The organism is Flavobacterium sp. (assembly GCF_046293665.1).
Classification (GTDB): Bacteria; Bacteroidota; Bacteroidia; order Flavobacteriales; family Flavobacteriaceae; genus Flavobacterium.
Genome location: NZ_JBKBOL010000004.1, coordinates 56,635 through 114,305, shown reverse-complemented (window position 1 = coordinate 114,305; position 57,671 = coordinate 56,635). Strand labels below are relative to the sequence as shown.

General features: G+C 35.9%; 45 protein-coding genes (1 of these 45 running past the window's edge). 15 read left to right on the top strand and 30 right to left on the bottom strand.

The window, feature by feature from the left end:
* Positions 1-4,395, top strand: the 3' portion of a protein-coding gene (locus ACK4R1_RS08185; protein WP_409685664.1) for a translocation/assembly module TamB domain-containing protein. 654 nt of this gene lie to the left of the window's left edge; 4,395 of the gene's 5,049 nt are visible here — the last part of the coding sequence; the start codon falls outside the window, past its left edge; the stop codon is at positions 4,393-4,395.
* A gap of 10 nt (positions 4,396-4,405) precedes the next feature.
* Positions 4,406-6,715: a BamA/TamA family outer membrane protein gene (locus ACK4R1_RS08180; RefSeq protein WP_409685661.1), complete on the top strand. Its 2,310-nt coding sequence runs from the start codon at positions 4,406-4,408 to the stop codon at positions 6,713-6,715.
* Here the strand turns inward: ACK4R1_RS08180 and ACK4R1_RS08175 are convergent.
* Positions 6,692-7,189 (bottom strand): DNA-deoxyinosine glycosylase, encoded by a 498-nt coding sequence (locus tag ACK4R1_RS08175; protein ID WP_409685659.1) that lies wholly within the window; start codon positions 7,187-7,189, stop codon positions 6,692-6,694. The genes ACK4R1_RS08180 and ACK4R1_RS08175 overlap by 24 nt on opposite strands.
* Position 7,190: 1 nt before the next feature.
* Positions 7,191-7,946, bottom strand: coding sequence for a S1/P1 nuclease (locus ACK4R1_RS08170; protein ID WP_409685656.1), 756 nt, complete (start codon positions 7,944-7,946; stop codon positions 7,191-7,193).
* Positions 7,947-8,151: 205 nt separating this feature from the next.
* On the opposite strand from ACK4R1_RS08170, the gene ACK4R1_RS08165 reads away from it, so the two are divergent.
* Positions 8,152-9,252, top strand: a complete 1,101-nt coding sequence (locus ACK4R1_RS08165) for an AI-2E family transporter (protein WP_409685653.1) — start codon at positions 8,152-8,154, stop codon at positions 9,250-9,252.
* A 133-nt stretch (positions 9,253-9,385) separates the two neighbouring features.
* Here ACK4R1_RS08165 and ACK4R1_RS08160 read toward each other — a convergent pair whose 3' ends face one another.
* The 4 genes from ACK4R1_RS08160 to ACK4R1_RS08145 form a co-directional block, all read right to left on the bottom strand.
* Positions 9,386-10,246, bottom strand: a complete 861-nt coding sequence (locus ACK4R1_RS08160) for a GNAT family N-acetyltransferase (protein WP_409685650.1) — start codon at positions 10,244-10,246, stop codon at positions 9,386-9,388.
* A 69-nt stretch (positions 10,247-10,315) separates the two neighbouring features.
* Positions 10,316-10,768: a DUF6265 family protein gene (locus ACK4R1_RS08155; protein ID WP_409685648.1), complete on the bottom strand. Its 453-nt coding sequence runs from the start codon at positions 10,766-10,768 to the stop codon at positions 10,316-10,318.
* A gap of 71 nt (positions 10,769-10,839) precedes the next feature.
* Positions 10,840-11,655 carry a DUF6597 domain-containing transcriptional factor gene (locus tag ACK4R1_RS08150; RefSeq protein ID WP_409685645.1) on the bottom strand — a complete coding sequence of 272 codons (816 nt, stop codon included), beginning with the start codon at positions 11,653-11,655 and terminating at the stop codon, positions 10,840-10,842.
* 142 nt (positions 11,656-11,797) lie between these two features.
* Positions 11,798-12,865: a branched-chain amino acid aminotransferase gene (locus tag ACK4R1_RS08145; protein ID WP_409685643.1), complete on the bottom strand. Its 1,068-nt coding sequence runs from the start codon at positions 12,863-12,865 to the stop codon at positions 11,798-11,800.
* 279 nt (positions 12,866-13,144) lie between these two features.
* On the opposite strand from ACK4R1_RS08145, the gene ACK4R1_RS08140 reads away from it, so the two are divergent.
* From ACK4R1_RS08140 to ACK4R1_RS08120, 5 genes are all read left to right on the top strand, one after another.
* Positions 13,145-13,651, top strand: a complete 507-nt coding sequence (locus tag ACK4R1_RS08140) for a DUF4920 domain-containing protein (RefSeq protein WP_409685642.1) — start codon at positions 13,145-13,147, stop codon at positions 13,649-13,651.
* A gap of 6 nt (positions 13,652-13,657) precedes the next feature.
* Positions 13,658-14,116, top strand: coding sequence for a hypothetical protein (locus ACK4R1_RS08135; protein ID WP_409685639.1), 459 nt, complete (start codon positions 13,658-13,660; stop codon positions 14,114-14,116).
* A 2-nt stretch (positions 14,117-14,118) separates the two neighbouring features.
* A complete protein-coding gene (gene mnmD, locus ACK4R1_RS08130) occupies positions 14,119-14,793 on the top strand; it encodes a tRNA (5-methylaminomethyl-2-thiouridine)(34)-methyltransferase MnmD (RefSeq protein ID WP_409685637.1) in 675 nt (224 codons plus the stop codon).
* A 120-nt stretch (positions 14,794-14,913) separates the two neighbouring features.
* Positions 14,914-15,108, top strand: coding sequence for a hypothetical protein (locus tag ACK4R1_RS08125; protein WP_409685635.1), 195 nt, complete (start codon positions 14,914-14,916; stop codon positions 15,106-15,108).
* A gap of 212 nt (positions 15,109-15,320) precedes the next feature.
* Complete coding sequence (locus ACK4R1_RS08120) at positions 15,321-15,515, top strand: hypothetical protein (protein WP_409685633.1); 195 nt, start codon at positions 15,321-15,323, stop codon at positions 15,513-15,515.
* A 34-nt stretch (positions 15,516-15,549) separates the two neighbouring features.
* Here ACK4R1_RS08120 and ACK4R1_RS08115 read toward each other — a convergent pair whose 3' ends face one another.
* A complete protein-coding gene (locus tag ACK4R1_RS08115) occupies positions 15,550-16,491 on the bottom strand; it encodes a LysR substrate-binding domain-containing protein (protein WP_409685631.1) in 942 nt (313 codons plus the stop codon).
* 147 nt (positions 16,492-16,638) lie between these two features.
* On the opposite strand from ACK4R1_RS08115, the gene ACK4R1_RS08110 reads away from it, so the two are divergent.
* From ACK4R1_RS08110 to can, 4 genes are all read left to right on the top strand, one after another.
* Positions 16,639-16,923, top strand: a complete 285-nt coding sequence (locus ACK4R1_RS08110) for a hypothetical protein (protein WP_409685628.1) — start codon at positions 16,639-16,641, stop codon at positions 16,921-16,923.
* 58 nt (positions 16,924-16,981) lie between these two features.
* Complete coding sequence (locus ACK4R1_RS08105) at positions 16,982-18,613, top strand: SulP family inorganic anion transporter (protein ID WP_409685626.1); 1,632 nt, start codon at positions 16,982-16,984, stop codon at positions 18,611-18,613.
* 16 nt (positions 18,614-18,629) lie between these two features.
* On the top strand, positions 18,630-19,313 hold the full coding sequence (locus ACK4R1_RS08100; protein ID WP_409685623.1) for a carbonic anhydrase family protein: 684 nt from the start codon (positions 18,630-18,632) through the stop codon (positions 19,311-19,313).
* 73 nt (positions 19,314-19,386) lie between these two features.
* Complete coding sequence (gene can / locus ACK4R1_RS08095) at positions 19,387-20,028, top strand: carbonate dehydratase (RefSeq protein WP_409685620.1); 642 nt, start codon at positions 19,387-19,389, stop codon at positions 20,026-20,028.
* A 57-nt stretch (positions 20,029-20,085) separates the two neighbouring features.
* Here can and ACK4R1_RS08090 read toward each other — a convergent pair whose 3' ends face one another.
* The 11 genes from ACK4R1_RS08090 to ACK4R1_RS08040 form a co-directional block, all read right to left on the bottom strand.
* On the bottom strand, positions 20,086-21,282 hold the full coding sequence (locus ACK4R1_RS08090; RefSeq protein WP_409685618.1) for an LETM1-related biofilm-associated protein: 1,197 nt from the start codon (positions 21,280-21,282) through the stop codon (positions 20,086-20,088).
* 71 nt (positions 21,283-21,353) lie between these two features.
* Positions 21,354-21,929, bottom strand: coding sequence for a YdeI/OmpD-associated family protein (locus ACK4R1_RS08085; RefSeq protein ID WP_409685615.1), 576 nt, complete (start codon positions 21,927-21,929; stop codon positions 21,354-21,356).
* A gap of 6 nt (positions 21,930-21,935) precedes the next feature.
* Positions 21,936-22,463, bottom strand: coding sequence for a superoxide dismutase family protein (locus tag ACK4R1_RS08080; protein ID WP_409685612.1), 528 nt, complete (start codon positions 22,461-22,463; stop codon positions 21,936-21,938).
* A gap of 71 nt (positions 22,464-22,534) precedes the next feature.
* Positions 22,535-23,059 (bottom strand): hypothetical protein, encoded by a 525-nt coding sequence (locus ACK4R1_RS08075; RefSeq protein ID WP_409685609.1) that lies wholly within the window; start codon positions 23,057-23,059, stop codon positions 22,535-22,537.
* A gap of 122 nt (positions 23,060-23,181) precedes the next feature.
* Positions 23,182-23,580: a response regulator gene (locus ACK4R1_RS08070; protein WP_409685606.1), complete on the bottom strand. Its 399-nt coding sequence runs from the start codon at positions 23,578-23,580 to the stop codon at positions 23,182-23,184.
* A complete protein-coding gene (locus ACK4R1_RS08065) occupies positions 23,577-25,082 on the bottom strand; it encodes a PAS domain-containing sensor histidine kinase (RefSeq protein WP_409685604.1) in 1,506 nt (501 codons plus the stop codon). The genes ACK4R1_RS08070 and ACK4R1_RS08065 overlap by 4 nt, the downstream gene beginning before the upstream one ends.
* 360 nt (positions 25,083-25,442) lie before the next feature.
* Positions 25,443-25,838 (bottom strand): two-component system response regulator, encoded by a 396-nt coding sequence (locus tag ACK4R1_RS08060; RefSeq protein WP_409685601.1) that lies wholly within the window; start codon positions 25,836-25,838, stop codon positions 25,443-25,445.
* Positions 25,835-28,411 carry a PAS domain S-box protein gene (locus ACK4R1_RS08055; RefSeq protein ID WP_409685598.1) on the bottom strand — a complete coding sequence of 859 codons (2,577 nt, stop codon included), beginning with the start codon at positions 28,409-28,411 and terminating at the stop codon, positions 25,835-25,837. The genes ACK4R1_RS08060 and ACK4R1_RS08055 overlap by 4 nt, the downstream gene beginning before the upstream one ends.
* Positions 28,412-28,598: 187 nt before the next feature.
* The gene (locus ACK4R1_RS08050; RefSeq protein WP_409685595.1) at positions 28,599-29,969 is read right to left on the bottom strand and encodes an SLC13 family permease; all 1,371 of its coding nucleotides are present in this window, start codon (positions 29,967-29,969) and stop codon (positions 28,599-28,601) included.
* 121 nt (positions 29,970-30,090) lie between these two features.
* Positions 30,091-31,755, bottom strand: coding sequence for a T9SS type A sorting domain-containing protein (locus ACK4R1_RS08045; RefSeq protein ID WP_409685592.1), 1,665 nt, complete (start codon positions 31,753-31,755; stop codon positions 30,091-30,093).
* Between the two features lie 289 nt (positions 31,756-32,044).
* A complete protein-coding gene (locus ACK4R1_RS08040) occupies positions 32,045-33,643 on the bottom strand; it encodes an ice-binding family protein (protein WP_409685589.1) in 1,599 nt (532 codons plus the stop codon).
* A 458-nt stretch (positions 33,644-34,101) separates the two neighbouring features.
* Here ACK4R1_RS08040 and ACK4R1_RS08035 point away from each other — a divergent pair, with 458 nt between their 5' ends.
* The 3 genes from ACK4R1_RS08035 (at position 34,102) to ACK4R1_RS08025 (ending at position 38,411) form a co-directional block, all read left to right on the top strand.
* Positions 34,102-34,344: a hypothetical protein gene (locus ACK4R1_RS08035; protein ID WP_409685586.1), complete on the top strand. Its 243-nt coding sequence runs from the start codon at positions 34,102-34,104 to the stop codon at positions 34,342-34,344.
* 215 nt (positions 34,345-34,559) lie between these two features.
* Positions 34,560-38,129 carry a T9SS type A sorting domain-containing protein gene (locus ACK4R1_RS08030; RefSeq protein ID WP_409685584.1) on the top strand — a complete coding sequence of 1,190 codons (3,570 nt, stop codon included), beginning with the start codon at positions 34,560-34,562 and terminating at the stop codon, positions 38,127-38,129.
* Positions 38,130-38,246: 117 nt separating this feature from the next.
* The gene (locus ACK4R1_RS08025; RefSeq protein ID WP_409685581.1) at positions 38,247-38,411 is read left to right on the top strand and encodes a hypothetical protein; all 165 of its coding nucleotides are present in this window, start codon (positions 38,247-38,249) and stop codon (positions 38,409-38,411) included.
* Between the two features lie 442 nt (positions 38,412-38,853).
* On the opposite strand, the gene ACK4R1_RS08020 is transcribed toward ACK4R1_RS08025, so the two are convergent.
* From ACK4R1_RS08020 to ACK4R1_RS07965, 12 genes are all read right to left on the bottom strand, one after another.
* Positions 38,854-39,306 (bottom strand): hypothetical protein, encoded by a 453-nt coding sequence (locus ACK4R1_RS08020; protein WP_409685578.1) that lies wholly within the window; start codon positions 39,304-39,306, stop codon positions 38,854-38,856.
* Positions 39,303-39,644, bottom strand: a complete 342-nt coding sequence (locus ACK4R1_RS08015) for a hypothetical protein (protein ID WP_409685575.1) — start codon at positions 39,642-39,644, stop codon at positions 39,303-39,305. Before ACK4R1_RS08015 ends, ACK4R1_RS08020 begins: the two co-directional genes overlap by 4 nt.
* Positions 39,645-40,066: 422 nt before the next feature.
* On the bottom strand, positions 40,067-40,804 hold the full coding sequence (locus ACK4R1_RS08010; protein ID WP_409685574.1) for an NERD domain-containing protein: 738 nt from the start codon (positions 40,802-40,804) through the stop codon (positions 40,067-40,069).
* 31 nt (positions 40,805-40,835) lie between these two features.
* Positions 40,836-43,334, bottom strand: coding sequence for a UvrD-helicase domain-containing protein (locus ACK4R1_RS08005; protein ID WP_409685571.1), 2,499 nt, complete (start codon positions 43,332-43,334; stop codon positions 40,836-40,838).
* Positions 43,335-43,354: 20 nt separating this feature from the next.
* Positions 43,355-44,203: a radical SAM protein gene (locus ACK4R1_RS08000; protein ID WP_409685568.1), complete on the bottom strand. Its 849-nt coding sequence runs from the start codon at positions 44,201-44,203 to the stop codon at positions 43,355-43,357.
* A gap of 1 nt (position 44,204) precedes the next feature.
* Positions 44,205-45,086, bottom strand: coding sequence for a hypothetical protein (locus ACK4R1_RS07995; protein WP_409685565.1), 882 nt, complete (start codon positions 45,084-45,086; stop codon positions 44,205-44,207).
* Between the two features lie 20 nt (positions 45,087-45,106).
* Positions 45,107-45,835 (bottom strand): abortive infection system antitoxin AbiGi family protein, encoded by a 729-nt coding sequence (locus ACK4R1_RS07990; protein ID WP_409685562.1) that lies wholly within the window; start codon positions 45,833-45,835, stop codon positions 45,107-45,109.
* A gap of 2 nt (positions 45,836-45,837) precedes the next feature.
* On the bottom strand, positions 45,838-48,405 hold the full coding sequence (locus ACK4R1_RS07985; RefSeq protein WP_409685559.1) for a site-specific DNA-methyltransferase: 2,568 nt from the start codon (positions 48,403-48,405) through the stop codon (positions 45,838-45,840).
* Positions 48,402-51,941 carry an AAA family ATPase gene (locus ACK4R1_RS07980; protein WP_409685556.1) on the bottom strand — a complete coding sequence of 1,180 codons (3,540 nt, stop codon included), beginning with the start codon at positions 51,939-51,941 and terminating at the stop codon, positions 48,402-48,404. The genes ACK4R1_RS07985 and ACK4R1_RS07980 overlap by 4 nt, the downstream gene beginning before the upstream one ends.
* A 1-nt stretch (position 51,942) precedes the next feature.
* Positions 51,943-55,038, bottom strand: coding sequence for a BPTD_3080 family restriction endonuclease (locus ACK4R1_RS07975; protein WP_409685553.1), 3,096 nt, complete (start codon positions 55,036-55,038; stop codon positions 51,943-51,945).
* Positions 55,039-55,055: 17 nt separating this feature from the next.
* A complete protein-coding gene (locus tag ACK4R1_RS07970) occupies positions 55,056-57,254 on the bottom strand; it encodes a DNA/RNA helicase domain-containing protein (protein WP_409685551.1) in 2,199 nt (732 codons plus the stop codon).
* Positions 57,251-57,589: a nucleotide pyrophosphohydrolase gene (locus ACK4R1_RS07965; RefSeq protein WP_409685548.1), complete on the bottom strand. Its 339-nt coding sequence runs from the start codon at positions 57,587-57,589 to the stop codon at positions 57,251-57,253. The genes ACK4R1_RS07970 and ACK4R1_RS07965 overlap by 4 nt, the downstream gene beginning before the upstream one ends.
* Between the last annotated feature and the right edge of the window lie 82 nt (positions 57,590-57,671).

Genomic DNA, 57,671 nt, shown 5'->3' with positions numbered 1-57,671 from the left:
ACTATCGTAAAAGCAGATTCTTTAATAAAGAAAAGACCCGATTTAAAAATCAAACTAAGTGAAATCGCTTTGACCAAAATAAAAGTCAGTTACGACAGTGAAGGCACACATTTAAATAGTGGTATTTCACTGGAAAAACTCTTTGTTTCTTTTGCCGAAACCAATTTGCCCAGACAGCGAATTGCTATCAATAAGTTTCAATTAGAAGGCGTAAAAGGCGGATTGACTTTTGGTAAATATGATCGAAAACTCGACATCAATACACTTCCGGCACAAGGTATTCCCAATTGGAATGTTACACTTGCCAATGTTAATATCAAACAGGTGGATTTCCGTTTTGATGATGAAAATGCTTTGCGTGCCACACGAGGCATCGATTACAAACATTTGGATATAAAACAACTGCAACTAGAAGCGAATACTCTAAAATTAAATACCACAACCTTTTCCGGAAATATCAAATCCTTTGCCGTAAAAGAGCAAAGCGGAGTTGACATAAAAGCACTCAGTACAGATTTCACTTATAGCGCAAAAGGTGTGCAGCTCAAAAAACTGTATTTAGAAACTCCAAAAACGTTGATTCGTAACGAAGTTGGTATCAATTATCCATCGTTGCAAACCTTAAAAGACAATCCGGGATTACTGGGATTGCATGCTAATCTACTGCAAAGTCGCATTGCCTTTGAAGACATCTTAATCTTTGCTCCGGAATTGAACGAAGTCGATTTCTTTAAAAACAATCCAAATGCCATAGCCCAAATCAACGGTCAAATCTCCGGTCAATTACAAGACCTTACTTTTCCTAAAATGCAAATCAGCGGTATAGGAACTATGAGTATTATTGCTAGCGGCAGAATTATTGGCTTGCCTGATGGAAAGAAAGCGTGGTACAATTTAGATATAAAAAATCTTGAGTTGCGTGCCGGTGATGTTGGTCGGGTTTTAGGTGCTGAAGTGATTCCGAGTAATATTCAACTTCCGGAACAGCTGAACGTCAAAGGAACTTTCAAAGGGAAATTGGACAATTTCAATACCGATTTAGTGCTCAACAGCAGTTTTGGAGCTGCCAAAATAAAAACCAATTTTGACTATCGATTAAAAAATAACGAAAGATATGATGGTATCGCCGAACTGACTAATTTCGATTTAGGCCAATTAATTAAAAACAATGATATTGGTAAAATCACTTTAAAAGCCAAAGTAAACGGCAACGGATTAAACCCAAAAACAGCCACAGCCCATATCGATGGTCTGATGAGCAAAGGCGTTTTGAATGGCTATACTTATCAAAATTTAGCCGTTAAAGGAAACATAGTAAACGGAAATTACATAGCCAAGGCAAAAATCAATGATCCGAATTTGGAGTTTGATTTGGTCTCCGAAGGCAGTTTTAAAGGCCAATATCCAAAAGTAAAATTAAATTTGAATTTGGGCATAGCCGATTTACAAAAGCTGAATTTTAACACAACACCTTTCAAGATAAAAGGCCAAGTCGATGCTGATTTATCTACCGCTGATCCTGATTTTTTAAACGGAAAAATAGCCCTACATCATTTGTTTTTCGCCAATGACAAAGAGCAATTCCAATTGGATTCTATCAATGTCTTAGCGACAGCAACAGCTGAGAGGAATGCAATTCAAGTCAAATCACAAATTGTAAAAGCCAATATTGAAGGCCAATACCAATTGAGCCAAATCGGAACCGCTTTGTCCAATTCGTTCGCCAAATATTATGATTTTGAACCTTCAGTAAAGAAAAAAATAACTTCGCCTCAGCGATTTGACTTTAGTATTAACATCAACAATGATCCGGTTGTAAGCAAATTATTCCCCGAATTGACCCAATTACAACCTGTGAGCATTAACGGTCGCTACAACAGCGTTAATGATACGATTATCCTCAAAGCTACTATGCCTAAAATTGTTTATGGTGCCAATGCAATAAGCAATGCAGTAATCAACATTGACACAAAAAACAACGCTTTGGCTTATAGCGTTTTCATTGATGAAGTGCAAAACGCTGAATTTCGTTTGCCTCATACTTTGCTGGAAGGCACTATAAAAGAGAATGCTTTGGGATACAAACTCCAACTGCTTGATGATAAAAACAAAGAGCAATACATTGTTTCAGGAACATTAAAAGCAGTCAATGGCAATACCAAACTTAGAGTATTGCCCGAAGATTTATTATTGAATTACGAAAAGTGGTATTTAGCTGAAAACAATTTGATTAGTTTTGGTAAACAAGGAATTTTTGCAGATAATTTTGAGTTACGCAATGGCAATACGCTGGTCAAATTACAGTCTCAATCCAATACACTGAATGCGCCTTTGTCAATTGATTTCACCGATTTTGATATAGCAACGCTTTCGCGAATGGTACAAAAAGAAGCATTGGCTTTCGGCGGTTTGATTAACGGAAAGGTGACCTTTGAAAATTGGGCGACACAACCCATTTTTACCTCTGACTTGACCATCGGAAATTTTACTTATAAAAAAGAAACCATTGGCGACATCAGTCTAAAAGTCAACAATCGCGTGGCCAATACTTATGATGTAGAAGCCGAAATTACCGGTCAAGGCAACCAAGTAGGATTGAACGGAATTTACCGAAATAGTGACCAAAGTTTTGATTTAAACCTCGATATGCAACATTTAAATTTGCTGAGTATTCAACCGTTTACGCTTGACCAGCTTTCTAAAAGTAGCGGACATATTTCAGGAAAATTCCATATTAAAGGTACTTTTGAACAACCTAAAATCATAGGCGATTTGCAATTCCATAATGGTTCTTTTACGGTAAAAACACTCAACTCGGGTTTTGAATTACTCAACGATTCCATGAGTTTTACAGAAGACGGCATGGTCTTCAAAAAGTTCAGTTTAAGCGATTCTGAAAAAAATACTTTAGAATTGCGAGGAAAAATAGATACACCTAATTATCGCGATTTTGCTTTTAATCTAAGAGTCAATGCCGATAATTTCAAAGTAACCAATTCGACTGCGAAGGACAATGATTTGTATTACGGAAAATTGTATGTCGATTCGCGTTTGCGCATCAACGGAGATTTGAATAAACCAATTGTTGATGGCAATATCAAAGTCAATAAAAATACGGAACTAACTATAGTTTTACCTCAATCCGATCCGGCCATAGCCGATAGGGAAGGCATCGTTGAATTTATAGACCAAGATGCGCCGCCAATTGACGAAAGATTCAATGTAGCTTTAGATTCGCTAAACCAATCCAAATTCAAAGGGATGAACATTTCGGTCAATATTGAGGTCGATAAAGAAGCCGAATTGACTTTAATAATCGACAAAGGAAATGGCGATTTCCTGAAGGTAAAAGGGGAAGCACAACTCAACGGAAGCGTCGATGAATCAGGGAAAACCTCGCTAACCGGTCGTTACGAACTTCAGGAAGGTTCTTATGAAATGACGTTTAATTTCCTCAAAAGAAAATTCGAAATCCAAAGCGGCAGTTATATTTTATGGACCGGTGAACCGACTACGGCTGATATTAACATCAAAGCCGTTTATAAAACTAAAACCGCTCCGATTGACTTGCTCGATAACCAATTGGGCGATATTTCTCCAACGGTTAGAAATACCTACAAACAGCGAATTCCTTTTGAAACGGTGTTGAAAATGACCGGCGAATTGCTCAAACCAACCATTACTTTTGACATCATATTGCCTGAAGGGAATTACAATGTTTCTTCGGAAATTGTGAATACTACGCGAACCAAATTGGAACAATTGCGCCAACAACCGGATGAAATGAACAAACAGGTATTTGCGCTATTACTGTTGAATCGCTTTATCGGAGAAAACCCTTTTGCCAGCGAAGCCGGAACCGGAACAGAAACCTTTGCCCGTCAAAGTGTGAGCAAAATATTGTCGCAACAACTAAACAATTTGGCCGGAGATTTAATCGAAGGCGTTGAACTCGATTTAGACTTAGAAGCCACCGATGATTACACCACTGGCGAAAAAGCCAACCGAACCGATTTGAATGTGGACATTTCCAAACAATTGTTAGATGACCGATTGAAAGTCAGTGTCGGCAGTAGTTTTGGCATTGAAGGACCGGAACAAGCCAATCGCGATGCCACCAATATAGCCGGTGATGTTTCTTTAGATTATAAACTTTCCAAAGATGGGAGATATACGCTAAGAGCTTATCGAAAAAATGAATACCAAGTTGCGTTACAAGGTCAAGTAATTGAAACCGGAGTAGCTTTTATCATTACTATGGATTACAATAAATTCAGCGAACTTTTTCACCGCTCAGAAGAAGAAAAGGAAGTGAAGCGGAAATTGAAAAGGAAAGCAAGAGCAGAGAAACTCTTAGAAAAGGAAAAGACAGCACAACCCATAAAATCAGAATAGAGACCAAAGTATGAAAGCATTAAATCGATATTGTTTTATTTTTTTATTGTTGCTAATCGTATCGTCTTGTAGCAATACCAAGCGTTTGCCTGAAGGCGAATTGTTGTACGTTGGCGGCAAAGTGAAAGTAATTGATACTTTGATTTCAAAAAGAGAACGCAAGTCTCTGGAGAAAGAACTAAAATTATTAGTACGTCCAAAACCCAACACTAAATTCTTAGGAATTCGGGCCAAATTATTTTTCTACAATCTCGCAGGAGAACCCAAAAAGCAAAAAGGATTTCGATACTGGCTTCGCACAAAAGCAGGCGAACCACCAGTATTATTCAGCCAAGTCAATTTAGATTATAACAGTCGTTTGCTCCAAAATTATTTAGAAAATCGTGGTTATTTTAAAGCTACTGCAATAGCCGATTCCACCAAAAGAGGCAAACGCGCTACCACAGAATTTACGGCTATGCCTGGCCAACAATACCGCATTAAAGAAATCAAATTTCCAACCGATTCTTCAGCTTTGGGAAAGGCTATTGCGGCTACTCAGGACAAAACACTTTTTAAGCGTGGTAAGGGTTATGATTTAGAGATGGTTAAAGCAGAGCGTGTCCGAATTGATGCCCGACTCAAAGAACAAGGCTATTATTTTTTTGGTCCTGATTACCTGATAGTTCAAGTTGACAGTACAGTTGGTAGTTACGAAACCGATTTGATTGTCAAAGTCAAACCCGAAACACCTGAACAAGCTAAAAAAGTATACACCATTGGCAAAATCACCATCTTTCCCAACTATTCTATAAAAGATGGGCAACGCCGATTAGACAAACAGGAAAATGACACTACAGCAGTTGTACAGTATAAAGATTTTACGATAGTTGATAAGGAAAAAACATTCAACCCGCGCATCTTTGACCGAACACTGTATTTTTATAAAGGTGATTTTTACAACCGAACCGATCACAATCTTTCGCTGAACCGATTGGTGAATTTGGGAACGTTCAAGTTTGTGAAGAACCAGTTTACCATTTCTGATTCGTTGGATAATGTTTTAGATGCTTATTATTATCTCACACCTTATAAAAAGAAATCCATTCGGGTGGAAGTTTTGGGGAAAACCAATTCGGCCAACTATACCGGAACAGAATTGAACGTCAACTGGAGCAACCGCAATACTTTTAAAGGAGCAGAATTGTTCACCGTTTCTGTTTTTGGTGGATTGGAAGTACAAGTGTCCGGACAAAATAACGGCTTTGATGTTTACCGCGTAGGTTCGGAAGCGAGTTTGATTTGGCCTCGTTTTGTTGCGCCGTTCAAATTAAAATCTTCCAGCGGATTTGTGCCGAAAACTAAAGCAACTATCGGTTATGAATTCCAAAAAAGAGAACAATTGTATGCGTTGAATTCCTTTAAAGGTTCTTTTGGTTATTTGTGGAAAGAAAATATCCGTAAAGAACATCAGTTTAACGTTACTAATATTCAGTATGTGAGTCCGAATAACGTGACCAACTTGTATAACGAACAAATAGCGGCCAATCCGACTTTGGCCAAAGTAATCGAAAAACAACTGATTTTTGGCCCGACCTATTCCTATACGTATACCAACACCATGGAAACCGCCAGAAAGCACACCATTTATTACAAAGGCATGTTTGATACTTCGGCTACCTTAACGGGTTTACTAACCGGTGCCAATGTAAAACAAGGCGATACGATTAAAGTGCTTGGCGTTCCTTTTAGCCAATTTGTAAAGTTTGAAAATGACTTCCGTCATTACATGAAAATTGGAACGGAATCCCAATTGGCGAGTCGCATTATTGTTGGCGTTGGTTATGGTTATGGCAATTCAACAGAACTGCCTTTTATCAAACAGTTTTTTATTGGCGGTACCAACAGTATTAGGGCTTTTCGTTCGCGTGCTATTGGTCCGGGATCTTATCTTCCTGAACCCGGAACGAGTTCTTTTTTGCCCGACCAATCGGGAGATATTAAGTTCGAATTCAATACCGAGTACCGAACCAAATTGTTCAGTTTTGTCAAAGGTGCCGTATTTGTTGATGCGGGAAATATTTGGCTGATGAACAAAAATCCGGATAAACCCGGTGCCGAATTCACTAAAAAGTTTATAGATCAAATGGCGGTAGGAACCGGAATCGGACTTCGGTTTGATCTTTCGTTTTTACTATTGCGAACCGATTTTGCATTTCCCATCCGAAAGCCTTATTTGGGAGACGGCAGTCGCTGGGTGTTAGATCAAATAGACTTTGGCAGTGGTTCTTGGCGAAAAGAAAATTTGGTGTTTAATTTAGCGATTGGTTATCCTTTTTAAAATATGTTCTTGCCAAATGGCTAACTTCTTTTCAAAAGACATACCAGCATTCGCCGGGCTCGTGGAAGGCAAAGTCACCATTGTATATATATGTTCTGTTTGAACATATCGATTAAAGAAATGAGCCGCTTTTTGTCCGTTGAAATAGATATTCGTAATGTTGGGATGAACTTTTAGAAAGGTTACAAAATCATTTGGAACTTCTTTGACAATCGCACTGTCTAAACTGCCTTGTCGTTCACAAGCTTGTAAAACATCCCATAGCGCCATATTATTTTGAAGTAATAGATTTTTCTTTGTCTCATAATCTGTTGAAAAAGGTTGCTGGCAAATGTTGAATAAGAACTTCCAAAAGTGATTCCTTGGATGTCCGTAATATTCCTTGGCACGCAACGAAGCTTCACCGGGCATAGTCCCCAATATCAATATTTTGGCTGTTGGAGATGAGATAGAAGGGAAAGCGTAAATTTTCATATTATCTTAACACGTTTTGCAAGACTGCTGCTAATCTCACACTGGCTTTGGCAATTTGCTTTTTTACGATAATTGCGCTGTTGTCAACATACTTTTGGGAAACTTTAGGTTTCTCAAAAGCATAACATTGACCAAGCAAACTATTAGACTCTTGTGCCCAAGTTATAACATTAATTTTTTGGAGATTGCTCAGTTCTGCTTTGGAGAATGGGTTAGCCGAAAGGCAATCTTTAAGGTTAATTTTTTTATGTCTGATAATGCCGCTGTCCCAAAAGGCGTGTAAGTTGGTTCCTTGGTTTTTATAATTGAGCTGTGTTTTATTACCGCCTTTGTCATAGCCATAACCCACATGCAACGGTTGGTGAATATCGCCGATTAAGTGAAACAAGAACAACAATTTAGTTTTGATTTGGGCTTTACTGAGTTGCTTTTTGTTTTGTAACTCACGGATGGTTTTATCTAAAATAGACAGGATGTTATTGCCTTTTTTGAGTGTCACTTTTTCGCCTTGGCTAAAATTGACATAATGATAGGTTTTCATATAACCATAACCCGGTTTTTGGCTCACTTCATCCATCCAAGTAGCGGCTTGTTGTATGGTCATGCCGTCTAAATAGAATAGTACTTTTTTTTGGGTTGCAACATCAAGTTGTTTAAAAGCGGCTTCCGCCACCATAATATGTCCTTTTTTGCCCCAAGCAAAGGTATCGTTTTTACTGAATAGCATTAAGAAAAGTAAGATGGTTAGGCGCTTCATAGGTTTAATTCTGGTAAGGACAAAGATAGGTTTTTGTGTTGATTTGGTAATTAGCAATTAAGGAAAAGGGATAAGACAATATGTATTTCTTATTGTAATCATGTAAATATTCAATTGGATTGTATAATAATGTACCGGGTATATTACCCGAAATTTGTAAAGTATCAAAATCATAATTATCAAGTAAGTAACCAACCAATATATTATGCCGACAGCCATACAACAGTTACCGTTTTATGCAAAATTTGCTTTTATACTCATCATATTAATAGCCCTAGGTTTTTTGTTTTATATCGGACAAAGTATAATTAACCCTTTGTTGCTAGCATTGTTGTTTGCCATCTTACTCAGACCGGTTACGGCTTTTTTAAGTAATAAACTTCACCTGCCTAATGTGTTGGCATCACTAATCAGTGTTATGCTTTTCTCTTTAATTTTTATTGCCATTTTTTATTTTATTACCATTCAGGTGGCTGATATGGCCGATGATTGGGGCAAGATTAAAAGTAATCTAAACATCCATTATCGCAATATTCAATCGTATGTTACAGAGACTTTCAATTTCAGTAAAAGAGAGCAAGACGCCATTGTTAGTGATGCCACCAGTAGTACAGCCAGTAGCGGGAAACAAATTATTGGGATTACATTAATTACTTTTACCGATGCTTTATTGAATTTGGTGTTGATTCCGATTTACATGTTTTTATTCCTTTTATACAGAACCCATTTTACCAAATTCTTCTCTAAATTGTTTCATATCAAATACCACGGAATTCTTCAGGATGTTATCACCACAATTAAGATTTCGGTACAAAGTTATATTTTAGGACTGTTGATAGAATTGGTAATTGTATCCGGTCTTACAACAGTTGGATTATTATTTCTCGGGGTTGAATATGCTATTTTATTAGGGGTTATCACCGGTCTTTTAAACTTAATCCCCTACATAGGAATTCTCATAGCCGGTCTTTTAACCATCATAGCCTCGCTGACAGGATCAAGTGACCTGTCTGTTATTATTGGAATAGTTGTAGTGAATATTGTAGTGCAATTTATAGACAATAATTTGTTGGTGCCGTGGATTATTAGTTCTAAAGTTGAAATTAATCCGATTGCTTCTATTGTTGGAATTATCATTGGCGGAGCACTCTGCGGAATTTCAGGAATGTTTTTAGCGATTCCATTAATGGCGATGATGAAAGTAATTTTTGACAGGGTAGAATCGCTAGAGGCTTGGGGATATCTTTTAAGTGATGATTTGCCTAGGTCTTTCAAATGGAAGCGGAGACCGGTGCCGAAAGAGTAGTTTTATTATGAAAAAGTAAAGCCACTAGATTCCAGATAGTTATCGGGAGTCGAAGGGTTTTGTTGTTTTGGAGGGAATAGGGATAGGTTATATTTCAACTTATAACTCATAACTCATAACTTCTATCTTTAAACTACCCCAACTCAAAACTAGTAATCCCAAACACCTTTTCAATAGCTGTTTTTGGGGGCTTGCCATAATACATTCGAGCGCATTCAAAGACATAAGAGGCTTGGTATTGTTTGATTAAATTTACAGCCGCTTCATTGCAAACCGGAATGTCTAAATAAACCGGTTCGTCAATAGCTTCAGTAAGACAACGCTCGTAAAGTGCCTTCGCCACCGTTTCATTTTCGGCAAATAGCGGCCCAATTTTATAACCGGTTTGGCACTGTCTTATTACGGCAAAGCCATGTAAATTGTCGTTTTCACTATACTTAAAAGCTTTAGCATTAGAAGCCTTAAGCCAATGTGATAAAAAGTTAGAACGCGCCACCCCAAAACATTCCAAATCTAAAGCACTGATGGCATCAAAATCATTTTTAGTAACCATTTGAACCAATGGATTCATAGGATAGGCACTTCCCGTTTTTTCATAACGTTCGTCGCGATAAGCGATTTCAAAACCACCTTTTTGGTAAAACGGTTGCATCGCCACAACGCCATCCATACCAATAGTTGCGCCTTTTTGCAAACGAGAAAGCAAAGTGTCTCGGCGTTGTTGCCAAAGTGTCCGACCAATACCTTTCGACCTATAATCGGGATGAACAATAAAGAAACCCATGAAGCCAAACTGTCCGTTATAAGAAACTATAGAGCCGCCACCAATAAGTTTTTCATTCTCGAAATAGCCATAAAAACCATCAGGATCGCTCGCCCAAAATATCTCAGCATCTTGCAATCCGGGATTCCATCTTTCTAAAGCAGCCCAATGAACTAGAGTTTTAAACTCATCAAAAGTCAAAGGTTTGAAAGATAAAGCATCGGTGTTCATATATTCTAATCAAAGAATATAAAGTTAAACATTTTTATTATCGGTTAGTAAACTATTGCCTAATGCCTATTACTTATTGCCTATTTTAACCATCTTATACGAAAACCCTTGATCGTTATCGCCTAAAACTTGAACAAATAGTGTCTTATCATCAAGTTTGGTGTATTGTATTTTTTTAGGAAAGTCGTGGCTTAGGTTTTCAAAGGAGAATTTGTTTTTAACAGTTGTATTCAATACAAAATCAATTGGTTTTCCCTCATTTTGGTCTAGTACTGTGGCAGTATAAATGGTTTTATCGCCTAATGTTTTGATGGCTAAATTTTCAGTAGTCATTTTTTTTTCGCCTCTTATTGTATAAGAGCTGCCTTTTAATTCTTGGTCATTTACGACTTCCCAACTTTCATAGTTCTCTTTGGTTTCCATTTTCCAAGTGCCTTGCAGAAAGCTGAGTTTGGATGTTTCCTCTTTTTGGGTAAAAGAAAAAAGGGTCAAAATGGTAAGCAAGCTAATGATGGTTTTCATAATGTTTGTTTTAAAATTAGAAGACAAAGATGCGCGTTCTATTACTGTCAAAATTGTAAAAACGCGACAACTCATTCGCTTTCTGTAAACAGGTTAGACAGTTTTAAATTTTCAGCATAAAACTCCTTCGGACTGACACCGGTAAACTCTCTAAATTCTTTTATAAAATGGGCTTGGTCATAATAATGGTTGTCAAGAGCAATTTCGGTAAAACTTTTGAAATCATTCTTTAAGACCATTTTTAAGGTAGTTTGTAGTCTTACGATTTTCGCCAATTGCTTTGGACTAACACCAATTACCGAGGCAAACTTTCGCTCCAACATTCTTCGGTTGATTTTCATACTCTCTGATAATTCATCAATAGACAATTGCCCTTTCAATTCCAACATCATCGCAACGCTGTCTTTGATGGTTTTATCAATTTGTTTGGCATTCTTTAAGGCATTTAGTAAAAAATCTTCGGCTATTTGAATTTGCTCTTCAGTAGTAGTGACTTCAAGTATTTTATGTTGTAAAATCATTCCGGCTTCGCCAAATAGTTCTTCCAAAGGAACAGCTCGGTTTTCCATATTGCTAATCGGAATAGGAGCAAAAGGCGTAAACCCATCCGCCTGAAAACGAATAGCAAAGATGTTTGTTTCTCCTGTTGGTTCAATATACAATGGCTTGGTAATTTGTCCAAACACAAAGCATTTGGGTTGAATAATATAGTTGTCTCCTTTTATGTATTGTTTGTACAAATCACCATGGTGAAAAATCATTTCCATACAGCCATCAGGAACGATACGTTGTTTTTCGGGTTTGTCTTCTGGTGGAGATTTTAATGTCCAATAGCAATTAATAAAGTCCGATAAAGCCGAATGGGGTTCAAAAGTTTGATAAATCATACATTATTATTTGCTTGGCTAAAATTAATTAAAGTTTGAATAGATTTACGTTTTTAGTTCCTGAAATTACTAAATTATAAAACAAAAAACTCCGAGTTTCCCCGGAGCTTATTGTACTGTAAACTGTGACTGCGACTGAAAATTAAACCTTAACTGTCCATCCGAAAGTATCGTCAGCCAATTTGTATTGAATTTTAGTCAGTTTGTCTTTTAATTCTGTGGCGAATGAATTTTCTAATTTAGGTAACTCATAGTACACCTCTTTGTATTGGAATCCGACAATAGGATTAACTACCGCAGCGGTTCCTGCACCAAAAATTTCTTTTAAACTTCCGTCTTTGGCAGCGTTTACCAATTCTTCTACCAATACCGAACGAACTTCTACTTTAATACCTTCACGTTTCGCCAAGTCGATTAAGCTTTTGCGCGTTACACCATCCAAAATTCTTTCGCTGGTTGGTGCGGTATATAATGTATCATTGATTCTGAAGAAAACATTCATAGTTCCGGCTTCTTCCAATTTGGTATGCGTGGCATCATCTGTCCAAATGATTTGTTGGAATCCTTTTTCCTGAGCTAATTTTTGAGGATAGAATTGTGCCGAATAATTTCCGGCCGCTTTGGCTGCTCCAATTCCGCCATTGGCAGCGCGACTGAAATGTTCTGCAATGATTACTTTCACTTCGCCCGAATAATACGAACGGGCTGGCGATAAGATAATCATAAATCGATATTGAGTTGAAGGTTGTGCAATAACGCCCGAACCAATCGCAATCATAAAAGGTCTGATGTATAAAGTGTTGCCTAAGCCTTTCTTAACCCAGTCTCTTTCTAAATCTAGAATCGCATTCAAACCACCAATGAAGATGTTTTCAGGCACTTCAGGCATCGCCATTCTTTTAGCCGATTTGTTAAAACGATGTAAGTTTTCATCCGGTCTGAACAACCATACGTCGTCATTTTCGTCTTTGTATGCTTTCATGCCTTCAAAGATTGCTTGGCCATAATGAAACACTTTAGCTGAAGGATCAATTAAGAAGGGTTCGTAAGGTTTGATAATCGGTTTTTGCCACTGTCCTTCTCTAAAATCACAGATTAACATGTGGTCGGTAAAAGTATTTCCGAAGGCAAGGTTTTCAAAATCGACATCACTAATTTTAGAAGCAGAAGCTCTAACTATATCGATTTCGGAAGGTGTTTTTAACATCATTTAGTGATAGGTTTTGTGAGGAAAAACGATTTAATTTACTGAAAATCAAAACTTTGTGTGATTTGCCTCGAAATTATAAGTTGTGTTGTTAGTTTTTTGTAAAACTAATAAAAAAATATTAGTCATTAACACCCTAAAAAAATATTGAATGCTTTTTCGCAAATTCTCTTTTAGCAGTTATTTTTTGTCTTAATTTTTCATTAAATATTCAATTTATTTGACATTATATTATGTGAATTTGTTAATTGGATTACTTTTGTAATTCTAAAACAGATAAACATGAAAAAAATAAACTTATTCCTGATCGCCATTGTATTATTTGTAGGAAGCAATGCCATGGCACAAACAAAATCTAAAACACCTACCAAAGTATTTGATGCTAAAGATTATGCTTTATTTGGTGAAAAATTTAATGTAACTAAGATTTTGACCAAAGACCAAATGCTTAAAAAGTACAAGAATCTAAAAAAAGGCGACACCATCACAGTACAATTTCAATCTAATATTAAATCAGTTTGTAAAAAGAAAGGTTGTTGGATGAAAATGGAATTGGCCGGTGATGATAATTCTTTTGTAAAATTTAAAGATTATGCTTTCTTCGTTCCTTTGAATGCTGACAATAGTAATGCAATCGTTAGTGGTAAGGCGTTTGTAGATGTAGTTTCAGTAGAAGAGTTAAAGCATTATGCCAAAGACGGCGGAAAATCTGCAGCAGAAATTGCTAAAATTACCAAGCCCGAAGTTACTTACTCTTTTATGGCTGATGGTGTTTACATCAAAAAATAAATATTGATGAAAAAAGTTGTTGTTGTAATTTTAGTGTTGCTTTTTTTAGCTTTATCTGTCATCTCTTGTCAAAAAAAGGACGATAAAGTAGTTGAAGAAAAATGCGAGCCTAAAACCGAAAAGAAGTTGGAAATGTACCAAATGTCTGAAATGGCCGCTTTGATGGAGCAAATGTATGTAGACAACAAAAGATTAAAAGAACGCATTCAAAAAGGCGATACCATTGGTCAGTTTCCGCAACATTTTATGAGAATTCATGAAGCTGTTATGACTGATGAAACCGATAACGATGCTTTTTTCAAAGAGCAAGCCGGAAAGTTTATCAAAGCTCAGGAAATGATTTATAAAGATCCGAAGAACGCCAAAGAGCATTTTAATAAAGGAGTTGATGCTTGTATTCAATGTCACCAACAAAAATGTGGCGGACCGATACCGAGGATTAAAAAATTATACATCAAAGAATAATTTTGAAACGCGAAATTATTCAAACCCAAGATGGTTCAACCACCATACATTTACCGGAATGGAATGAAAGTTATCATTCGAAACACGGAGCAATCCAAGAAGCCTATCATGTATTTATAAAGAATGGTCTTTCCCTAAAAAAGGAAAAGACCATTTCCATTTTAGAGATAGGTTTCGGTACCGGATTGAACGCATTTATCACTTATTTGCATGCCAAAAGAAACACCAATCAAACAATAAATTATGTTGGCGTTGAAGCTTATCCGGTTGCTTTGGAAGAAGCTTTGCAGATGAATTATGCCCAAGAAATTGATGAAAATGAGCATCAAGTTTTTGAACTTTTACACCAATCGAGTTGGGAAAAAGCGAACCCAATTTCAACTGATTTTACGTTAACCAAGCGCAAGCAGTTTTTTCAAGATATCAAGGACAGCAATGCTTTCGACTTGATTTACTTCGATGCTTTCGGTTTCAGAGTACAACCTGAATTGTGGTCGGAAGCGATATTTAAGTCTATGTACGAAGCTTTAAAACCTAATGGTGTATTGGTTACTTATGCTTGTCGAACCTCAATTAAAAACGCTATGTTATCGGCAGGATTTTCTGTAGAAAAGTTGCCGGGCGCTCCGGGCAAAAGAGAAATGTTGCGCGCTACTAAAGGTGTTCTGAAAAATTAACTTTTTTTGTGGTTATTTTTAACTACAATTTTTTCTACCGATATTTTTTTTTCTATAAATTTGATAAAACAATTATTCGTTCTTATCTAATTCCTAAACCTAAAAAATTTAATCCGCTCTATGTCTAAAACAATGTTAGACCACACTAAGTCGGTGTTAAAAAGAGTAAGTTTTGATGTTGGCCTTTTTGGCAAAGAACTTGCAAAAGCATATAAGTTCTTATTACCATACGAACTGGAAGAGTTGACCAATTGGTTGCTGAAATTTACCGAAGAAAAGCCGGAACTTAGACAATGTATCTTAAATGTTAAATAATAAAAACTAAAAGGAATTTAAACGGTTCCTTTTTTTATGTTTAATCGTAATTATAGTAAGATAAAACATATTTAAAATCACAAAAAATGCATTTCATCGATTATTAAAGTAATTAAACGATAGTTTTTAACATTTTTTGTGGGATAAAAACATTTTTTATTTTACTTTTACTAAACGTTCTTACAATAAGATAACCCCAAATCTTAATTATTATGCCTAGAATGATCTACGATTACACTAAATCTGTACTCGAGCGAGTAAGTTTTGACCCGATACTTTTCGCTAAGGAATTAAAAAAAGCCGTAAAAAATTTGCTGCCTTATGAAATCGAACAATTAAAAAAATGGCTTCATTTTTTTACCAATGAGCATCCCGAGTTAAAAGATTGTTTAACTGTAGTTAGTTAACAGAAAAAAAATAAGGAGTTGGTGCAACAGCTCCTTATTTTTTTTGTATCGGACTGATGATTTCTACATTTTGAAAAGTAATGGCGCCTTTGATTACGCCTGAAATTGTGGAACGCAATGCATCAATGATGTGAATTTTCAACTCGTTTTTCGGAAAAATTAGGCTTACTTCTCGTGCCGGTTTTGGTTCAACAAAGTGTTTCAGCTTTAAGGCATCTTTGGCTGGTAAGTCTAATGTATGTAAATAGGGAAGCAATGTTGTTCCCAATCCTTCATCGGCTAGTTTTATAAGTGTTTCAAAGCTTCCGCTTTCTATTTGAAAATGACTTTTTTCTTCGTTGTTCAAGTTTTTACACAAGTTCAAAATACCATCCCTAAAACAATGCCCATCTTGCAATAACAGAATTTCATTTACATTCAAATCGCTAACCTCAATTTCCTTTTTGTGAAACGATTGGTGATTTTCCGGTATGTAAGCCACAAAGGGTTCGTAGTACAGTACAATCTCTTTAATTTTTTCATCTTCTAAAGGCGTAACCGCTATCGCGGCATCTAAATGACCATTCTTCAATTTGGTAATAATTTCAGCCGTATTTAACTCTTCGATGATGAGCTTAACTTTTGGGTATTTTTTGATGAAATTATTTAAGAACATTGGTAACAAAGTGGGCATCACGGTTGGAATAATGGCCAAACGAAATTCGCCTCCAATAAATCCTTTTTGTTGGTCTACAATATCCTGAATTCTATCAGCTTCGTTGACAATATTTTTCGACTGATTGACTATTTTTTGTCCAATTTCAGTCAGTTGGATTGGTTTTTTGGTTCGGTCAAAAATCTGTACCGCTAATTCCTCTTCAATCTTCTGAATTTGCATACTCAATGTGGGTTGTGTCACAAAACATTTTTCGGCAGCCAAAGTGAAATTTTTGTGTTCAGCAACTGCTAAAACATATTTAAGTTGGGTAATAGTCATAATATAGTAAAATTTGATGCAAAGATAAAAACTATCAATTTAACTTATAGTATTGAAGCGCTGTTTTTTATAAATTTGAGATATAAATCTTTGTTAAAATTTCAATAATGGCTTTTAAAAAGCAGGTTGAATAGCTATTTTTGCGATATGAAGTTCATAGCATCACTAATACTAATTTTATTCGTGGCTTTTCTTTCAACACCCACTGTGGTAACGTTGATTAAGAAAAGTACAGATATTTCAGTGTTTTATAGTTTTGCTGAAGAAGAAATTCACAAGGATATCAAGGAAGTTAAGGGTTTGAAACAATGTTTTGACTATCCTTTTACAGAACTTCAGTTGCATCCAAATTCTAAAATTATTTCCGAGAACTTGTCGCGTCATGACAATACTACTGAGGAAATATTCTCTCCACCGCCCGAGTTGATTTAATACAGCCGTTTTGGTTTTGCATACGCGAAACTTTTGTGTATTAAATTAATTTATAGGTATGAAAAAAATCAATCTTTTTGCCAACCTTAAAGCTGATTTCGCATCAGGTTTAGTGGTTTTTTTGGTGGCGTTGCCATTGTGTTTAGGTATTGCACTGGCTTCGGGCGCACCATTATTTTCGGGTATTATTGCAGGTGTTGTGGGCGGTATTGTAGTAGGTTATTTAAGCCAATCTCATTTAAGTGTATCCGGACCCGCAGCAGGATTAACTGCTATAGTGTTGACCGCGATTTCTGATTTAGGTGCTTTTGATATTTTCCTTTTGGCGGTTTTGATTGCCGGAGTTATGCAATTAGCCCTAGGTTTTATTAAAGCAGGAAGTATTTCGAATTATTTTCCAACCAATGTTATCGAGGGAATGTTGGCCGGTATTGGGGTAATTATTATTTTAAAGCAAATTCCTCATGCTTTTGGTTACGATAAGGATTATGAAGGCGATGAATCCTTCATACAACCTGATGGTCAAAATACCTTTACCGAAATATTTGGTGTTTTAGACCACATACAATTAGGTTCCTTAGTCATTACATTAGTGTCATTGGCCATCTTGATTTCTTGGAACAAGGTTAAGTTTTTAAAGAAATTGAAGTTGGTTCCGGCTGCTTTGGTAGCTGTTATTGTTGGGATTTTATTAAATGAATTTTTTATTCAATCGGGAAGTAGTTTGGTAATAACTAAGGAACATTTAGTGTCATTGCCGGTACCAACCTCTTTAGCAGAATTCAAAGACATACTAGTTTTTCCTGATTTTACTGCCCTATCCAATAGTAAAGTTTGGATTGTTGCTGTTACCATTGCAGTAGTGGCCTCTATTGAAACTTTGTTGTGTATTGAAGCTTCTGACAGAATGGATGTTCAAAAAAGATATACAGATACTAACGTAGAATTGAAAGCACAAGGAGTTGGAAATATCATCAGTTCATTATTGGGCGGTTTACCAATGACTTCTGTAGTGGTAAGAACTTCGGCTAATGCTGCAGCCGGAGCGAAATCAAAAATGTCAGCCATCATTCACGGTGCTTTGTTACTATTAAGTGTTTTGACCATTCCTTTTCTATTGAATAAAATACCTTTGGCTACTTTGGCGGCGGTATTGCTTTTGGTAGGCTATAAACTAGCCAATCCTAAAACAATTAAACATTTTTGGGAGAAAGGAAAGTACCAATTTGTTCCTTTCATCGCAACTTTTGTTGGGGTAGTGGTAACCGATTTGCTTAAAGGTGTTGCTTTGGGAATTGTCATCAGTATCATTTTTGTATTGAAAGGCAACCTCAAACGCGCTTACAGTTTCAGAAAAGAGGAATATGCCGATGGCGATGTGATTCACATTGATTTGGCCCAAGAAGTTTCCTTTTTGAACAAAGCGGCCATAAAATCGACCTTAAATGATTTGCCGGAGAATTCGAAAGTAATCATCAATGCTACAGATACCGTTTATATTGCTCATGATGTTCTCGATTTGATTAAAGAATTTAAAACCATCAGGGCTAAAGAAGAAAATATTAAGTTAAAATTGGTGGGATTTAAAAAGGCTTATCAGCTTGAAAATAGCGAAGGCTTTAAGAATACCGTTACTGTTGAACAAAAATATGACGCCATGAAACGTAAAATGGTGGATTTAGATAAATAAAAATTTATAAAGAAACATGAAAACATTAAATAAAGAATTACAGGCATCAATCTCTCCTAGACAAGCACTTGAAATATTAAAAAACGGGAATAACCGTTTTGTGTCTAATTTACAAGCACACCGTAACTTGCTTGAGCAAGTAAATGATACGCGCGACGGGCAATGGCCTTTTGCTACTATCTTGAGTTGCATTGACAGTAGAACTTCGGCTGAACTTATTTTCGACCAAGGTTTAGGAGACATTTTCTCGGTGCGTATCGCCGGAAATATTGTAAACACAGATATCTTGGGTAGTATGGAATTCGCTTGTAAAGTAGCCGGTTCCAAATTGATTGTAGTATTGGGTCACTCTAAATGTGGTGCTGTGAAAGGTGCATGCGACCATGTAGAAATGGGGAATCTGACAGAGCTACTTTCTAAAATACAACCTGCGGTTTATCAGGAAAAGGAAACTCAGGATAACCGAAACGCTTCTAATCCTTCATTTGTAGAGAATGTAGCAGAAATCAATGTGAAGCGCAATGTTAAGAATATCATTGAGCGTAGTTTCATTCTTGAACAAATGATCGAAAAAGGGGAAATTGGTATAGTAGGAGCTATGCACAATATTGAAACCGGTGAAGTGGTATTCTATGAAGACAGCTTGTACATTAAGGATGAATTCAATCCTGATTTCTCTGTGGCAGAATTGAGACATTAATAAATTAATAACATCGGCTTCAATCTCAACAGCAGGTGTGTATTATTTATTACATTTGAGACAAATTTAAGAAATGGACGATTTTTATAAAAAAATACTCGATAACAACAAAAAATGGGTGGAAACACAACTGGCCATCGACAAAGATTATTTCAAAGATCTTTCTAAAGGCCAAAACCCACCGCTTTTGTGGATAGGTTGTTCTGATAGCCGCGTGCCGGCCAACGAAATTATCGGAGCCAAACCCGGTGAAGTTTTTGTACACAGAAACATTGCCAATATGGTCATCCACAGCGATATGAATATGTTGAGTGTATTAGATTATGCCGTCAATGTCTTAAAAGTAAAGCATATTATTGTCTGCGGACATTATGGTTGCGGTGGTGTCAAAGCGGCCATGAGCAACCAATCTATAGGCTTAATTGACAACTGGATCAGACACATCAAAGACATCTATCGTTTGCATGAACATTACCTCAATGCCATTAAAGACGAAGAAGAGCGTTTCAACAAGTTTGTTGAAATCAATGCCCAAGAGCAAGTCTTTGATTTGGCTAAAACTTCCATTGTTCAAAGTGCTTGGAAAAATGGTCAGGAACTAACTTTACACGGTTGGGCTTACGGTTTAAATTCAGGTTATGTAACCGATTTAGACGTCAATATGAGTTCCAATGAAGACCTTGATGAAGTATACCGCTTAAAATTTACAAATTAAAATACCTTAAATTAATTTAATACCTTTAAAAAGCAATCCGGAAACGGGTTGCTTTTTTTAATCCTCAATGTTTTCATTAAAGGCCGAAGGCATCATTTGCGGGATAAATTTAATCAATATCGGTAGGAGTAAACCACCGCCGGGCAAAAGAAAAATAGTCAATGACGGTATGCTTTTGCAAATGTCAAGCAGTTGTTTTTTGATCTTTTTCTTTTCTTCTTTGTCTAAATCTTTGTGGGTAGATTTGGCCAATAACTGCATCAATTCTTTACTCTGCGAAATCTCTTTCAGCAACCTCGATTTGTTTCGGTTAATCAAAACCACCACACTTTCGGTAGTTTGATCATAAAAATGTTTCACCGGATTAGAAAAGTTGAAATACGGAATTTCCTTTTTATACTTTACAATAAAGTCATTGATAAAGTGTATGCTTTTCAAGATAAAATCATCCGTGACATTGATGGTTTCACCCAATTTAAACAGAAAATACCGTTCTTCATTTTCTACTTTTTCATCGCTCCATAAACTAATGCCGGCCAAATCAATGACATAGTATTTTTCCAAGTCATTAGAAAGATAACTCAAGTCTAAACCATCAATTGAAGTTGGGGTAGTTGTGCCAAATTTATTGTAACGCACCGACGACTCAAACAGCTTCGCCAACAAATCATCGTGTGGTGAAATGCCCGTTTTGGCTTTTAGTGAAATCGATATTATACTGATAACAATATCTTCTATTTTGTTTGAATATTTCTCGGGAACGCTGCCCTTTTCAAGGTGTTGTTTGAAAGCCAAGACATCTATAAACAATAACGCATTGGTAATCACATGCGAAAAGTTTTTGCTGAATAAGTCCTCATTGGTTTGCACGCGATCGTGAATGATTTTCTCCAACTTGCTCGACACCGAACTCGATTCCAACATCTTTTTTAACGGATTGAATCCTTTGGGAATCATCGAGTGGTAAAAGGAAACGGCTTCGCCTATAAAATCTTCGACGTCATTTTTTTGCTTCACCAAACGGTACATTTGATAAAGTGTGTTGAGCATCCCAATTTTAGACAACTCTTGAGGCAATCGGTCTTTGGTTTCAATTGAAATCGACGCATCAAAACCAACGACATGACCAAAAATAAACCCGGTAGTTCTGGTTCTCACATAGAAATCGGTTTCGCTTTGAGGAAACGAATGGGCTACCTGATTTTGCTCAACAAAAAACTTGTCTATCCAACCGTGAACTGAAGGGTTAATCATTTTAAAAACGTATTATGGGCACAAAACTAAATCATTTTTGTTGGTGATAAGTAATGATTTTGTTACCAAATTTAAAAAGTGCCACGCGATTTGATATTTTGTTCGCAAAGCGAAATAATTTCGGCAATTCTGGATTGTCGGGTTGCTTCTCGTTTGGCCTGATTCAACCAATACAAATAGCTTTTTCGATAGGATGGACTGAACCGGTTAAAATTATCCAAAGCCTTTGGATTTTGTTCAAAAGCACCGGCTAAGTCCTCGGGCATCACACCGTTTTCTACCGCATCTAATGATTCCCAAGATCCGTTTTGTTTGGCGATTTCAATTTTACGCAGCCCACTTTCGTGCATTAAATTCTCAGCGATGAGTTTCTCGATATAGGTTTTGTTGAGTTTGCTCCAAACACTTTTGTCTTTGCGTGGCGTAAACATTTGGCGTCGTCGTTCGTCGTCTATTCTCTTTACGGTAGAATCTATCCAGCCATAGCAAATGGCTACTTGCACTGCCTCTTCCCAACGCATGCTTTCTTCTTTGCTGGTTACTTTGTAAAAAATCAAATAAACACCCGATGACGAATGGTGGTTTTCGTGCAACCAATCGCGCCATTCTCTGGCATTTTTGAAGTATAAATGATCTTTTTCTTCCAAAGGCTGTTATTTTATGATAGCAGAACAAGCCAATCTCGCACCGGCATTTCCGGTAGGCTGGGTCACATAATCATCGGCTTTTTCGTGAACAATCACGGCTTTTCCTATGATATCTCTGGTTTCATCGCCACAACCCACGCACCATTCTTTAGTTTTGAACAATACAGTTCCATTCCCATCCGCTCCGACATAAAAATTATCCATATCGCCCTTGTGATGTTCATAATCTGTCCAACGACCGTGTTTTTTAAAGGTTGGGTTCCAATGGCCTCCGGTTGAAGTGGCATCAGCCGCAGAACAATCCGATTTTTCGTGAATGTGAATGGCATGCTCGCCTTGCTTTAACCCTGAGAAATTGGCAGTAAAAGTAACTTCTCCGTCTTTTTCAACAAAACTGGCAGTACCTTTTACATTGCTCCCGCTTTTAGATTGAAAAGTAATGGTAACTGATTTGCTTTTTTCTTTTGAAGACGAACTTTTACAACTAAATACTATCAACCCAATGGCTATGATTCCTAAGACTATTTTTTTCATGACTAATTGCTTTTTTAGATTTATAAAAGTACACAATTCAACCAAGGAATTCCTTTAAATTAGGTTAAAGTTTATTTGGTTTTTTCGCCTACGAAATAATCATTTTGTGATTTAAACAACACATTAAATGTGGTTAAGGTGCCGTAAATTCGGGTGATGTATTGTTGTAATTCTACTTTTTCTATTTCTTCTAAGTTACTGGCATTGATTTTTTGTTCCATTACCCTAAGTCGGTCACGAAGCATTACTATTTTGTGGAAAAACACATCAATCGGTACATCCTTAGGGGCTAATCCTGCTTGTCCGGGCGTGAGTTTCATATTCCCGCCTTTCCATTTGTCGCCTATGGCAACCGGTTCGCCTAAGCCGTTCCATTTTTTTAAGATGGATAATAAACTTTGTTCCACATCGTAAAAACTAACGGTGTCTACTTCGTTTTCGGCGTGTTCAATGACTTCAAATTCGCTGTCGATGGCTATGGTTTCTAATCCGTTTTCTATAAAGGTCACCCAATATTCTTTAGAGGATACATTGGTTACTACGCCTTTACCAAATTCGGCGTGATTGATTCTGGAGCCTATTCCCAATAGTTTCATATTTGTAATTTATGGTTTATGGCACTAAAATAGTAAATTGTAAGGAAAAAAAAATGCCGCTTTATTACAAAGTGGCATTTAGGTTTTTTCGGATTAGGTTGATTTTTTATCATGATTGATAATTATAAGGCTAAAATGATTTCGGCAAACTTGTCTTTAGTAACCGGTTTTATGATGTAATCGCTAACGGCACTTATTTTTTTCGCTTTCATAATGTCATGCGGTGAAATAGAAGAAGAGCAAATGTAAATGACAATTTTTTTAACATTACTTGACTTTAATGAAGTGAATTCGTCCAAAAACTGCCAACCGTCCATGATGGGCATCGAAAGGTCAAGAAATATTATTTCCGGTAGTTTGTATTGTGAATTCAAATTGTCTTTTAGGTAGTTTAAAGCGTCCAATCCGTTATTGAATACTTTCACTTCTTTGACATGATTTGTTTTTTCAATAATTTTTTTGGTGATAAAAATGAATGTGTCATCATCATCAACCAAGGCTAATAGTTCTATTTGTTTCATGATATTTGGGGTTTAAATTTTATGTAAAAAGTACTTCCTTTGTTCGGTGTACTGTCAATCCAGATATGGCCTCCCATGGCTTCCACTTGAGTTTTGGTCATAAACAAACCAAAACCTCTTGCGTCAGGATGTTTGTGAAATACTTTGCGAATTTTAAACATATTGTGTTTGTGTAAATCCAAATCAATGCCTAAGCCATTATCGGCAACAGCAAGCACAATTTCATTATCTTCATAATAGGTTTTTATTTTAATACTGACATTTCTGTCGGGCGATTTATATTTTAAAGCATTGCTGATTAAATTAGTAAAAATACTATCAATATAGCGTTGAGGATAAAATAGTGTCCCAACTTCATTAAAGTCGATAGCAATCTTGGCTTTGTATTGTTTGATTTGTGTCTCAAATCCAATTAAAATTTTGTCTAAGGTTTCTTTTAAATCAATTTTTGTTGATTCAACGGCAGCGTCTTGTCTTATTTGTAGTGATTCTACTAATTCATCTAAAATACCGTTAAGATGATTGATAACCGGTTGGACTCTTCCCAGAACTTCAGATTTTTCACTTTCTGTGTCACAGGTTTCCATGTAATCCAGAAGCATTGAAATATTGACCAATGGCGCTCTTAGGTTATGGGATACGATGTTACAGAAATCTACCAACTGTTTGTTTTGGTATTCTGTATTGATTAACATTTTGGCTATTTTTTCTTCTCCTCTTTTTCTTTCGGATATATCAGAACGAATGGCTACATATTGATAGGGCTTTCCCTGATCGTTTAAAAAAGGGACAATAGTAGTGTCAACCCAATAAGCGGTTCCGTCTTTGGCTCTGTTTTTTAACTCGCCTTTCCATACTTTACCTTTACCTATGGTTTTCCATAATTCCTGAATGAATTTTTGCGGATGATATGCCGAGTTAATAATTCGGTGGTCTTGACCTAAAAGTTCTTCACGATTGTATTTAGAGATTTTACAGAAATTATCGTTGACGTGAGTTATGATGCCTTTTTGATCGGTAATGGCAACGATGGATGATTCGTCCAAGGCATACTTGTAGTCTGATATTTCTTTTATTTTTTTTAATAATTCCTCTTCAGCATTTTTCCGTTCGGTTATGTCGGAACGAATGGCTACATATTGATACGGTTTTCCGCTTTCGTTTAGAAAGGGTACAATTGTGGTGTCAACCCAGTAAGCAGAACCGTCTTTAGCCCTGTTTTTTAGTTCGCCTTTCCAAATTTTGCCGTTTGCAATTGTGGTCCAAATACTTTTTATAAACTCCTTTGGATGATAACCTGAGTTAATTATTCTGTGGTCCTTCCCTAATAGTTCTTCACGAGAATATTTTGATATTTTACAGAAGTTATCATTGACATGGTTTATAATTCCTTTTTGGTCAGTAATAGCAATTATTGATGATTCATCGAGCGCATATTTGTAATCGGAGATTTCTTTAATCTTCCGAAGAAGTTCTTCTTCTTCTTTTTCTTTTTTGCTCATACCTATTTAAAGCTTTGTGAAATTTTTTAAATCATACCTAATTAATTTTAGAGGATATTTTCAAATTTAAGTAACTTTTTTCATCTATTTTTCTTTAATGTGTTAAAATTTTAACAATTGTTTGTTTTTATATTCAAACATTAAATCAATTGTATTGTATGGATAAAAAAGAAAAAGCTAATTTTCCTGTAGTGGAATTCTTGTCTTTGGTTAGGCGGTATGGTGTATTGGAAAAGTTACACCATTCAGATTTTGGTATACATTGTCAAAGAATTTGACCGATAAATGTAAGGCTGAAATTTATTAAATCTCAAATTTTATCAGCACTTTTCAGCGTATTTAGTCATAGTAATAAGTCAATTAACCAAACATTTCTTTAGCGGTTATTTTGTTTAATGGTTTCTCAATTAAATCTATAATTAATGGATTGAGCTCGACGCGATTAATATCAACCGGATCTATTGAAGAGGAAAGCATATAGATGTTGAATTGTTCTTTAATTGACTCCTCTAATGTTTTAAATTTCTCAATAAATTCCCATCCGCTCATCGTAGGCATGTTAATATCTAAAATAATCGTTGCCTTTTGGTTTGTTGCCTTTTGGAATATTTCTTCGATATACTCTAAGGCTAATTCAGGAATCATAAAAACCGTTACTTCTACTGCTTCAAAAGCTTTCCTCAATGCCATTTCAGTGAGAAAATTATTTTGGCGGTCATCGTCTACAATTATAAAGGATTTTGTTGTGGTTGTCATGGTTGTGCTTGTTTGTCAAAAACGATAGTGAATTCCGTTCCTTTGTTAGGCATGCTGGCAATACTGATTTTTCCTCCAATGGCTTCCACTTGGGTTTTTACCATAAACAAGCCTAAACCTTTGCCTTCTGTATGGGAGTGAAATCTTTTATACAATCCGAATATTTTACTACCATTAATCTTCAAGTCGATGCCTAAGCCATTGTCTTGAAAATGGATTGTTATTTTGTTGCCTTCTTTTTTACTTTTTATATTGATGATTGGACGTATATTGGGTTTACTATATTTGATACTGTTGCTTATCAAATTGTAAAATATGCTGTGCATATAACCCTTTAGTGACATGACTTTGTCTATTTCTGAAAAGTCAGCTTTGATAACTACATGATGTTTATCCATGATGTTTTCAATACTATTGGCTATATCATCAACTAATTTTGATAATGAAATCAGTTCTCTTTTATCATAGAAATCGCTTTTTATAGCCAGAATGGCATTGATATCTTTAATTATGGAGTCAAGTCCTTTTACGGAAGTTGCCATTCCGTTTAGCAATTGTTTTTGTTCCTCCGGAGTGTTTTCTTCGTCCAATAGGTTTTCGGTATAACCGATGATGTTGGCTGTTGGCGCTCTAAGATTGTGCGAGATGATATAGGTAAATTGCTCCAAATCGAGATTGCGTTGGATCAAGTCATAGGATAATTTTTCGCGTTCCAGTTCTGCTAATTTTCTTTCGGTTACATCTTGCAATATGCCGAATAGTCTCAACGGTTTTTGGTTTTGGTCAAAATCAAATTTCCATTCTGAATAAATGTAACGTATGGTACCGTCTTGCATTTTGATGCGGGCATTGAAAGAGCCTGCTTCAAATAATCTATTACTTTTTTCGAATATAGCTTTTGTAAATTCACGGTCATCGGGGTGAATCATCGATAAGAAAGCTTCAGCGGAGGGCAATATTTTCTCTTTGTTAAATCCACAGAGATTATAAAATTCATCTGACCAGTTATGAATGCCGGTGGCCAAACAAACTTCCCAATTACTAATGTGAGACAAGGCCTGAGCCTCTCTTAATCTTGCTTCACTTTGTATAAGGTTTTCTTCTGCTAATTTCCGCTGTGAAATGTTTGTATGAGAGACTACAATCATTGGAACATCGCTTTTAAATTTAATCGCTTTCATTCCAAACCATCTTGATTCATGAGGTGAATGGCAAGGGTATTCAAGATAAAAGTCATTTTCACGATCCTCTAAAATAGCAATCATTCCTTGTAAAACTTCATTAGCAAATTCATTACCGTCTTTGGCTGATTGGCGACATACTTCAAAGTAATTGATTCCCTCAGCAGTGTTTTGAAGATTGGGATCGCCATTTTCAATGGCAAATCGTTTCCATGACTCGTTAACGGCGATAATATTGCCTGAGTTTTCTATTACAGCAATATTTGAACTCAAGGAGTCAAGTATACCTCTATTGAATGCCTCTTTTTTGATGAGTTGTTTCTCTATGGATTTCTTTTCTGAAATGTCATGAAAGTTGGCCAACAAGGCATTGATGTCTTTTTCTTCCAACAGGTTGGTGATGGTGGTTTCACACCAAATCCATGTTCCTTTTTTATGTTTTATCCGAATTTGACTATGGAAGGATTCACCGGGTGATTCCAACAATTTCACTCTCTTTTTTAAGAACTCTCGTAGGTCATCCGGGTGAATGTACTCATAAACACAAGCGTAAGGAACTTGTTCAGCGGGATAACCTAGTAATTTAGAAACATTGCTACTGGCAAATAACAATTTCCCTTCTCTAGAGGAAAGGGTTATCATATCGGCACTGTTTTCAATCAGTGACCGAAATCTTTTTTCGTTTTTTAAGATTAGGGCTTCCACCAATTTATGCCTTTCTTGTTTTTCAAAAAGGTCTAGCGCAAAAGAGATGTCTCTGGCTACTTCCGTCACCAGTTTGATATCTTCCTCATCAAAAAAGTTACGTTCCGAAGCATAAAGATTTATCGTTCCAAATATTTTCCCCGACTTTCTAATTGGAAGCACAATAAGCGAACGAATACTCTGTTTTTCCGCATAGGGTTTCCAGTTTTCGGAAACAAGATCATGCGCTACATCATTGCATAGGTAATATTTGCCTGTTTGTAACACCTGATCCTGAGCGCCATTGGGTTGATAAGTTGCGTCAGTAAAAAGTTTAATGTCTCTTTTCGTAATACCACAAGAACTAAGCAGTGTGATTTTTTTGTGCCTTTTGTCAAAGCTCCCAATCCATGCCATTTTAAATTGGCCGAATTCAAGTGCAATTTGGCAGGAATTCCGAAAAAGCGTTTTGACATCTTTGGCTTGTACAATGGCCTGATTGACTTGGCTGATGAAAGCATATTGAGCAGTGCGTTTAATGACTTTCTGTTCCAAGGCAGCATTCAATAACCGGATAGCTGTTTCGTTTGTTTTTTGTTGCTTGTTGGCTAGGAGAAGGCTTTCCAAGATTTTGTCTTTATCTTCGTTTTGCTGGATAAGTTCCTGTATGGCAATAGACAATGGTTTGGAAGTGGTTTCTTTATCCATCTTGTAAAAGGTATTTATTTACGGATTGGATGTTTAATCCAATGGATAAATGCGGTTTTAATTATATTGTTTGGGGTAATTCAAAATTAAGCGTATTTTTTTGTAAGTGTGTTGTATAATAAAAGGTATAAGTTACATGTTTACAATATCTAACTTGTATTATCAATTTTGAGAACTGTCTAAAATACTAACTGAAGACAAAATAAAAAATGACGGTCAACAGCAATGAAAATACCAAGTTCAAGACCAATCCAATTTTTAACATGTCTTTCTGAGGGATTCTCCCGGTACCAAAAGCCAACGCATTGGGTGGTGTTCCCGCCGGTAACATGAAACCATAAGAGGCTGCGATTGTTGTTGGAAAAACCAGTATCATAGGATTAATATTCAATTGGTTGGCCAATGTAAACAGCAGCGGCAAGATTAAGGCAGCGCTGGCAACATTACTCATAAACTCTGTTAGTGTTATGCTGAAGAGGATAATAATCCACAGAAAAACAAACAAAGGTAAAACGGTGGTCAAATTGGCTATTTCACTAACCAATATCATCCCTAAACCACTTTTGTCTATCAACATTCCGAGTGTGAGGCCGCCACCAAAGAGCAGTAAGATATCCCATTGTATTGCTTCAATTATTTCCTTCCAATTCAGAACTTGCGTAATAAAGATGGCAAAAATTGCCAGTATGGCTACCAACGAACTAAAGCTATCGGTTATTTGTAAAAGCGGTGACAATACACTCTCAAAAATCCATAAGGTTACGGTAAAAAGGAATATGGCGGCCAGGGTTTTATTGGGAGCCTTCTCGTTTTTTATAACCAACAGTTGTTCTATTTGTATTTTTCTATCCGGCTTGAAATATAAAGTCAGTAACACTATCATCACCGGAAAAGTAATCAGAAAAACAGGCAGTGCATATAACAACCATTCTGAAAATGACATCCCAAGGATGGCGGCACCAATGGCATTGGGTGGTGAAGCGACCACCGTTACTACGCCACCAATATTAGCAGAGTAGGCGATACCGAGGATTAGAAATTTTGATTCGGCTGTCACAAGCTCTTGCTTTAACAAAGCCAGCAAACCTAACGCCAAAGGAATCATCATAGCAGTTGCGGCAGTATTGCTAATCCAGCAGGCAGTCAGCGATGTGGCTAGCATTAAAAAAATGGCTGATTTGTAAAAATTCCCACGGGCAAGCTTAATAAGCTTTTGCGCCAGTAATTGGTCTAAGCCATGCCGTGTTAAGGCTCCGGCTATGACAAAACCACCCATGAATAAAAATACAATAGGGTGGCCAAACTCATTAAAGGCTGCGCGCGGAGGTACTAAATGGAGTAACGTTGCTATTACCGGTATCATTAATCCGGTCAACGCCAGCGGAATGGCCTCGGTCATCCATAGCACCGCTACCAAAACCAGTAACGCTAAGGCTTTTTGAGCCTGTTGGTTTTCAAAAAACGGGTAAATCAAAATAAGACAAAAAAGAGCGATCGCAACGATTACCGCAGGAATCTTGATTTTTTTATCGCTACTTTCAATGGTTGCCTTTTTCATATAATTCTTTTTCCTGTTTTAATTAGGGTATTCGATATTGTAGTAGCCGCATGCATTCCGGCTCTACGATTAAATATATACCAAAAAAATGGGTCATTATCGACCCATTTTTTTATGAATGCTATTGCTTTATGGCTTTTGTATGCTGTACACTGCCATCTTGCATGGTCATCGTAAGAATGTAGAGCCCCGAATTCAAATCGCTTACATCAATGTCTTGTTGGGGTTGTTGGATGGTTCGTACCAGCTTACCCATAGTGTCTGTAACCAATATAGTGGTTACTGCTTGGGCATTGTCAAGGTGAATGACCTCTTTAAATGGGATTGGATATACTTTAACTTTTTGCGTTGCTACCTCAGTAGTAGAAAGCGCTTGGGTAAGGGTAACCGTTATTTTCCAAGTGTTATTATTAACCCTGTTAAAATCAGCATTACAACCGGTTCCGCCGTAGGTTCTCCAGGCTCTAAGGTCGAAAGTCACAGCACCCGTAAGACCATTGGCAAGGGTTAGTCCGGTTCTGTTATAAGCATAAGTACCTGTAGTGCCACCAACTCCGGAAGTGATTGCTGCTTCAGTAGTGTTATTAGTAGTACAAACCAAAAGTGTTCTTTGCTCACTCATCCAACCATTACTGGCGGTAGTCATGGTATAAGCAACATCGGTTGAAGCAATTTGGAATCCGGCCGGAATGTTTAGCGTTAAACTACCCGGACAGGCCGTTGTACTGGTTAAGGTTGGTCCGGTTGAATACTCGGTATTGATGTCTCCTAGGGTGTAAGTAGCTTCCATTTGCCCTGTGGTAAACACTTTCATTTGCCAAAAACCTTGTTCGGTATCACAATTGGATCTAACCCAAAAGTAATAGGTCGTTCCAATAGTAAGTCCGGTAAGTGTAGCTGTAGTGACCCCGGCGGCCACACTGCCGGTTGGTGTTGTTAAGGCGGTTGGCGGTGTTGCCGAAGCACTGTAGTAATAGTCATACCCCATGGATGGAGCGCTTGCCGGTGCCGTCCAGTTAAAAGTGCCACCATCATTAGAAGAAGTGAAAGTAATGTTGGTAGGTCCCGGACAACCGGTATAAGCATCAGCCGAAAAAGCAAAAATGTTAGGAATACCACCTCCCGTCTTAGTAACGGTAACGCTTTGTATTGGCTTTGACTGATTGGACAAATTGATAGCCAACGGAATTTGATAAAGTCTCGGATTGGTTCCCCCTCCGGTTTCTAGAACATCATTGGTTAGATTGATTCTCCCGATTCCTTGAATGGCAAAATTAGCGCCACCATACCAGTCGGCAATGGCAATTCCGGTAAAGGTTTCAGAAGTCGCATCGGCGAAGTTTACGGTAGCATTAACAGTACAAGCACCGCTACCACCGGTAGCCAACATGTACAAATTAACAGCCGCGATAGGAGTGGCAAAGGTTAAAGTTCCCGAGTCATTAGTGTTTTGAAGTCGCAAAGAGTTGTTACCACTGTAAGGCGCCAATTGATAACTTAGCCCTGCCGGCGAAGCCACCACACTATTGATCAGTCCGTTTACGGGAAGTCCATAGGTTAAGGGTGTACTGCCTGAGGTCAACTGAAAGTCTCTCGAGATAAAGGCGAAGTTTACGCCATCAACATCATTGTTGGTTGAAGAAGCCGCTGTTCCCACTCCGTTAGCAACCACATCAGCATTAAAGCCGTTTTGGATTGAAATAGTTTGCAGATTTTGAGCAGTAGTTTTTTGCGTTATCAGCAAAGAAGAGGCAATAACCGCAATGGATAGTAGTGTTTTTTTCATAAAAAAGTAGTTAGATTAATTAGCGACCTAATTTACAAATTATCAGTAAAATAACAACACAATACAAGAGAAGATAAGAATGTTTTTGAAATGTGTTTGCTAGAATGCGACTTGCCACAGTATTGATTTATTTACAACGGTTGTCGATACGTCCCAATCTCGTTGTTGGCAACGAGACGGGATACTAGAACTTACGAACGTACTGTTGCCTCAAGTTCCCAAAAGAAAAACCGATTAGTTTCCCAATCGGTTTTTATATTTTAAAAAAGAGGTCTACTTTAAATAGACACTATTGTCTTGAAATAAGCTTACCGCTTTGAAGCGTTCCATCAGCACCTGAGAGTTTGTAATAGTAAATCCCGGAAGCAACATTCATAGGTATGCTAGTGGTGCTTTGCGTTAGTGAAGTCTTTAGGACTACCATCCCCAATGCATTATAAATCGTAAGTTCGGATGAACCCGAATCAAAATCAGCTAAAGTTACATTAAAAGAAGAAGTAAACGGATTTGGATAGAATTGCGCCTTAGCTTTTATAACATCGTTTATGCCTAAAGCACCACAACCCGGTGTCATCTGAGCATTGATTCCAAAGGTGGATATTCCACCACTTGTACTTAGGACACGTCCTTCGATATTGGTTCCTGTATTTAATATTACGGCTCCATTGTTACCGATTAGGGTTCCCCTAAAGCTAGCGTAATCATTCAGGCTGGTGGCACCATCAATTTTCCAGAACACATTTTTCGCCTGTGCACCATTCTGCAATACTACCGAGGCATAGGTACTAGTTGAAAGTGCACCGACAATCTTGATTACAAATACGGCATCGGGATTATTCTGAGCGTTTAGGAAAACGGTTCCGTTTAATACCGTTGCAGCATTCATAAGATAGGTATGGGGTGTCAACACCAAATTCTGCCCAAAGGCTGCAGGATAAAGCAGCTCTATATCTACAGGAAGTGTGCTAAGATAGGTATACACATTGTTCAAATCTAAGGCACATTGTGCAGTCGATACATCAGGGTTTGGGTGTATTGTCCCGGTTACGTTTTCTGTTTGAAAGCCCGTTGTAAGTCCAACATTGGTTCCAATATCGCCTGTTACAAAAGAAACCCCTGTATTGGCTACGGCACCATTTCCTGAAAAAACCGTATAGCAGGCAACGGTATTAAGTACAGGTGCAGTAGGTCCGGTAAGCACCGGAGTTCCGCAACCAAGCGGCATTACTACAGTTACTCCGGAAACCGTTATGGCACCTGTTGTTGAAAGCGCACGACCTTCGAGTGAAACACCTGTATTAAGTATGATGGCTGCATTATTGGCAACGATGGTTCCTTTCATGATGGTATTGGTGGCTAAATCTACAAGCCCTTCTATTTTCCAGAAGACGTTGCAGGCTAGGGCTCCATTCGTAAGTAGTACTTGTGCTCCGGCTGCCGATGAAAACGCACCCTCTATCTGAAAGATAAAGACTGCATTGGGATTTCCCTGTGCGTTAAGTGTCAGGGCATTATTCAGACTGGCACTTTCTCCTATAAAGTAAGTTCCTGCATTAAGTGATTGTCCGTTTCCTAATACCGGTGCGGGAAAAAAGTTTGGGATGGCTGCGTCTAATTGGTTATAAGCAACCGTCAGGGAAGCCGCTGCATTCGCAGTTGTTCCATCAGCGTCATGCATGACACCGTCTACGTTTCCGAAATTGGTACTCGAGCCGTTATTGGTGCCGACATTACCGGTAATGTGTGAGAGTCCGGTACTGCTGACCGCTCCATTAGTTGAAAAAAGTGCAAAACCAGCCGATGTTCCCAGTACGGGTGCCTGGGCATTTGTATGGGCAGCAAAAGAGAATAAGGCAACCGAGGTTACCAATAGTAGATGTTTATTCATAATATAAATTTGGGGGGCAAAGCAGCGATTTAATTATCGCTACATGGTAAAGGTAGGTCTAATAAAAGCCTGACAGCGGAAATTGCCTTTTAATGTACTGTAATACGTGAATTATGTAACTGGAAACTTTGTTTGTGTAACTAATAGTAAAAGTTGTGAGTAATGCATTACGACATTACTTATACCTACAGTCACCTTGGTTTATCCCGATGACTATCGGAAGTGATTTTTAAAAGCAAGAACACCGGTTCTTAGTTTTAAAAATAGTATCGACCCGAGCGAAGCGAACGGAGCGTAAGCTAGAAGCCTTGTTCGTACAACGGTTCTCGATTTCCTACGGCACTCACTATTATCGATGAACTACCGTTTTTTTTTAACACTATGCGAAAGTCGTTTTAACACTTTGCAATTACAATAGCAACTATCTTTAGAGTCCCAAACCAAAACAACCCAAATCAATGTCTGTAGCTACTATTTTTGAGTATTGTCAAAGTCTCGATACTCCGCTGGTGTTAGAGTTTTTTTACCATGGAGAAAAATTAGAAGATCCGGTTTCCTTTTTTGATCAAAATCCCGGTCTTTATGAAGCAGTCTTTCCATCCCACGAAGAAACCCAGCAAATGATTAACAAAAACCTCTTGTTTAGCGCTACCCACAAACTGGTCATTTCAGAATTCGGATTCAACTTGGTGTTCCGATAACATAAATACCCCACGCACATAGCCTTTACCGTTCACAATTCATCATTCAAGCCATTTCTATAGATATTGTAATGCTGCATTTCATGATTTTGGATTCTTGATGATAGGGTCATGAAATAGTGAGTGCCAACCAAGTACTGTTTGGTAAAGGTTAAAAATGCTATTTTTTTTATAAATAGGGATAAAAAAACTATTTTAGCCAATATATTTAATTTATGAAAAAAATACTACTCTCAGTTGCATGTCTTTTTTCGACAGTGTTTTATGCCCAAATTGGTTTTCAAGAACATGAAGTAACCAGTTTTTCGCCTTCCAGTAAAGGAAACGAAATAGCTGACATTGATAACGATGGCGATTTGGACATTGTAACTTATGGCAATTCAACGGTTTATTGGTTTGAGAATAAATTTCCGGAAGAAGGTTTTATGCCCAAGCAACATGTGGCCACCATACCAGGAACCAACATGATTATGTCAATAGATATCACTGATTTTGATGGCGACGGGGATTTGGATATTCTGGGTGCAGAGCTTTTTCAGGACAAGCTGTTTTTGTGTATCAACCTTGACGGACAAGGTACTTTTGCGCCTTTTCAGGTGGTGAAAACCGTCGATCAGGCTTCTTTTGTTAAGCATATTGACATGGATAATGATGGTGATAAAGACCTTATGTTTTCGCGCAATGGTTCTAACGGGTTTTTCATCGGTTATTATGAAAATATAAACCAACCCACCAATTACGTCACCCTACGCACCATTTATCAGGCATCAAATGTGAGTAATAGCATCAAAGTAGCCGACTTGGATAACAATGGGTTTCCCGACATCTTTTTAAGATTCGATACGGGCATCGGCTGGATAAAAAACAATGGTAATGCCTCTTTTTCTCCGATTGCTTTTTATAGTACTTCAAATAATTATTTCTACCATTTTGATTTAGGCGATATTGATAACGATGGTGACCTTGATCTTGTAGGTAATGTGGAAAACAATGTTTATGTTAAAAAGCTTATTTATAAGTTAAATGACGGTCTGGGTAACTTTGGCGCAGATCAAAACATCAGACAAAATCTAACGGAAATCAAAGCCATTAAGCTTGGCGATCTTGACAACGACAACAGACTCGATTTGATTGTTGCCATCAGAAACAACAACAGTTCAGAATACTTTGGCGATATTAATTGGTATAAAAACTCCGCTACTTTGACTTTTACTAACACAACAGCAGTGGATACTAACGTGAGAATGATTAGTCAATTTGATGTTTTTGACCTCAATAACGACGGATATAAAGACATTGCCTCATTCTCTAATAGTCACAGAACAACAACTTATCAAAATAGTGGTGCTGCTACTTTTGGCGCACCAAAGTATCCGGCTGCAGCCAATTTGTCGGCTAGTGCTGCCATGGCAGGCGATATAGATGGTGATGGCGACATCGATTTGGTTACGTCATCGTTAGGCGAAGGTAAAATCTATTGGTACAAAAACACGAACAATATTTATAGCAATCAAATCATGGTGAGCCATGATGCTGCAAACGCCAAGAAAGTGGCTCTTGCTGATATTGATGGTGACGGTCATCTTGATATAGTGTCTATTTCAGGGCCTTCTACTTCAGGGTTTGTTGATAAAGTTTCCTGGTATAAGAATTTAGATGGATTAGGAAACTTTGGTCCTCAAATCAACATTCCTATAGGCATTTACGACAGTCCCGATGGCTTAGTAGTTTATGATGTTGACGCCGATGGTGATATGGATATCGTAACCGCACTCACCAACTGGCCTAGTGCCGGCGATAAGATTGTTTGGTATGCCAACAACGGATCGGGAGGTTTTGCCACCGAGCAAATCATCGGAGCCGGACCTAATGGCGTATCGTCACTAAAAAACGCAGACATTGACAATGACGGCGATTTTGACTTGGTTTGTACCTCAAGGTCAGACAATACCATTGCTTGGTACCAAAACCTAAATGGTCAAGGCAGTTTTGGGCCCAAAATAGTAATCACAAGTACCGCACTAAGTGTGGGCGATGTGGCCATAGCCGATTTGGATGGCGATGGTGATAATGATATAGCTTATGTTTCTAACGGTTCGGCAGATGACCTTCTTTGGCAACCCAATTTGGGCACGGGCACTTTTGGCGCTACACAAGTCATCAATTCTAATATAGACAGCAATGGTTCTAACTCAGTGGCTGCCGCCGATATTGATAGCGATGGTGATATCGATATCATTGTAGGAGAAGCTACTAAAACCACTTGGTCTGAAAATTTATATGGTCAAGCCAACTTTGAGCCGCCAAAAGTCATTTCTACAACGGTTACTACCATCACCGCCACGCAAGTTATGGATGCTGATAACGATGGTGATTTGGATATTTTACAAACTTCTTCGGGGACTAACAAGGTGCTATGGTTTAAAAACCAAGGCATCAATCAAAATACCATCAAAGGCGTAGTGCGTTTAGATACCGAAGGCAATGGTTGCGGTGCCAATGATGCCAAGTTGCCTAATATTTTAGTAGCCACCACCAACGGAACCAATACCTATGCGACTTTAACCTTCAGAAACGAATATGCCGGACAATACCGCTTGTATGTAGGACAAGGCGAATTTGAAACCACGGTGATGTCGGATATTCCCAATTATTTTGTGTTAAATCCTTTGTCACACGATTCTTCTTTTACCGGTTTTGGGAATATTGATACTGCCGACTTCTGTATTGAACCGATAGGAGTGGTTAACGATTTGAATGTGGCTTTGTATCCTTTGAGTGAGGCAAGGCCGGGCTTTAATGCTTCCTATCAATTGGTGTATAAAAATATTGGTACAACCAACTTAACCGGGCAGGCTAGCTTGCAGTATGACAATACCAAGATGCAGTTTTTAAATGCCAGTCCGTCGCAAAGTGGACAAACCGCCAATACTTTGAATTTTAACTACACTAATTTGGCGCCTTTCGAAATCCGAACCGTGATGGTAAACTTCAATATATTGCCGCCTCCAACGACCAATATTAATGAGGAATTGGTATTCCACGCCACCGTTACCCCAAACAACGAGGATAATACTCCGCAGGATAATACTTTTATCTTAGAGCAAACCGTGATTGGTTCCTATGATCCAAATGACATTACTTGTTTAGAAGGAGAACAGGTATTAATTGAAAACGCTAACGATTACCTGCATTATGTAATTCGTTTCCAAAATACCGGAACCGCCAGTGCCATCAATGTCAGAGTAGAACATGTGTTAGACCCAAAGCTCGACTGGACGACTTTGCAATTAGAAGGCATGAGCCATAACGGAAGAACCACCATTACTGATGGCAGCTTGGTGACGTTTATGTTCAATAATATCCGTCTTCCTCACAGTGCAGCCAATGAAGCGGCTTCCAACGGTTACATTATGTTTAAAATTAAACCCATAGCCAATACCATTGATCTTGGCGATACAGTAAATGCTACCGCAGCCATTTACTTCGATTTTAATCCGCCTATCATTACCAACACGGCCACTACCACTTATGTAAACGCTTTAGCGAATAATGAGTTTGAACAGCCTACATGGGTCATTTATCCTAACCCAACCAGTACGCAACTCCAAGTTTCAGGAGTAGATACTATTGTACAGTTGCAAGTGCACACTATTTTAGGTAGCAAAGTGGTAGAAGCCAATAATACCAATGCCATTAACGTGAGTGATTTAGCAGTAGGTGTATACCTGCTTACCATAACTACCGAGACCGGCAACTACACCCAAAAATTTATAAAGCAGTAAAAAGTTCCAGGACCTGACAGGTTTTCAAAACCTGTCAGGTCCAAAAACTCATAACTCCTAACTTACAACTTATAACTTATAACTCATAACTTACAACTCCCTCTGCTACCGCACGAAATGAAATTCGACGAAGTCAATCCTTTCGTGTGGTTTTTAATCTGTCAACATATTCAAAACAACTACAGCCTCAATAAATCCTCTGCTACCGCACGAATCCTTTCGTGTGGTTTGTCTACAACCAACATCCTAAAAACAACTACAGCCTCAATAAATCCTTTTTAAAGATATTATTTTATGAAATGTCATACCACGCGAAAGGATTCGCGCGGGAGCGGGGGTTTAATTCATAGGAAGATTGCATAACTTAATTTCTTCAATATTTTTCAGCGTCCGATAAACTGTCTCCTAACACGCGAAAGGATTGACTTCGTCGAACCTTCGGTTTCGCGCGGGAGCGGGGGTTACCAAAGAATCAATGGATCTGATTGAAAAGAAAATACAAAGTACCTTGAAATTATAATTGACTCGAAATAGTACAAAACGTTGCCTAATTACACTTTTAAATGGGGCACAAATTTGGTAACTATTTGCGACATAATAATAATTTAGTAATTATTCTTCTCATAACCACAAAACCCAATCGTTCCAAACAGGATTCTTACTATAATAAAAAACCCTTTAGGAGTTTAGTTTCTAAAGGGTTATATCAGATTTTAATGGATATTTAGTAGTAAACAAACTCGTATGAGTGCAATACCGTTCCAAACCAGCTTTGGGTTGCCATGGTAGGATAATTGTCGGAGTTATATGTGTATTCGAACTCACCACCATTTACAAAGTTGTGTGAAACACCGCCTATAATTGTATCGACGAAAGTAAAGCTACCTTGTTTCCCGATAATATGAGTAAGAAGCAATTTATCATATCCCACAACATTTTTAAATATACTATTTTTTGTGTCGTAAGTATAATTGTCGGTATAGGAGTCAAATTCTTTTACGATTTGCAACTGAGCTATTTCACCATTTTGTAACGTAATGGTTCCCGTTTTTAGTAATTCTGGTGCAATACCGGGAGAATTTTTATATTGTGCAAGAGAAACTGTATTGCCACTATATACATAGTTTGTTACTCTTACCACATCAGAACCCGGAGTAGTTGTTTTAAATTGAATCAATTGATTATTTTATTGTACTGGAATTCATCTGTAGAAAGAAGCATAGTTTGCTCATAAGGTGTTCCGGCATTGTATACTTGAAACTTTTCAATTTTTGTGATTACATCTCCTGTATAAGTGTAGATATCAGAATAGACTTCGGAGTCTATGTTACGTTTAATTTCAACGAGCTTATTACCGTCATACGTAAAATTGGATACACTTCCTCCAAAAACAACATCACCTTCAACGATTTGCTTTAATAATAGGTCCGAAGAAGAAGTTTCTGAATCGCTATCACTTGAACAAGAAGTAAGGAAGAGCAGAGAAAAACTGATGAAACAAAAGATTTTTTTCATTTGATAAGGTTTAAATTTATAATAATTTGTTAAAAATATAAAAGTTAATGATATAACCCATTGTTTTTGAAATAATTTGAAAATAAGTCTCTATTCCCTCCGCTACCGCAGAAATCATATCGTGTGGTTTCTAATCAGTCAACATATTAAAAAACAACTACAGCATTCATAAATCCTATACAAAGCTATAATTTTAGTGAATGTAATACCACGCGAAAGGATTGACTTCGTCGAACCTTCGGTTTCGCGCGGGAGCGGGGGAGTGGGAGTTTTTTGGTGGGCATGGAGTTTTGTTTTAGGTGGTTTATTTTGAATTAGTATGGTAATACTGCAGTTACAACTTATCGTTCACCGTCACTTCGAGTGATTTTTAAAACTGTAAACGCTAGTTTTCAGTTTTAAAAATAGTATCGAGAAGCCTGTTACAATTTTATCGTATTACTACATTTAGGGTAATTGGTACAACCTAAAAAAGAGCCAAATTTTCCTTGTCTTTTAACTAGTTCACTTCCACATTTAGGACATTTATTTTCTCGAATCAAATGCTCTCGTTTGGCAATTCTTTGTTTTATTGATTTGACATGTTGGCGTTTGTCATATGTGGCAACCTTATTCAAAGTATTGATTTTTTGAAAGATATTTTCCTTTTCAGTTTCTGAAAGAGTAGTTCCGGAGTAACGTTTGATGGTTCTTACAAGTCGAGAGGTATATACTACATCGGTTATAGTGTTGACTTTAATGGTAGCTCTTGATGAAAATACTATGATTGATTTGTAATTTACATGGGGATATTCAGCCAAGCACTTTTTTAAAGTTTTAATATGCCCTGAGTTTTGCCGAATGGGATTATACAATTTCTCTTTACGGTTATAAATTACTTGTGTCCAATATTCTGAGTGCTCATGGCCTAGTATCCAACCCTTATAATTTTTAGTTTCTATTACAAAAACACCATAATCCGAAATGACTATATGGTCTATTTGCGAAGTGTATTCGCCAGATACAAGTACCACATTATGAATCACCTTATACTTAGTTTTATCCAAGGAACGCAAGTATAAAGAAACCGTTTGCTCTCCTATAACACCTTTGATATCGGATTTATAAAAATTTAGTAATACGATTAAGGCAATAAATAATAGTAATAGTACTAAAGGCATAAGGGTACACGTTTTTAGTGTTGCTCATATTTTAGAAGGCTATTAAACCCTTTAAGTCAATTTCATCATCTTCATCTGGAATAGCTTCAGCTACATAATTTTCACAAAATGAATTAAACTTATTTTCTGAGATTTCATCCCAAAAAATTAATCGTTCTTTGTTTAAAAGTCCTAAAACCTTTTTATAAACACTTTGAGTTTGTTCAGTAATAGCGATTATTAAAATACCAGAAGTTCTTGTAACAATAGTATAGGCAAATTCAAAAACTTCTTTTTCAAATTCTAATGGGATGTAAGTTGCCCAAATGACACATTCTTTTTCTAAACCTTTGAGACTTAAAATGGAGTCTGATTCTACATTAATACCTCTTACTCCTAAAAGATTTTTAAGTTGGTAATCTCTTTCTAATATGCAAATGTTCCTTAAATCAAAAATACTATAATGTTTAATTGTACTCTCTAGTTTATCTGTCAATTGATCTAAATTTTCACCATAAACAACGATTGGTCTTGCTCCAGGAGGAGAACCCTTATAAGGAACAATATTTGATGTTCCCTCTGTATTACTAAAATGTTTATTTATTGCTTGAGATAAACCAGAAATGCATTCACTAATTCTAACAGGTAAACGATAAGAGCCATCTAATTTAAAGTTTCTCCTGGTTGTCATATTTTCATCTCTAGGTATTCTAGCAGCCAAACCAAGATGAACAGATTGGGCTAAATCACCACCAATTGTAAATTTGTTAGGGTCTTTTATCAAGGAATAAAATATTTTGAAATCTGCGGCAGTGCAATCTTGAAACTCATCTACAAGAATGTAATCGTATTTAAAATTTACTTGATTGTTGTTTAGTCTTGATAATAGGTATTGCCGTCTTAAAGTAAAACTTTCAATACCCTCATTATGCATTCTCAATGCATATTTTTTCAAACATTGAAACATTATTTTTCTGCGATCACTATTTCTCTGAAGTGATGGATTATTTCCTCTACCAATTCTCGGTACTTTTAAATAGGTATCTTCACTGCCAGTGATTCCTACCTGTAATCCATAAATTACACGGTGGTATTCTTCAAATATAAAATCAGCATTTAGAATATTGTCATATTGATTATTTGAAATTTTGTTTTCTAATTTTACTTCTTGAATAATTTCGTTAAGGATGTTATGGTGTTGCGACATATTCACCATTCCTCTATAATTAACACTTCCAATATGTTTGGGTAACATATCAAAATGTAATAACCGAATATTAGCAATATTGGAATTTAAAAAATAGATTCTGCAAGATTTTTGAATATTGCCAAGTTTATCATTATCATAGACTATTCTGATTTTGTTTTTATCCAATAAATCAACTAACCATTCTGATAACTTTTTAATGAGCGATTTATTGAAAGTTGTTAATAAGATTTGAAGTTTAGGATCATAGTTATGCTCTTCTACAATGTTTCTCACTTTCTCGGTAATGACTATGCTTTTCCCACAACCAGCAGGCCCAACTATTGTAACCGGACGGTCTAAATTTTCTGCTGCTTTTTTTTGATTATCATTTAATGTTACCTCTCTTCTTACTGTTATTGGTGGGTTGAAAACATCTAAATTATTGATTCGTTTACCTTGTTCAAATATTGATAATTGAGGACGTTCAAATATTATAGCAGCATTACTAGTGTCATACCATGAAGTACTTCTGTTAAGTTCATTTATATTAAGAATTTTTCCTAACTGAGAACGTATATTGTTAATTGCCTTTAGTGGGCTATTAAACAATAGTTGTGTTGATAAAATTAACTTACTTGTATACTTTAGTTTTATAAAATCTTGTTTGAGTATAGGAAAGTATTTTGCAGATTTTTTCTCAGATGTTAGTAAAAGAACTGCAGAAGGTTTATAGATTTTAACTAAATTTAAAAAGTCTTTACTTATTTCTTCTTGATTATCAGAATCATCAAAAAGATAACTTGCAACCAAAAAACTATTAGTGGTTGAAACACCATTTCTATTATTCCAAGAGTTTACTTCGTATTCTATTTTGAATTCGGAATCTATTTCAGGATAAGATTGTACAAATTCTTTCCATAAATAATCTCTGTTATAATATAACATAAATGGACTAGAATCTATATTTACAATAGTTATTTTTGGTGTTAATTTTCCTAATCTTTTTAGACCAGCATAAATTAAACCTAAACTCCATTGTATTGCTCCAGCACCAGCACCTAAATCAAAAAAAATTAATTCTTGTTCTTGATACTGAATAACTTTGTCTAAGAAAAATGAGAGAAATGTATTGATTCTTCTTGGGTGATACCAAAGTGTGTAAGCAAAAGCCGTATTAGGACGATCATAGCAAAGGTCTTTTCCTCTTACTAGGTTATAACTTTCAATATGACACTGTTTTAAATCATATTTAAAATTTGGATTTGACTTATTATCATTGTAGTAATTGACAGAAGCATTAGCTACCACTTTATCTATGATATCTTGTTGAGATAACAACCATGTCTTTAATTGCTCCTTCATATTAGCTTATGTTGATTCAACTATATTGGCGCAAACCCTGTTTTGCCAATTCCTAAATTAGGAATTAATTCTTGCATTACTTTCAATACTCTTTGGTATTCTTGTTCACTCCATTTAAATTCTTCTAATATTTTCATTGCTTCTCCACGTGTGCCTGCAACAAATTTACCTTTGTCTTTATGAAAAGGTTGTATTATGTATCTTGAAATTCCTGTATCTAATAAAGTTTGTGCAAACTCATAAGGGTTTTCAACCGGAAGTAAGGGTGTCATTGTTATACATGATTGGACACCAGCATCATGAACTTCTTGGATGGCTTTTAGCCTTTGTTTATTACCTGTACAGTATGGTTCAAATACTTTTCTAACTTTTTCACTATCTGTGGTTATGGTCATGTTAACCTGAATTGTTTTGAACTTTTTTAGCAAATCGATATCTCTTGTGACTAATTGGCTTCTGGTTTGAATAACTAATCGGACTTGATGATAATCTAGTAATTCTTTTAAAATGCTACGAGTAAGTTCTAATTCTTTTTCAATAGGCTGATAAGGGTCAGTAACGCTACTTAAATAAACGGTTTTATCTATTAAAGGTTTATTTCTGAATTTCATTAAAAGTGACAAGGCATTTTCTTTTACAGTTAACCATTTACCCCAATTATCCATCTTGTCTTTGTTTCGAGAAAAAAAAGCTGCATAGCAATAAGAGCAACCAAAGGAACAGCCCGAATATGGATTTAAAGTAAAGTCATAGCCTTCCATAAAGCCAGTTGCTTTAGTTAGAATTGAACTTGCAGAAGTATAATCAATAGACGTTGTACCGATTGATTTCTTTTTTTCTTCGTCGCCAAATAAATTCAATTGCTCCATGCTATAGTTCTGAATATTTTTCTCTTAACCAACCCATATAAATAACTGCCGGAATTATTTTTTTGTAGTCAGTATCATTAAGTCTCCACAATGCATATAAACCACCACTAATCCATCCGGCTGGACCAATAATCACACTAATAGCAGAGGTTAAAGCAGTGTAGGTAGCAAATGGCAAAGTAATTCCAATAGCCCCAGACAGAAATCCTAATGAAGTTGTAGCTAATAAATAAACTCCAAATCCTGAGGCTTGTGCTGCGGTTAAAGCGGCAAAGACTGAACCCACTTTGTATTTTGAATCGTTACTTTCCTTTTCTGCAATTTTCATTAACTCTTTTTCCAATTCATTTTTTTGTTCTGCTGTCATTTTAGATAGAGCTTCTTCTAAAATCTTAGCAGCAATAGCTTTTTCAATCTTATCTACTTCAGTAATTTTTTTATCTAGTTTTAGCTTTCTTTTTATTTTACTGAGAATGTCAACATAAGATATATCATTATCAAAAAACTCAAATAGGTTTTTACTATTGTTAATCAATTCCGGAATGATATCTTCTTTGGAGGCCGATTTAAGTTTTAGTATTTTAGATAATATTTGAATTTCTTCTTCATTGGCTTTATTTAATATTGCATAAAGTTCTCCCCATTTTTCGTTTAGAATTTTATATTTCTCCCAAGTTTTATTTATAAATAATTCCAAAAATATTTTTTGCCTTTCTAAGAAACCTCTTCTTGCGATTATATCCTTGTTAATTTCTTGCTCATCGATTTTTTTATAATCAAAAGTGACTTTTCCATCAGATTTTAATTTTTCACCATACTTCATTAAAACCACAATTTCATGAGGTGTAAAGAGTTTTTGCGGTAATTCCAATTGAAATTCCATACTTATAATTGATTTAATTACTAAAAATCTTTTTCTATCTGTCTGGCAGTAATAATCTTAGAAATTAACCTGTCTTGTTCTATTTGTGAAATTTTCAATCGTCTAATTTCATCAATAACTTTATCAACATCCGCGACTTGTTGTACAAAAATATAAGTAATGTCTTTGTATTCAAAAGGCAATAGATATTTGGTTTTGTCTTTTTCAAGTAAATCATTAACAATTGATAATCTTGTTTTTATAATTTCTTCTTCAGTAAAGTTTGAAAAATCTTCAAATTTCGGGTCATTGGGAATCCATCTCCATTCTCTTTCATCATAAAAACGAGTGATTAATCTTTTGCCATCAATACTAGATGAATAGGTTTCATCTAGTTTAAAATAGGGGAATAAACTGTTTGGATTGTTCTTAAAAATTTCTCCTTTTTTTACTGAACGGAGATATCTTAACATTGTGTCCGATTTTTTGTGTACATATATAACTGGAGAAAGGGAGTTTTGTTTTGCATAATTCTTACTGATTCCTATACCAAATTTCCCATAATGTGATAGGTGTTTTTTTATTAAACCAAGAGGAATATCACAAAAACACTTCATTGGTATACCAACATGAAAATGAATATCAGGTAACTCTTCATAAACATACCTAGCTTTAAATGTTTTTTCATTTAAAATTTTGAATAGCCATTCTCTTCTTTTAATGAAGTGAAATAAACTATCACTACTTATGTTTTGACTTACCTTTGCCATGTTTAAATACTTAATACTTTTGTACTTTCTTCCCCAAATTGGCTAATTACTCTTACTGCAATCTTTTGTCCTGCTTTTACCTCAAAAGGATGACTTTCAAAACCATATAAGCGGTCAAAAGCTTCGTCGTCGATTTCTATTTTTAGTGTGCGTTCAACATTTTTCTTTGTTTTTTCTTTAGCTAATTCGTCTAAACCTTTGCGCCATTTTTTGAACTCGTCTTTGTTACCACCACAGAAATACACTTGTTTTACTACAAAGTTACTGCCATCATAATCATCATCAACCATCCAATAGGCAATGTCTTCAACGTTACGAGCTTTGACAATGTCTTTGATTGGGTCGTAAATATCTAAACCGCAGATTTCAACGGTAGCTTGGTTTCCTTTTTTGTTCAATTGTACATCGGGTTCTCCAATAGTTACGAAGGATGCTGCTTTTTTATCTTTTTTCAATAAACCGTCTTGCATTAAATCATCGTGCATACGGACTTTAGTGACTTCAAATGATCCTACCGACATTGTTACGTTTTGATTGGCAATATCACTTTCAAAACTGAAACCTAATACAATTAGCCAATCAGCATCGCCACGTTGACGGCATGCTTTGACTGCTTCGTTTACCGATTGTTTGGCAACAGTTCCGAATTTTGGACCAATATGGAAATACGCCTTTTTTTCATTACCAGCGGCATCTATATAAAAACCTTCGGCATGTAAATAGGAATCTGCCAAACGTTCTACTCTTATGAAAATAGCTTGTTCATTTTTAATACCATTACGAACACCAGCCGATTTTAAATGCTCAAAAATGCGCTCTTCAAAACTACCATTATCTTCTGTTTTTTGAGTGCCATCATCAAGACTCTCAGGACTTACCGGTTCAAAATTTTGAAGAGTTTCTACGGTGAAAGGACCAGAAACGCGAAGCTTCTTTTTATCTTCAATTGGTTGGTCGTAAAGTGTTTCCTCATCTGCAGGTTCATTTTGAGCTAGAGATTTTAAAGTGATGTGTGGCACAGTTTTATAAATAAATCCTTGTCTTATATCAAGGCCGTTTTCATCATACATCTGATAATATGGATATATTGCAGTCATAAATCTTTGCTTAGCTATATTAATTGCAATACGTGAAGTATCTATTGTTATCCAACGACGACCCCATTGTTCAGATACAAACCCAGTAGTACCACTACCACAAGTAGGATCTAAAACCAAATCACCAGGATCTGTAGTCATTAATATGCATCTCTTGATTGTCTCCGTTCCAGTTTGTACTGTATAGACTTTATTATCTCCAAAACTTGACACACCTGTATCCATCCATAAATTAGTAATAGGAGATGCTGGAAAATCATCTAGATACCTAACATAGCCTAAACTGTTTGCTGCTACATGGATTCTACCTTTTTGACCTAAAACTTTTAGTCCATCTAGATTAGTCTTCCAACCTTTTTTATAAGTTTTTCCATTAAATGTAAATTCAAAGGGGGCATTTCCTTGTGATGTAAGATTGTCAGGATTATATATTTTTGAATCTTCAGGGATTTTAGAAAAATCTCTTTTTTCTTCAGCAGTTAATCCTCTTCTAGTTCCATCTTTAAGTTCAATCCAATTATAATTTTTAGCTTTATCATCCCCCAAAACTTTAGATTCAAACAACTGTCTATATTTAGTTTTTGTTATGTCCTTAGAGTACCATAAAATATGGTCTCCTTGATTTGCTAAGAAATTACTAGATAATCCTCCTGTTTTAACATAAAATATTTGCCTGCAAAAGTTCTCACTTCCAAATACTTCATCCATTACATTCCTAACTAAATGCAAATTATCATCGCTAATTTGTACGAAACAGGAACCACTCTCATTTAGCAATTCTTTAGCAATTAATAATCGGTCCCTTAAATAAGTTAAATAAGAATGTACTCCAAGTTCCCATGTGTCTCTGTAAGCTTTAACTGTTTCTGGTTCTCCAGAAAGGTCATCATCACTATCTGTTGATTTCATAGTTCTGTCGGAAATCTTCATTTGCCAGTTTCCTTTATATTTTATCCCATATGGTGGATCAAAATAAATTGTTTGAACCTGTCCAGCCATTCCTTCACGTTCCAACAAACTTGCCATGACCAAATGGCTATCGCCTTGAATGAGACGGTTACTCCAACCATCAGAGTGTTTGTAGTATTCGCTTACTTTGTCTAGTTCATCGCGTTCTAAAGCATTACCAAACAGTTCGTTGGTAGAGAACATGTCCAATTGGTTTTCGTCTCTTTTTTCAACAACAGTTTTGTATAGTCCTTTAATCAATTGCTCAGGAGCAATATGTTCATGGCGGTAAAGCGAACGTATGTCTACTTTCAATACATCTTCTCGGTCATCATTACCATATTTGTTCATCCAAAACAACTCAGGGTCTTGCCCACGGTGTATGACTGGGTTTTTAGGTAATTCTAAAACGTCTTTGCCTTGGCTCACTTTTTCGTTAGCGTTTTCATAGCCCGCTTCTTCTTTAGAAGGGATATGAGCACGAGTTGAATTGTGTTTTATGGAGTCTATTTTTTTATCACTCATGATGTAGTGCGATTTAATATTTTATTTATAATTGCTATAGCGTCTTTGGTCAGATTACCACCGTCTTCTGTTGTAATTAATTGTTCAGGAAAATGCTTGTTGTACCAAGCTTTTTTGTTTTTCCAATGGTTGTTGTAGTCTTCATTTTCTAATAATCCTAAATGTTCCCAATAGTATTCTTCACCTCTAATGGATAGAGTAAAATCAGGTAGATAAAAAGAACCATCTGGCGCTACTAATCTTTTTTCATATTCAAACTCAATTTCCTCTTGTTGGAGCAAATTAGCAATAATTACCTCAGATTTTGAACGAACTAAATATTCTGTCAATGTGCTGTGAATTCTACCTTCTTTAAACCAATCTTGATTTTCAATATACAACCATTCCAACGGAAGTGGATTAAATTCAAAAGTAGAAGAATTAATTCTTTTTAAATTTGATTTTTCAGGTCTACGCATATTGAGTAGGGTTGTATAATCTTCTTCTAAAAAGATATGCAATCGCTTACTAGCTCTAGTTAAACCTGTATACAAAAGTTCTGGTGATAAAAGGGTTACTTTTGATTTTGGGATTATTAAAATTACGTGGTCAAATTCGCTTCCTTGAGCTTTATGGACTGAAATGGCATACGCTAGTTCAATATTTTCAGCTACAGCATTGTCATTAGAAAAATCTATTAAATGATTAGTCTTTCTTTCAAATTTGACTTGAAATCCATTGCTGTTTTTTGATTTTAAATTATAATAATAACCTTTGTATTTTTCTTTGTCATAGCTATGTATAAAGACGCGACCAATCTCACCATTATAAACTTCAACACGACTATTTCTTCTAGTCTTTAAATCATATGAATAATAACTATCTCTTCCTGTTCTATTTCTAAACTGTATTACTTTGTCAAACAATGTAATACCATTTAGATTTCCTTTTTTATCTAGATTATATCCGTTTAAGTGCCTTTGGACTATTGAATTTATACTTTCAGTTCCGAAATATTCTCCTCGATAAGGAGAAAGAATTTGGGAGTTATCAATACTGATTTCTTGCTCTCTTAATTCATCAATTAGTCTATTGATTTTATTATCTAAATCATCTTTATCATTCCAAAAATAAAAAGAAACATCTTTATCAAATTCATCCATTTGAATTTCTTGAATAACCTTTTCTGCTTCTGCTTTTGCAAGAGAAGCATTTTCACCAGTTAGATTTTCTTGAATATATAATGATGCTAATCGTATAATTCCGTTCCCAGAATTATTCACTTGATTCAATAATTGTCTAAGATTATGTTCTAGCTTACCAATAGAATCAGGTTTGTCTTTCTTTAAGTGTTTTATAACATCGTCAAAAACTTTACTTCGTCCAATAGGAGGTAGCTGGTTAGCATCTCCAACAAGGATTAATCGTTTTGTCTTATTCCAGTTTACCGATCTAATGAATGCTGCAAATAAAGCCAAATCCATCATCGATGTTTCATCAATAATATAGGTTGTAAAATCACTTTCTTTTCTTCCTTTTTCACTCCTGTAAGTAAGATTGGTTCGCATCCAATTACGTTGTGTCAAAAAAGAATGAATTGTTATTGCGGTTCGACCTGTTTTATCTCTAATTCTGTCTGCTGCTTTACCTGTTGGTGCTAATAAACAAAATGATTCCGCATCACCAGAAGCAGATTCCATAGCTTTCATTAATTTTTCTAAAACAGTAGTTTTTCCTGTTCCTGCTCCTCCAGTAATTACACTAATGGGTTTTCTAAATACTTTAGCGCAAGTTACAACTTGACCCTGTATAGCTTCTTCATACATTTCAGAAGCATTTATAGCTAATTGCGATTCTGAATCATAGAGATAGTTATACCATTTTTGTTCGGTTATAGGTTTAATGATTTTAATCTCAGGTCTATCTATTAAATCATTTATTGTTTTTTCTATTTCACGCTCATTTAACCAAACTTCTTTTAAATAAAGATATATAGATTCTTTAAGTGTTTTAACAAACAAACTGTCCTTAAAAAAATCAGGGTTATTTAAAATATAATTTTTATTGAATTCGTATGATTTCCATTCGGGTAAATAACTTAGTTTTCTATTTACATTTTGTAGAACTTCATTGATTTCAATAAATGTATGTTTGTTTTCTCTTTTTAGTGTAGCAACTGTAAGTGATTTAAGTCGTTCTAAACTTCCTTTTTTAAATAAAGGTTCAAGACCAAGTTCAGGTGAAGGTATCATGCCATGGTCTATTTTGTTGAATGAGATAATATCTCCTTCAGTAGTACCTATATATTCTTGAGCAATAAGATATGGGTTTGTTATTATATTCTCAATACTTGATATAATTGAAAACTCTTCTTTATCTGCTGATAGAATGCGATTCCATTGTTCTTTGGAAAGTTCAATTCTTGAAAAACACTTAATTAATTCTTTAGTTGATTTATCATAATGATTGTTCCAATGGCTTTTATAATCATCTAAAATACTACTATCAATATCAAAAATAGTATCATTATTAGTTCCATCTAAAAAACCAAATATGCTTTTAAATGCTTCCTTGCTTTGATTTTGTTCTGCGTTGGTTTTGTAAAAAGGTAATAAACCGTGCATATCTGATGCATCAAGAAATGATGGTAAACCTGGATAAGCACCTCGTTTAATCCATAATTCATTCATTAATGATATGAGCCACTTTTCACGAATAGCCCAATCTTCTTCAGTATCTTTTATTTCTTTAAGATATTTAACTGATTCAAGTAATTGTTCAACAAGAAGTAGTGCATCATCATCAGTAATATGTCTTGCAGCATATTTAAAATTAGAAGTTTGTTCTGGGACAATCAAAATTCTATCTATAACAGCAGGATTGTCTTGATATTTTTGTAAAGGTAATTTAAAACCTTGCTCCGGATAATGACTACTTATTCCTCTTTGCCAAATAAAACCATTTGCATATAATTCTTTTATTTTATCTGTAGCATTTTCATAATACAATGTATTTCCTTTTTCTTTTATTCTTGATACACCTATCAGAACATACTTTTGATTGTCATCTGTGCTAAAAGGGTTGCTTTTATTGGCATAATAAAATACTAGGCTTTCATTATTTTTTAGTTCGTTGAAGAAATTTTCAGAATATTCGAGGCGTTTATTATAATCATATTGTCTGCCAGTTCCTATAGCTTTCACTTCGTCTCGATACATTTGCTCATAGGGCCAGATAAATGCAGTTGAAGGCGCTACGTCTATATCCATAGGATCAGCACCACCATTAAAAAATGAAGGAGGCGTTTCTCTACACACACTATGTTCTTTAGAAAATGTATTGTTACTGTAGGCACATGGCAAAGCTCCATCAATTTTTTTACAGATAAAACATTTCTCTCCGTTGACTTCCTGTAATTCTAATTGGCGTAGTTCTTTAATCCTATCGCCAGGATAAGATTGATTTCCAATACAATATGTATTATCCTCAGGATTCTTACATGCTGTACCGTCCCAACCATTTTGGTGCCAAGCTAATCTTAAAGTTAAATGAGTCATCCTAAAGACTTTTTATTTTATCAATTAATTGATTTTTGATATTTCTGACATCGTTTGCAATTTCAATAAAAAACCATTCGTCATAATTGTATTTTTCTCTAACGGCATTTACCGCAGGTAGCCAACGGTTTTCTACAAACCATTTTTTTTCTTCTTTATCTTTGTTCATTCCCGTAATTTCAATCATCAGGTTAGCCATTGAACCGTCTTTTCTTTTTACACGAGCAATAAAATCAGTATAGTACATTCGATCTTTACCATCTTTTACGTAAGGAATGACAAAGCCTAAGAACTGGTTTTTTACATAAGTATCAACTTCATCTAATTCCTCTAGTGTTTTAGCGCAAACGCCTTCCCAATCAGAATCCATGACTACAAAGTTGACATGACTTTTGTGTGTAGGATAAACATCTTTGGAAGTATTACCACCAACATGTTTTGTACTACCAAACTTGTTGTAATAATTAAAAACCGGTTTAATGTATTCCGAAGTGTTAATATGTGTATTTATGCCTCGACGTATATGGTCAACAATAATTTTAGGCGATTGAAAATATAATAACTTCTTGTAATTGTCATCTTTAATATTCAACAATAAAACTTTGTTGTCGTACCAATATTGTACAATCTCTTTAAGCTTGTTAAACTTTTGAAATTGGGGCTCATGCTCATCATTTGAAAAATGATATTTTAATAACTCTTTCGTTAGTAAAAAGATTATTTCATTCACTCTTTTTTCAAGTACTTGACTAATTTCCAAAAACTCTTCATCACCAGAAAATGCAGTCGCCATTTTGGTTATAGTAGGGAATTTAGAACCATCTATTTCATAGTTTTCAACGTCGGTAAAATCATATTGAATATCATCTTCATCATATTCAACACGATACCCTTCTATATTCGGAAACTCAATTTCGTGGGCTTTTTGTCTTTCCGGTATAGCTTTCACATGAGTATATTCCGGTGGGTCTACAGGTGATGCAGTTCCTCCTTTGAAAAATTTAAAGGGTACTCCGATGATATGAGCATATTCTGGCGGGAATTTTTCAATAACAATTTTACGTTTGTCATCAGTAGGGTTACCCTCTTTATCATAACCTTGTAAATAATAGTTCATTCTTCTTAAGGCACGACCAGCAACTTGTTCACACAATAATTGTGAGCCAAAAGCCCTTAATCCCATAATATGTGTAACGGTATTGGCATCCCAACCCTCAGTTAGCATTGAAACTGAAACAACACAACGAATGTGACCACCTAGTTTACCTGGTTCACCAACAGTATTTACAACTTCTCTCAGTATTTCAGCATCAGTAATTTTATTTGCTGAACCTTGCCCATGTAATCGGGCATAGTCTCTTTTGAATTCTTCTATTTCAGAATCAAATATTTTTTTGAAATCCTCACTTATTTGTCCGCCATCATCTAAGGCTTCAGAATCAATTATTAAAGTTGGAGATTTCTTTTTCAATTTACCCATATCATCATAATTCGAAAATAAATCATAATGACCTGTAACGGTTTGAACATTTCCTTTATCATCTTCAGTTTCATAACCTGCAATGAATTTATATAATTCTTTGGAAACCGAAGTGTTATTACAAACAGCAATAAAAACTGGAGGTCTAGAGAAAAAATTCACTTTTTCTTCACCTTTCATTCTCATATTGTCTGAGTACTCTTTGTAATGATTGTAGAACTGGTCTAAAGCTCCTTTTACTAAAGGTGGTAATTTAGGTGGTTCCTCAGTTAACTTTTTTCCTTCTTCTTTAGCTTCTTTTTTAGCAGTTCGTTGACCTTTTTTAGGCAAATCATCTTTTACATGTTCGTAAAGATTACGCAAAACGGGCATAGTTAATTCCTGCGTATTATCGCTTTCGGGTAAAAAAGGAATTTTTACTAAACCTGATTCGATAGCTTCTATTAAACCAAAATCAGAAACTACCCAACCAAACAAACTATAAGCATCATACCCCGAACCTTGTAGATAGTAGGGTGTTGCTGATAAATCATAAACCGCGGTTAGTTTGAATTTTTTAGCAAACTCTGTTAACCCAGTAAACCAAACGGCTGCTTTAGCATTTTCATCACCTTCAGTGTCTTTTGTTTTTCCTTTTTGCTTAGGTAAATAGCAGTGATGAGCTTCATCATTAAGAATTAGCAAACGACTTCCTGTTTTAAATTTCCCTAAAACACGTTTTACTACCTGATTGTAATCTTCTTTAGATTGGCCTTGTATTTCTGCAATTTTCTCATCTTTACTTTTTACCTTACCATCGTAAATACTCTTTTTGTTCCCTTGTAATTGTCTTTGTTCAAAAGCGTGGTAATTAGTGATAATTAGTTTAGAATTTAGATTGGCTAGTTGAGGTTCAAGATTTTTAGGAACTAAATCTCTGGCAGCATAATAATCAGAACGTTCATTTTTATTGGTTGACTTCTTATCTACAAATAAAACTCCTAAACGATCTTTAATAGTTACACCAGGGGCAACTATCAAAAAACAATCTGCAAACCTAGTATCCTGACGGTATTCTTGACGATTAAAGTAGTGGTATAGTATCAGCGCACCCATTACAACTGTTTTACCGGAACCGGTAGCCATTTTAAATGCTATTCTTGGTAATTGTTGATAGATATCGTTACTGACACCTTTATGGGTATCCTTTATTTTATTAATGATGTTTTGTCCTGCATTAGATTTTTCAGCAACTTCATTCAACCAAATAGCTGTTTCAATTGCTTCTCGCTGTGCAAAAAAGAGTTTTTTTACGGCATGTCTATCTGAATTATTGAACCAAAATAGTAATAACTCTTTTGTTACTCTAGTTGTGTTTGGATAGTTTTCTGCTCTCCATTTTGCAACATTATCCCTTGTTAAGTTTACTAAATGAGTTTTGTAATCCTCAGAAAAATCATTTACTTCAAAAATATCTTTTTGTGAACCTTGTTTTGTTGGGATTGCTCCTCCCATATCAGGCACAAAAATTCTTCTTCCCGGTTTGATATCTTCATAATCCAATTCACCTTTAGAATTGGTGTTGTAATGTAACTTAGGTTCGTCGTAAGGACTATTTAGAATTGGATTGTTATTCATTATATAATTATTTCAATTTAATTTATCACGCCCTCAAACACTCCAATCACTTTGAAATCATTTAGCGCCTCTTTATTAAGCACAATCGGTTCAAAAGTAGGGTCAAAGGACTTTGGTTTTAAGATAATGTATTCGTGTTGCCAAGTGTCTTCACCCAACATTTTTTTACTTTCATATTCTTTTACGGTATAACTCGCTCCCGATTCGGGGTCTTGGATATCAGTAGATTGCACCAATACAATCTTACCGTCTCGTGAACCATAATGGTACTTTCGGAATAGACAAATGGAACCGTTAGGGATTATCTTGTTCATAGATTCACCCACTACCGTACAAGCAAACAAATCCTCAGAAGGGGATAGGTGCGGAGGAAGTTTTAACCATTCCAATTCTTCAGGTTGTTGGGTTTCGCTAAAGCCTCCTGCAGCGGCTTTTAAATCATACAGCGGAATAGCATTTTCATAAGGACGAATTTCCTCTTCTTCTGTGAATTGGTATGATGGCACTGTAGTTTCATAGGTTGCTATATGCTTTGCCAAATACGCTCTTAGGTTAGGGTTACAGGCATAAACATAAGTGCCTTTGATGCCTCTTAATAAAATGGTTTTATAGATGTTGAGGATAAATTGCTTTAATACTTTGGCATCTTTAATGGTGTTTTTACCGGCTTTGTCTCTGTAATTTTCAGAGATGATTTCTATCGAATTAGTCTCGAGATTATAAGTTATTTCATGCCCAAAAATAATTCCGGCATAATTTAAATCGTAACCCTGTGTGGTATGAATGCAGCCTACTTCTTCAATGGCATTTTGAGTGTTAATCCAATCGATGTTGGTGCCGTTCCAGCGTAACTTTACGTTTTCTATTTCTATATCGAAAGCTGATTTGTCATTTTTTGAAGCCCATTCCCAAGAGTATCCGGCTATCATCCTGGATAAGCCGTTTTCTTGTTCTCTTAGTTTGAGTTCGTGTAAAAAGTGCTCAATATTTTGGAACAATACAAACTCGTAATCCTTAGAAGCATATTTAGGTTGGGTTGAAGGAAGCGAACAATCCAACAACTTTTTAATATAATCTACATAACCATTACCACCATTTACCCTGAACTGTGATTTCAATTGTTCTACAACTGTGGTTGGCAATTGTTTCATTTCGCTGAAGTCTTGTTGCAATACATCAGAAGGTTTGATGGATTGGTTTTCATCGTAGAAATAAATGCACTTGGCTTTGGTGCGTTGCATCCAATCTAGTTCGTTTGTTTCGGTATTATTTATTCCTAAATAAGTACAAACATTGTCAAAGATTTTGAAATAGGGACCCAAATTCACTCTGCGTCTTAATCGATGGGATTCATCCACTAAAATAATATCATAATCTTCTTTAAAGACATCAGAAGGTCCTATTACCATATCAGCTTTTAGTCCGGTGATGTTTTTAAAAACTTTTTGGAGTGTCTTTCGAAACGAACCCATTGGAACTACCAAAGCTACTTTAGGGTTACGGTATTTAACTTTGAGGCGGACAATCAAGTCCAAGAACTGCTGCTCTTCTTCTCCAAATTCTTTGAAGTTAAAGTCTTCGTTATCTGTACAAATTAATTTAATCAAGAAAACAGCCATAATACTTTTACCTGTTCCGGCACCACCTTCCATTACGATATTATGTGTAGTGTCGTTGAGCAAGTGCTGCATTATAGTCATCAAACTACGGCGTTGGTCTAGTGATAAAGTTTTATAAGGTGAGTATTTAAACAAGTCCGAATTGTCAATATGTTCAAGGGAATGCTGTGCCACACCTTTGGCTCGTAATTGGTCCCAAATGGTACGAAATACTTCCCAGTACTGAGGTTTTTGGTAATAGTTATGGTTAGCCAACCCCACATTGCCATTGAGTAATTTGTATTTTCCGTCACCCGAGAAATACTTAATTAAATTTGACTCAATATCCAAAGTAGCCGATTTATTGAAGGTATTACTGCTAACTATGTGCACTTCAGATAATTTGTTTTTATCCCCATTTTTGAGGTGTGTTGCAATACGACTGAATGTATCGGTAGTCTCTCCAATATAAGCTTGTTTAATTTTTCCGTCAGTGATAATGTATACTATGGGCCACAACTCTTTTGCATAATGGAGGTTCTCCATTTCGGGATGCTTAATCAAATCAGGTGTAAAATCAAATCGAAAAATATCAATCTTAACGGGTTCGTTAATCATAATTCGTCATATTTTTTGGCAGTACCCTTGGCTTTTTCAACTGGATATTTTTCACCATTTCGTTTTATTTTTTCAAGGACAATTTCAAAAATATCGAGGTTATGTTTTTCTGCTAATAAGAATGAAAAAGAGAGTATATCGGCTAATTCTTCTTTTATTTTATCGATTTTAACATTTTCTGACTCATTATCTTTTTTCCAAAGAAAAAGTTCATTTAATTCAGCCGCTTCAATAGAAATGGCTAAAGCCAAATTCTTAGAATCGTGAAACTGTTCCCAATCTCTTTCATTTCGAAACTTTATAAGCTCATCAATCACTTGTTGGTATTTTTCCATAACGAAATAATTTATCTCCCAAACATACCAAAAATCCGACACATAAACAATCCCCACTAGTAGGTAATTTAAGATTGTTTTC

Bases quoted from the DNA above. Each gene is read 5' to 3' on its own strand.
- ACK4R1_RS08165 (WP_409685653.1), top strand. From the start codon at position 8,152: ATGCCGACAGCCATACAACAGTTACCGTTTTATGCAAAATTTGCTTTT.
- ACK4R1_RS08070 (WP_409685606.1), bottom strand. From the start codon at position 23,580: ATGAAACAAATAGAACTATTAGCCTTGGTTGATGATGATGACACATTC.
- ACK4R1_RS08100 (WP_409685623.1), top strand. From the start codon at position 18,630: ATGAAAACATTAAATAAAGAATTACAGGCATCAATCTCTCCTAGACAA.
- ACK4R1_RS08080 (WP_409685612.1), bottom strand. From the start codon at position 22,463: ATGAAAAAAATAGTCTTAGGAATCATAGCCATTGGGTTGATAGTATTT.
- ACK4R1_RS08010 (WP_409685574.1), bottom strand. From the start codon at position 40,804: ATGCCTTTAGTACTATTACTATTATTTATTGCCTTAATCGTATTACTA.
- can (WP_409685620.1), top strand. From the start codon at position 19,387: ATGGACGATTTTTATAAAAAAATACTCGATAACAACAAAAAATGGGTG.
- ACK4R1_RS08115 (WP_409685631.1), bottom strand. From the start codon at position 16,491: ATGACTATTACCCAACTTAAATATGTTTTAGCAGTTGCTGAACACAAA.
- ACK4R1_RS08110 (WP_409685628.1), top strand. From the start codon at position 16,639: ATGAAGTTCATAGCATCACTAATACTAATTTTATTCGTGGCTTTTCTT.
- ACK4R1_RS08025 (WP_409685581.1), top strand. From the start codon at position 38,247: ATGAAATTCGACGAAGTCAATCCTTTCGTGTGGTTTTTAATCTGTCAA.
- ACK4R1_RS08035 (WP_409685586.1), top strand. From the start codon at position 34,102: ATGTCTGTAGCTACTATTTTTGAGTATTGTCAAAGTCTCGATACTCCG.
- ACK4R1_RS08015 (WP_409685575.1), bottom strand. From the start codon at position 39,644: ATGAAAAAAATCTTTTGTTTCATCAGTTTTTCTCTGCTCTTCCTTACT.
- ACK4R1_RS08175 (WP_409685659.1), bottom strand. From the start codon at position 7,189: ATGAAAATTTACGCTTTCCCTTCTATCTCATCTCCAACAGCCAAAATA.
- ACK4R1_RS07990 (WP_409685562.1), bottom strand. From the start codon at position 45,835: ATGGCAAAGGTAAGTCAAAACATAAGTAGTGATAGTTTATTTCACTTC.
- ACK4R1_RS08040 (WP_409685589.1), bottom strand. From the start codon at position 33,643: ATGAATAAACATCTACTATTGGTAACCTCGGTTGCCTTATTCTCTTTT.
- ACK4R1_RS08140 (WP_409685642.1), top strand. From the start codon at position 13,145: ATGAAAAAAATAAACTTATTCCTGATCGCCATTGTATTATTTGTAGGA.
- ACK4R1_RS08045 (WP_409685592.1), bottom strand. From the start codon at position 31,755: ATGAAAAAAACACTACTATCCATTGCGGTTATTGCCTCTTCTTTGCTG.
- ACK4R1_RS08125 (WP_409685635.1), top strand. From the start codon at position 14,914: ATGTCTAAAACAATGTTAGACCACACTAAGTCGGTGTTAAAAAGAGTA.
- ACK4R1_RS07965 (WP_409685548.1), bottom strand. From the start codon at position 57,589: ATGGAAAAATACCAACAAGTGATTGATGAGCTTATAAAGTTTCGAAAT.
- ACK4R1_RS07970 (WP_409685551.1), bottom strand. From the start codon at position 57,254: ATGATTAACGAACCCGTTAAGATTGATATTTTTCGATTTGATTTTACA.
- ACK4R1_RS07975 (WP_409685553.1), bottom strand. From the start codon at position 55,038: ATGAATAACAATCCAATTCTAAATAGTCCTTACGACGAACCTAAGTTA.
- ACK4R1_RS08060 (WP_409685601.1), bottom strand. From the start codon at position 25,838: ATGACAACCACAACAAAATCCTTTATAATTGTAGACGATGACCGCCAA.
- ACK4R1_RS08120 (WP_409685633.1), top strand. From the start codon at position 15,321: ATGCCTAGAATGATCTACGATTACACTAAATCTGTACTCGAGCGAGTA.
- ACK4R1_RS08065 (WP_409685604.1), bottom strand. From the start codon at position 25,082: ATGAGCAAAAAAGAAAAAGAAGAAGAAGAACTTCTTCGGAAGATTAAA.
- ACK4R1_RS08145 (WP_409685643.1), bottom strand. From the start codon at position 12,865: ATGATGTTAAAAACACCTTCCGAAATCGATATAGTTAGAGCTTCTGCT.
- ACK4R1_RS07985 (WP_409685559.1), bottom strand. From the start codon at position 48,405: ATGAGTGATAAAAAAATAGACTCCATAAAACACAATTCAACTCGTGCT.
- ACK4R1_RS08170 (WP_409685656.1), bottom strand. From the start codon at position 7,946: ATGAAGCGCCTAACCATCTTACTTTTCTTAATGCTATTCAGTAAAAAC.
- ACK4R1_RS08180 (WP_409685661.1), top strand. From the start codon at position 4,406: ATGAAAGCATTAAATCGATATTGTTTTATTTTTTTATTGTTGCTAATC.
- ACK4R1_RS08030 (WP_409685584.1), top strand. From the start codon at position 34,560: ATGAAAAAAATACTACTCTCAGTTGCATGTCTTTTTTCGACAGTGTTT.
- ACK4R1_RS08105 (WP_409685626.1), top strand. From the start codon at position 16,982: ATGAAAAAAATCAATCTTTTTGCCAACCTTAAAGCTGATTTCGCATCA.
- ACK4R1_RS08150 (WP_409685645.1), bottom strand. From the start codon at position 11,655: ATGATTTATCAAACTTTTGAACCCCATTCGGCTTTATCGGACTTTATT.
- ACK4R1_RS08055 (WP_409685598.1), bottom strand. From the start codon at position 28,411: ATGGATAAAGAAACCACTTCCAAACCATTGTCTATTGCCATACAGGAA.
- ACK4R1_RS08005 (WP_409685571.1), bottom strand. From the start codon at position 43,334: ATGAAGGAGCAATTAAAGACATGGTTGTTATCTCAACAAGATATCATA.
- ACK4R1_RS08090 (WP_409685618.1), bottom strand. From the start codon at position 21,282: ATGATTAACCCTTCAGTTCACGGTTGGATAGACAAGTTTTTTGTTGAG.
- ACK4R1_RS08135 (WP_409685639.1), top strand. From the start codon at position 13,658: ATGAAAAAAGTTGTTGTTGTAATTTTAGTGTTGCTTTTTTTAGCTTTA.
- ACK4R1_RS08075 (WP_409685609.1), bottom strand. From the start codon at position 23,059: ATGAAACTATTGGGAATAGGCTCCAGAATCAATCACGCCGAATTTGGT.
- ACK4R1_RS08050 (WP_409685595.1), bottom strand. From the start codon at position 29,969: ATGAAAAAGGCAACCATTGAAAGTAGCGATAAAAAAATCAAGATTCCT.
- ACK4R1_RS08000 (WP_409685568.1), bottom strand. From the start codon at position 44,203: ATGGAGCAATTGAATTTATTTGGCGACGAAGAAAAAAAGAAATCAATC.
- ACK4R1_RS07980 (WP_409685556.1), bottom strand. From the start codon at position 51,941: ATGACTCATTTAACTTTAAGATTAGCTTGGCACCAAAATGGTTGGGAC.
- ACK4R1_RS07995 (WP_409685565.1), bottom strand. From the start codon at position 45,086: ATGGAATTTCAATTGGAATTACCGCAAAAACTCTTTACACCTCATGAA.
- ACK4R1_RS08160 (WP_409685650.1), bottom strand. From the start codon at position 10,246: ATGAACACCGATGCTTTATCTTTCAAACCTTTGACTTTTGATGAGTTT.
- ACK4R1_RS08155 (WP_409685648.1), bottom strand. From the start codon at position 10,768: ATGAAAACCATCATTAGCTTGCTTACCATTTTGACCCTTTTTTCTTTT.